Below are 44,440 nucleotides of genomic sequence, written 5' to 3'. Positions count from 1 at the left end.
AAGGACCTCGACAATCCTCATTCTCGCTGGTCAGAGGCACTTTCTGCTTACGCGATCACCAGTCGGACAGCCCACCTCGTGAAAGCACGAGGCTAGGGAGCGTATTGAGTCGTGATCATTGGGTGGTCCGGGTGAGGTCTTTGATCCAGATCATCGAGGCGCGTAGGTGGAGACCGGCGAGGTAGCTGTCTGGGGTTTTGTCGTATCGGGTGGCGATGCCTCGCCAGGCCTTGAGCTTGTTGATCAGGCGCTCGACGGTGTTCCTCTCCTTGTAGAGGCCGACGTCGTGGCTGACGGGCGGACCGCCCCCGGAGCCCTTCTTCCTCCGGTTGGCGGCCTGGTCCCTCTTCTCCGGGATCACCGCCTTGATACCGCGTCTGCGCAGGTGGGCCCGGTTGCCGCGGGACGAATAGGCCTTGTCCCCGGCGACCGCGTCCGGCCGGGTGCGGGGGCGGCCGACCAGGCCGCGGACCCGTACCTTTCGCAGCACGGGGACGAACTGCGGGCTGTCCGCGGCCTGACCCGCAGTCAGCACGAACGCCAGCGGGCGCACTGGCGGTCAGCGGCAAGGTGAACCTTGCTGCTCTGCCCGCCCCTGGAGCGTCCCAGGAGAGCGGCCTTCAGCCGGACTTTTCGCCGACGCCGGATGCGCCGGCGCTCCTCCCGCCCGGGATCGATCTCGGCGTCGTGCCCGTCTTGTTCTTCGGGGCTGCCCCTTTTGACCTGGCCTTCTCCGCCTCGGCGGCCGCCTTCTCCAGGGCGGTGAGGACGTCCTCGTCCAGGTGCATCCCGGCAGCGTCGTGGTGAGCGCGCGCGGTGGTGGAGTCGATGCTGACCAAGGACAGGTCCACCTCACCCCGCTTCGCGGCTTGGGCGATCAGGCCCTCCAGCAGAGCCTCGAAGACACCCGCGTCACGCCACTGCCGGAAGCGGTTGTGGACGGTCGACCACGCACCGAACTCCCGCGGCACCTCCCGCCACTGCCCACCCGTCTTGAACCGCCAGATCACACCCTCGAACTACTGCCGCAACCGAGCGGGATACGGCCCGTACTCGCCGATCGGCAGGTACGGCCCGATGAACTCCCATTCCTCATCGGGCAGTTGCACTCGCGCCACGCAAGAAGACCTACCAATCCAGGCTCCGCCGTGAAGGCGATCCCACAAATTGATCACGACTCGATACGCGCCCTAGAAGGCTGCCTCCATGATGACGGCGTAGAGGGCCTGGTCGATGCGGCGTCGGCGCTCCAGGAGGCTGGGGTAGAAGCTGCCGGTGCGGAGTTTGGGGATGGCCAGGTCCAGGTCGCCGGCCTGTGAGGGCCTCGCGCTTCTCGGACAAGGATGTGACCGATCAATTTCAGCGGCAAGTCGCAACTCTTCGAATTCAGCGTGGACTTCGCGTGAGGGACGGTAACCCACTGCCGAGTGAAGGCGTTTGAGATTTTACCAGAATTCGATGTACCGGCTGATGCCTCTTTGAGCGGCCTCGCGCGTGGGGTAACTCACGCGTGACACACACTCATTCTTCAGGGCACCGAAGAATGATTCGGCCATGGCATTGTCAAAACAGATCCCTGTCCGGCCGGCCGACCGTCGCAGTCCGAGCTCCCCAAGGACGTTCCCCGTACTCGGCCGACATGTAGTTGCTACCGCGGCCGGAGTGAAATATGGCCCCCTTCGCGAGCTTCCGGTTCCGTGCCGCGTTGCGGATGGCACGGGATATGAGAGGCGTCTGGTAGTGGTCGTCCATGGCATAGCCGATGACCTCTTCGGTACAGCAGTCGATGACGGTCGCCAGATACAGCCGTCCTCCGCCGGTGGGAATGTAGGTGATATCGCCGACGAGCCTTTCCCCGGGTGCGTCGGCGGTGACGTCCCGCTCTCCGCCCAGCAGTTCGGCCAGCGCCTCCTCATGCAGCTTCAGCTCACGGGCCAGCTGGGGGAAGTCCCGGACGAAGCCGACGAGATCCTCGTGGGAGGTGGGCACCACCACGGCCTGCGGGTGGGGCCGGCGGACCAGATCACGTTGGGCGTCCTCGATCACATCCTCAGTGGCGGCCTTCTGCGCCTGGCTCTGCCCTGCCAGGTAATGGTCGCCCTCCACAGCCTGGGTGCGGTGAGGGTCGATCGTGGCACGGCTGCTGCCGAGCCAGGAGCGCCGGTCACGAGATGCTTCGACGGTGGTGCGGATCCGGTGCGTGTGGATCCGCAGCCGCTGCCAGGCGTCGTCGACGAGCGGTGCGTACGCGCCCATGCGGCCCGCGCGTCAGCCTCGAACCGGCCCGCCGACCAGCCGCTGTCGGCCCCCGTCCCATAGCGCAGCCACAGCTCCTCACGCAGATCGTGCGGAGCAAGCCGCCGTGCGATGGCGGAATGCTCCAGCCACTGCGCCAGTAGCCGCACCGCCGCCCGCGACAGCGTCAACGACTCCTGGCTGGTGCGACCTTTGACATGGTCGAGCCCCGGACGCCCCGACGAACCGCATCGGCTCGGTCGTATGACGGCACGGCCGTGTGACGGTCGGTCAGTACGCGTACGAGACGAGGAAGGGCCCGCGGGCCGGATCGCCCTTGTGGTTGAAGCAGCGCACCTCGATCGCCTCCTCCGGGCTCCACTGCGCCACCTTGCAGTAGCGCCCGTCCGAGCCTTCGGCGGTGACCTGGACATTCCCCTTGTCGAAGTGATCCATCATGGGAGTCGTCACCCGGTACCGCCCCTCGTCCGCCCCGGAGCCGCCGGACACGGTGGTGGGCCCGCCCAGCGCGTCCCACGTCCACTGCGGGTCGGTGCGCTCGTCGTCCCCGCCCCGGGCCCGGGCGTACGCACCCGGATCCGTCCGCACCAGGCTCGCCTTCCGCACATAGGTGAGGGAGAAGAGACTGTCGGCGGGCCTGCCGTCCGTGTCGTGGCAGTTCACCTCGACCGTCACCGGGTCGAAGGCGCTCTGGATCGACCCCACCATGCAGCGGCGGCCGTCCACGGCCGCGTGCGCGGCGGTGACCTGGACGTGCCCCAGCGCGGCCTCGGGGTCGAAGCCGCCGCCGCCCTGGCCGGGCAGCTGCACCTCGTAGCGGCCGGGCGCGACACGGGACACCTTCACCCCGTAGCCGCTGGAGTTGTACCAATACCCCCCGTAGGGCACATGGCTGTTCAGCTGGCTGGTGGTCAGGTACGCGAAGCCGCTTTGGCCCTCGGCCGCCTCGGCGTTCGCCCAACTGGCGGTGAACTCCGTGTCGGTGGGCGCGCCGTCCGGCGTGTAGCACCGCAGCGAGATCCAGACCCCGGCCCACGCCGTCGAGTCCCCCTTGCCGTCGCCCTCCCAGTAGCGGCTGGTGTAGCGGGTCGTGCAGTACGCGTTCGACGCCCCGTGGGCGGTCACGTGCGCCACCCCGCGGTTCGAGTCCAGGCCGGTGCCCAGCCCTTCCATGTACACCTCGTACTCGCCGGTCCCGACCCGGACGACCTCGTTCGCGCCGCCCGAGGAGTTGGCGCTGCGGCGCGGGGTGTAGTCCCAGCCCTCCGGCCAGGACGCCCTGTCGGCGTGCACATACCCGTAGTCGTGCGGCACGGGCGCGGCCTGGGCCGCGGGCGCGGTCGCGGAGAGCAGCCCCGCCGCGGGCGCGGTCGCGGAGAGCAGCCCCGCCGCGAGCAGCGGGGGCAGCGCGAACGCCGCCCGACGCTCACCCTTCCAGGACATCGACGAACACCCCCGGCGAGTAGGTCGCGGCGTACTGCCCGGTGCCCCCGTACCTCAGCCACCACGAGCCGTCCCTGGTGGCGGGGTACGTCGTCCCGGTCAGCCCGTACGTTCCGGTGCTCAGGGTGCGCAGCGGCTCCGGGGTCCGGCACAGGGTCGCACAGAACCCGAGCTCCACGGGCTGCCCCGCCGCGCTGGTGTAGGTGTTCGTCTCCCAGTCGGCGATGGTCAGGCGGCCGAGCGCGCTGACGTCTCGACCCTGCTGGACGGGGTTGGGGGCGGCGGCGAAGGTGAGCTTTGAGCTGCGCCGCACCTTGAACGTGCTCAGGTCCGGCTGGGCGGTGATGCTGCTCTCCGGGTGCGTGCGGAGGTTGTTGCTCGCCACCTGCGCCCGCATCGTCCAGTCGCCGGCATAGCTGTTGGTCACCGTGGCGCTGCGGGTGTCGATCCGGAACCACTCGGTGCACACCGACGTGGTCACGCTGACGGGTTCGCAGGTGGCTGGCAGGTCGTCGACGCCGCGCAGCAGCTGCCCGTGCGGCCCGAAGAGGTGGACTTCGACACCGTAGCGGGTGATGCCTGCGGCGGCCCTGGCGACGACGGTCGCCTGGAAGGTGAGCGTCCGGTCCGGCCCGAGGACGATGGTGCGGCCCCCGTGGACGGAGCCGCTGAGGATCTCGGGCGGGGTCAGGTTGTGGCTGTCGGCCCGGGCGGGCGGTGCGACGGCGAGTGCGGCCAGCAGGGTGCCGGCCACCGCCGCCACGGCGGCCCGCAGGGTGGGCAGGGCTCTGATACGCATGGTGTCCCCCCGAATCGTCGGTGTGGCCGGAGCGTACGAGCCCGCGGCGACGGCAGGCACCCGCACGGTGACATTACGACACGGTCATGACAATCGTGGCCGTCCAGGCACGGCGGAACCCGCCGACGGCGAAGCCGTACGCCTGAACGCCCCGGTCGTCCGGTCACACGGGCGCCTGCTGTTGAAGTCGCCGGTCTCGGTACTGGACGACGGCCGCTACCGCACCGCCCTGGACCGGCACGGCGTCGACCAGCGGGAGATGTTCAGCCGTCTCACGGCCGAGGGAGTCGTCTGGGCCGACGGCACGAAGGAAGCGATTGACGCAGTCGTGCCGGCGACCGGCTACCGCCTTGCCTCTCCTTACCTGACCGGCAGCAGCGCCCTGGACGCCGACGGCCAGCCGCAACACCGCGGCGGCATCGCCACCGAGGTACCGGAACCCGGTTTCGTCGACATGGAGCTCCAGCAGACTCCAGCACCGCCATTCGGGTGGGCCGACCGCCCCAGGCGGATGACGGTGATGGCAGCGTCGGGGGTTCGTGGGCGCGATGGTGAAGGCGCCGTTGCCGATGCCGAGCATCGTCAGCTCGTCGGGCAGCAACGTCAGGAAGCCGGCCGCGGCTCGGGAGTCGAGTTGGTAGGAGTGGTCGCCTTCGGTCTCGGCCCGGAAGCCGTCGGGGTTGCGGGCGACGCGGGCGACCATTGAGGCCTCGATGAAGTCCCCGGTGGCCTGGGTGACTTGGCCGCGGGCGAGGTGTGTATCAAGGTCCGGACCCGCCCGTACGGATACGTTTATGCCTGCATGATCAGGGCTTGGAGCTGGTCGTCGCTGAGTTCCGTGCCTTCGGGGAGCAAGGCTTTGCTTTGTTCGACGGTCGCGGTCACCGGTTCTCCCCTCTACCTGGCGAGGTGCTCGATCGCCTCAGCCCACGTCTTGAGGTCCGCGGTCAGGTCCAGCGTTGGTCCCTGAGGCCGGTAACGCACGCGGGGCCTTCTCTTGATTCAGTTGCCTGGTGGCTGCTGATCTTGGAAGGCCTCGCTCCGTCTCGCCCTCGCGCCACGCCGTGGCCCCGGGCACCGCGAGAGGGCCCACCCAGGCTCATCGACGAGAGCCAAAAAAGTTCGGGCGGCGATGTCGAGAACCCGTGGCTGGCTCCGTCCCCGCAATGAACGCGACCACAATGGGTCGCACCAGCACCGAGGAGAACCACGATGGCCAAGTACTTGCTGCTCAAGCACTACCGCGGCGCCCCGGCTCCGGTCAACGACGTGCCCATGGACCAGTGGACGCCCCAGGAGATCTCGGCCCACGTGCAGTACATGCGCGACTTCGCGGCCCGGCTCGAGCAGACCGGTGAGTTCGTCGACGGTCAGGCGCTCGCCCCCGAGGGGACGTTCGTCCGGTACGACGGCGAGGGTCGCCCGCCGGTCACCGACGGCCCGTTCGCCGAGACCAAGGACCTCATCGCCGGCTGGATGGTGATCGACGTCGACAGCTACGAGCGCGCCATCGAGCTGGCCGAGGAACTGTCGGCCGCCCCTGGGGCCGGCGGGAAGCCGACCCACGAGTGGCTCGAGGTGCGCCCGTTCCTGGCCGCCCCGCCCACGATCACGGAGTGACCACTGACGTGAACGAGGTCTTCCTCCGGAGCCTCACCCCGAGCGTGCTCGCCATCCTCGTCCGCCGCGGAGCCGACTTCGCGGCGGCCGAGGACGCCGTGCAGGACGCGCTGGTCGAGGCGGTCCGCGTCTGGCCGGCCGACCCGCCGCGGGATGCGAAGGGCTGGCTGGTCACCGTGGCCTGGCGCAAGTTCCTCGACGCGACCCGCGCGGACGCCGCCCGCCGCCGGCGTGAGGACCTCGTCGACGAGGAGCCGGCGCCCGGGCCCGCGCCCGGGGTGGACGACACGCTCCAGCTGTACTTCCTGTGCGCCCACCCGTCGCTGACGCCGTCGTCCGCGGTCGCCCTCACGCTGCGCGCGGTCGGCGGGCTGACCACCCGCCAGATCGCGCAGGCCTACCTGGTGCCCGAGGCGACCATGGCGCAGCGCATCAGCCGGGCCAAGCGCACCGTCTCCGGCGTGCGGTTCGACCGGCCCGGCGACGTCGCCACCGTGCTGCGCGTCCTCTACCTGGTCTTCAACGAGGGCTACTCCGGTGACGTCGACCTCGCCTCCGAGGCCATCCGGCTCACCCGGCAGCTCGCGGCCGTGATCGACCACCCCGAGGTGGCGGGGCTGCTCGCCCTCATGCTGCTCCACCACGCCCGGCGCGCCGCCCGGACCGCGCCCGACGGCAGCCTGGTTCCGCTCGCCGAGCAGGACCGCGGCCGGTGGGACACGGGGTCGATCGCCGAGGGCGTCGAGATCCTGCAGGCGGCCCTCGCCCGCGACCGGCTGGGCGAGTTCCAGGCCCAGGCCGCCATCGCGGCACTCCACGCCGACGCGCCCACCGCCGAGGAGACCGACTGGGTGCAGATCGTCGAGTGGTACGACGAGCTCGCGCGCCTGACAGCCCGGTCGTCCGGCTCAACCGCGCGGTGGCCGTCGGCGAGGCCGACGGACCGCGCGCCGGCCTGGCGGCGCTCGCGGAGCTGGACGACTCACTGCCCCGCCACGCCGCGGTGGCGGCGTACCTCCACGAGCGCGACGGCGACCTGGAGACGGCGGCACGGCTGTACGCCGAGGCGGCCCACAAGGCACCCAACCTCGCCGAGCGCGACCACCTGACCCGCCAGGCCGCCCGGCTCAACGCCCGCCGGTGCCGCTGACGGGCCGCGCTCGGAATTTCCCGCGGCACTTGGCGCGACCTCGTGGCCGGAGCGGTCGCCTCACAGTGAGCAGACGGGTCGAGACCAGCCGCACGACGCGTTGCCGACGGGGAAACTCAGCGGCGACGACAGTCGCGCTGAAGGCGTGGTGTCTCAAGAGACCCGCCCGCTGAAGTGCACAGTGAAGGCGACCCGTCTGCGACGGTTCGGCTTCCCGAAGAGCGGCTCACCCAGGCTCATCTACGAAGAGCCGGTAATGAGTGCCGTGGCGGTGCTGGGTGTGCAGGGCGTCGGTCGTGATCACGGTGTTGGTCAGGCCTGGCGTCCAGCAGGGGCTGGAAGGCGGGGATTTCGTTGCCTTGGAAGAGATCTGCCGCTGGGCGATGACCACGCCGCTGTGGCTCATCGCGGACAGCAGTTGGACGGCCGCGGTGGTAGCGGTGGCGGTACGCAAGCCGCGTACCGTCTTGCCGTCCACTGCGACCGCCCGCAGTACCGGCCGCCCGGCCCGCGGCTCCTGTGGGAGCGGTGGCATCCCGGCCTGCAGGTACGCGCTGATCGCCGCATCCAGCGCGTCACCGTCGACACATTGCAGCAGATGGGGGACGGTGGCGGCATGCGGTGCGGTCCGCTGTCCGGTGAGCGGGTCCGCGGTGAAGCCGCATGCGCCCAGGACGTGGTGCGGGGCGCCGTCGACACTCACCGATCGCGATGAGCAAGCAGGCACCTGCCAGCACCGGATCAGCTGCCGCGGCATGAGGGCGACCGCCGGGTACCGCCGCCCCGCCCGTCACACGGTTCTGTCACGACACACAGGAATCGGCAGAGGCCGGCAGCGTCCTCAGAGGCATCCGCGCGGCCTGGGACGCCAGTTGCTCCAGGGCCGCTGGTATGGGGGATGATGCTCGGGCAGGCACGGTCCCGCTCGGTTCCTCATGGGTCTCGACCATGTTGACCGGACCACGGGAGAGCAACTCAGTGTGTCGGGAGCCGAGTTGCTGGTTGTTCCGGAACGAGACATGCAGCTGTCGGAGGGAGGGGCCGCATGTCTTCATCCGGTGAGATCCACAAGGATCTCCGATCGATTCGTCCTGCTCGCTGGGAGCGCGCGTCGTGCCTGCCGACGATGTGAACCCGTTTGTGGTCGTACGTGGTCCTGGATCCCCAAGGCTGCCCGGTGGAGCCGATCCGGCGCTTCCTGCGGGACTTCCTGGTACGCGGCCACGATGCGGGCAGCGTCCTCAGCCATGCCTTCGATCTGCACCGCTGGTGGCGTTTCCCTTCTCCGCACCATGTCGAGCGGGACCAGCTGTCCGCGTACTCGCGGCGGAAATGCCCAGCCGGGTACGTGTGAACGTGCCCACTCCGGCGTACTGCACAGCGCCGGGCCGTTCGAGAGGAAACCGCCCGGGGCCGATGCTGTCCCTACGAAGATTCCCGTTGACCGGTGTCCGCCGCGGAGTCGGGCGTGGCACTCAGGGGCAGGAGCTGGGGGCGTTTCGCGGTGCGGCCGTCGCCGGAGGACTGACCGCGCGCACGGCGTCCGAGCCAGGGGCCGAGGAATGCGGCCGCCCAGCGCAGTTCGGCTCCTGCGGCTTGCCAGCCCGTGGGAACCCTCTGCGGCGGCAGGGGGAGCGTCCAGGCGTCGTCGCTTCCGGGCAGGTGGATGGCTTGGGCGACGGCTGCGGCGATCCGTTCGTGGCCGAGGGGGCTGGCGTGGAGTCGGTCCGCACTCCACAGCCGTGGATCGGTGGCGACGGCCTGTCGGCCGGTTTCGGCGACCACGACCCTGTGACGGGCGGCCGCAGCGCGGATGCGGGTATTGAGGTCGAACACGCGGGACCTGATCGGCCGGGCAAGGGGCACGATCTTCCCTACGTCGGGAAAGGTCAACGTCACCACGTGGGCTCCGGCTGCCGTGAGCGCGGCGAACATCTCTTCCAGGTGCCCGGCCACCTCTGCGGCGTCGAACCGGGGCCGGAGCAGGTCGTTGACCCCGGTGACGACGGTGGCCAGGTCGGGCCGCAGGGCCAGGGCGGGCCCCAGCTGTTCAGTGCGGACCTGGCCGGCGACACGGCCTCGTACGGCAAGGTTGGCGTACCGAAGCCCCGGGTTGACGGCCGCGAGGTGCTCGGCGAGCCGGTCGGCAAAGCCCCGTAGGCCGACGGCGTCGTCCCCGTCGCCGAGCCCTTCGGTCTGACTGTCGCCCAGGGCGACGTAGCGCAAATATTCACCGTTCGGCATGAGTCGACTGCCTTTCCTTGAGGACGGCTGCGATCCGCAGGCACCAGTCCCGGTGCTCCTGCTCAAAGGCCAGGCCGCGCAGGCAGGTCAGGTACGGCCCGATCCGCTCGCCCCGGCGGAGGAACTCCTCCTCGTCCGCATCGCCGCGCAGTTGCCGCAGCAGCTTGCCGAGAAGCTCGATCTTGGCCTCGGCCGCAGACGCTCGCTCTTCGAGCTGTTCGATCACCGGCGCCGTGCCGATGCGGTCGGCGACCTGAACCTTGACGAGCAGATCGTCGCGGATGAACGAGGGCTTCGATACGGCTGCGGCGAACTTCTCCAGCTCGGCGCGACCGGCGTCCGTGACCCGGAACAGACGTTTGTTGGGCCGGGTCTCCTGGACCACCTGCCGACCCGCGACCAGCCCTTCCTTCTCCAGCTTGGTCAGCTCGGCGTACAGCTGTTGCGGCAGGGCGTGCCAGAAGTTCGCGACGCCGACGTCGAACGCCTTCGCCAGCTGGTATCCGCTGTACTCGCCGTCCAGCAGCGCCGCCAGCACCGCATGCCGCAAGGCCATCGAAGCAGCCCCTTCCTCGTCCGCCACTGCACCATACTCAAGGATATGACTAGTCATATCCTTGAGTATGGGGAGGGCCATGGAGGCTGCTGAACGCTTCCGCGCTGCCGCGCAGAAGGGCGAACTCGCCGCACTGAGCCCGTTTCACCCTGAGGTTGCTGATCGCGGGGCTGCCTGTGATGACTCTTGGCCGTGGTCGGCTGCCCGGTGTAGATCATCTGTCAGCGGGCGATCTCGAGGTTCGTGAGGACGAGGAGGGCCCGCAGAACGGTGGTGGAGTGCCCGGCGTGAAGGCGGAGCCTGGTCAGGATGCGCCAGGCACCTTCAGGTGCGCGAAGCCGTGCTCGACCGGGGCGCGTCCGGCTGCGGGTGTCGGTGATGCCGAGGAACAGCAGGCCGTGGGACTTGCTCCCGCTGTAGTTGCGCCGGTTGTCCGGGCCGGTGCAGCGTCGGGTGCGGATCACCCAGGGCCTGTCCTCCAGCATCTTCACCCGCGACCAGCAGGAGGCCGAGCTCTTCCTCTCCTCCGAGGGCTCCGACTGTGGCATCGCCAACGTCAACATCGGCACCTCCGGAGCGGAGATCGGCGGCGCCTTCGGCGGTGAGAAGGAGACCGGCGGCGGCCGCGAGTCCGGCTCCGACGCCTGGCGCGCCTATATGCACCCCGCCACCAACACCATCAACTACTCCAGCCGCCTCGCCCTCGCCCAGAACGTCAGCTTCCTCTGTGCGCACGCCTCACCCACGCAGGAGGAACGCGAGCCTCCTCGCCCGGATCCGGACCGGGCAAGGGCACCCATGCAGCCCCAGGCTCCCCACTCACACCTGCGGCTTCCAGGAGGACCGGCAATCCGAGCTCGCGGACTCGGGCGCGCCGGCACCGTCAGCGCGTGCGCCGTCAGCAGAAGGGCCCTCTTCGTCACCTTGGGTGCCGGCGTCGAGCGGACCCCGTACCCGTCGGCGATTGAGCATCTGTCCCAATCAGCAGCCCCGGTCGTGTGGCATCTGTCCATGGTGCAGCGGAAGTCTCGCTCATACGTTGTGAGCACATGCGCTTCTGCGCGCCGGGCGATCCCCTGCGCTCCCGCCCCCCTGTGCCGACCGGACATGGACATCGCCGCCGGGTTCTCCGGCATGGCTTCCCGCCGGCCCGGCGGTCGACGAGATCGTCCGTGCCCCGCGTACGGCCGGCACACCGTTCGTCTCCTGAAAGGCCGAAGATTGAGCGCCCGGACATCCAGCGGCGAGGCACCACTCCACTGCCCCACGACGGGGCAGCACATAGTGATCGTCGAGGACGACGAAGCCCTGGGCCGGGAAGCCGCAGAGTGCATCAGCCGCTGGGGCAGCACAGTTCACCGTCTGAACCGCCCGGACGACGACACCCTGCACCGCCGGCTCCAGCAACCTGTCGACGGCATCGCCGTGGTGTCCCGCGACGACATCGTCGCACTGCGCTACACCCTGCTCACCGAGCACCTCAAGCCCGGCATCCGCCTGGTGGTCACCCTCTTCGACCGCACCGTCGCCGACGAGGTCTCCCGTACCGTCCCGAACTGCAGCGTGCTCAGCATCACCGACACGATCGTGCCCAGTCTCCTGGCCAGCTCCCTCAACCCGCGGTACGCCATACTCCAGTCCACCGGCTCCGGCATCATCGGCGTACTGCGACAGGACCACCCCACAACCGTCGAACACCTGTCCCGGCGGGCCCTCGCCACCACATCCAGGCCCCGGCCGCGCACCGGCATCACCACCTGGTTCCGCTCCCTCGGCACCTCCGCCAAGGCTCTCGTCGCCAGCTTCACCGGGCTCCTGCTGGCCCTTGCCCTGGACGTACTGCTCGGTGTCCTGGTCCTCCACGAGCACTGGTACGACGCCCTGTGGAACTCGGCACGTACCCTCACCACGATCGGATCCTCACCCGCGGCAGAACACGGCCCGGCCTGGTACAAGGTCCTCTCCGCCCTCTCCATGCTGGCAGTGCTGGCCCTCGCGGCCCTGTTCACCGCCGGCCTCGTCGACCAACTCACCGGGCGGCGCATGACCAGCATTCTGGGAGCCCGTTCCATCCCAAGGCATGGCCACGTCATCGTCGTCGGCCTGGGACAAGTGGGACTGCGCCTCTCCGCCCAACTGCGCGATCTCGGCGTCAGGGTCGTCGCCGTGGAACGCAACCCCCAGGCCGGCTGCGTCCCCCTGGCGCGTTCCCTCGGCATCCCCGTCGTCCTCGGCCGCGGCGGAGACCGGTTCCTCCTGAACCGCCTGTGCGTCCAGCGGGCCCGGGCCCTGGCGGCGGTGGGCTCCGACGGCCTGGAGAACATCGCTGTGGCGGTAACGACCCGGGCCGTCGCCCCGCAGCAGCGCATCGTGCTGCGGGCCGGAGGTGACGAGGTCACCGCCGATTCGCAGTCGCTCTTCCGCATCGGCGCCGTGTGCGACGTCACCCGCATCGTGGGCGCGTCCGTGGCGGCGTCCGTTCTCGGCACCAGACCGCTCAGCGTGTTCGTCGCGGAACGACACACGTGCGCCCTGTTCCCCGACGAGCAGGTCATCGACCTCGGAACGTGGGATGCGGACCACCGTCGGCAGAGCGGCCCCACCGAGGGGAGTACCGCCGTGGCCACGGACGTTTCAGGCCGCTGACGGCTGGACCCCAGCCATGCGGACAGCGTGCGGGCTGCCCCGGCATCCCTCAGGAAGATGCCGGGGCAGCCCTCCGGCGGCTACGGGTCCGCGGGCCTCCTCGGTGGTGAGGAGGCCCGCGGACCGGGCGTCCGGCGCGCGGCCGGTGTCCTTGCCCAGGTCCGGGGGCCTCAACCCCGCGCAGTTCTGGCGGAAGAGGCTGATGGCGGGGTTGCGCAGGCTGGCCATGGTGCGGGGCAGGTTGCCGGTGCGGACTTCGGAGTCATCCTCGCGGAAGGTGCGGTCTCGCACGTGGTGCAGGAGGTTTTCGATGCCCCAGTGGCCTCTGATCCAGGTGGCGAGTTCGGCCGGGGTGGCGTCGAAGACATCCAGGCTGGTGATCAGGTGGATGCGTTCGATGGTCAGCTTTCCAGTGCCGCGGTCGCGGCGTCGGCGGACGGACTGGATGGCCTGGCGGGCGCCGGGATGGTCGAGGTGGCGGAACGCGGCGACCTTGAGCCGGCGGATCTCGTCGCGGTGGTGGGCCCGGTCGCGGGTGCGGTGGTCTGGCGGGATGTCTTTCCACGGCAGTTTTCTGAGCTGTGCATACAGGCCGGGGTGGTTCTTCTTGACGATGGCGATGTGGTGGGCGCCGCGTCCGGTGAGGTAGGCGCCGTGGCCGTGCCGGGTGTGCAGGGCGTCGGTGGTCAGCACCGTGTTCGCCAGGTCGATGGTGTCCAGCAGAGGCTGGAAGGAGGGGATTTCGTTGCTCTTGGAGGTGATCTGCCGTTGGGCCGGGACCACGCCGTGGTCGTCCGTCGCGGCCAGCAGCTGGATTGCCGCGGCAGTGCGGGTTCGCGAGCCGCGCACTGTCTTGCCGTCGACCGCGATCGCCCGCAGCGTTGACAGCCCGGGCTCCTGTTCCGGGTGCGGCGTTCGGGCTTGCAGATATGCGCTGACTGCCGCGTCCAACGCAATCGCCGTCGACGCGTTGGAGCAGGCGGCGGACGGTGGCTGCGTGCGGCGTCGGCCTGATCCCGGTGAGCGGGTCGGCCGAGAAGCCGAGGACGCCCAGGACGTGCTGCGGGGCGTCGGTGATCGATTCGCTGATCGCGATGAGCGAGCGGGCACCGGTCAGTACCGCCGCGACGGCCGCGCACAACAGCGCGGCCGCGGGATACCGCCGCCCTTCCTGCCACGGGGATCGGGCACCCGACCAAGGAAGAGACGCAGCTCAGCTGCCTGCTCCGGGGTGATGAGGGTGTTCTGGAGGGGCAGTTGCTTCGGCCCTGAAGGGATGGGCGATGACATTCGCGCAGGCACGGTCTCGCTCGGTTCTCATGGGTCTCGACAACCACATGATCACCGGCACCGTGCCTGTTCTGCTGCCCGAACCATCCTCCCATGAACCGGTCATGACGCCACGTCACACACGAGAGCCGCAAACCGGACGACTCACGTTCCTGCAATGCCCCTGGGCCTGTTCCAGTTCTCCGACTTGGAACTGCTGGAGCTCCGTGCCGACCCGGTGACCGCCTTGAACTCCGAATGGAGCATCCAGCGTGGGCGCACTGTATGGGAACGCACGAAAGACTTCAGTCATTGGTCATGCAAGTCCCGTGTCACGGCCAGGGAAGAGCAACGCTGACCAGACCTCTCGGCTGCCGCGACAGTGATGTTGTCCCAACCAAGGTTCGAAAACAGCCCCTTGCGTACAGCGCGTGAGGACGTCGTACTGCGACGATCAGAAGACGTCACCAGACGCCGGACACCACGAGTTCAAGTTGAGCACAGCACGTCGTCAGGCCGGCCGGGCAGAGCCACCGCCAAGCTGTGCCGCCCCCTCCCCGACCGGGCTGCACCGCATCACTGCGCCCACGCTGATCGTCTGGGGCGCGGAGGACACCCTCATCCCGCCGGTGTGCGCCGAGGAGTTCCGCCGCCGTATCCCGGGCAGCCGGTCGAGATCGCGCCCGACTGCGGGCACGATCCGCAGGTGGAGCAGATGGAGGTCCCCTACGGTCTGGTCACCGACTTCCTGGCGGATCAGGTCGCGAGCAGCCCGGCGACGACGTCGCCTGCCCCGCTGCCGTAGACCTCGGCGGACAGGTCCGGGTTCCAGGCTCGCTGCAGGATGAAGCCCTGGATCAGGGAGAGCAGGGCGTGAGCCGCCGCGTCGGGGTCGACCCGGGCGGCGACGTCGCCGCCCTGCTGCCCCATGAGAATGCGCTCTCGCAGGGCCGACCGCACCCCGGCAACCCCGTCCTGAATGGCCTCGGCCAGAGCGGGGTTGCGCAGCGCCTCGCCCCACGCCTGCACGGCCAGCCGCATACGGTCGTCGGCGTGGTCGAGCTCCGCGATCGCCAGCGGCAGCTCGGCCACGAGTTCGGCGAGCGGCCGGTGGGTGCGCAACGCGTCCCGGACGACCGCCTGCACCACGCCGACCGCCTCCAGCGAGATGGCGACGATGATGTCGTCCTTGCTGCGGAAGTACCGGTACACCGCACCGGGTGACAGCTCGGCTTCGTCGATGACGTCCTGGATCGACGTCTGGTGGAAGCCGTCACGGACGAAGCGCGTGGCCGCCGCGGCCAGTATGTGCCGGCGGCGGGCGGCGAGGTATTCGGGGCTGACCCTGGGCATGCCCCCCAGCCTATATAAAACGAGTGCTCGCTCTTGACGCCTGGGGCACTTCTCATGGATAAAAAAGAGCGAGCACTCGATTTTTTTAGCTCGACGAAGAACAGAAGGAGGCAGCTGCCATGCCGCGCACTCAGGTGCTGATCGTCGGGGCGGGACCGACCGGACTCGTCCTGGCCGTCCAGCTCCGACGCCACGGGATCGCGTGCCGCATCATCGACAAGCACGCCGGGGTACTGGAGCTCACCAAGTCCGCGGCCCTGCACGCCCGCACCCTGGAACACTTCCGCGACCTCGGCGTGGCCGACCGGATCACGGCCGAAGGGCAGCGGGTCGATGTCCTCGTGCTGCGCACCGGCTACCGGGACCGGATCGCCGTGGACTTCCGTACGCTGGCCGACACCGCCTACCCGCACATGGTGGACCTCCCGCAGGCCCGCACCGAGCACATCCTCATCGACCGGCTCGCCGACACGGGCGTGCAGGTCGAGCGCCACACCGCCTGCACCGGAATCGAAGAGACCGCCGACGGCGTGCTTGCCACGGTCAGCACGGCCGACGGCGCGACCGAGACCATCTCGGCGGACTGGCTGATCGGCTGCGACGGTGCCAAGAGCACCGTGCGGTCACTGATCGGAAAGGACTTCGTCGGCGCGGCCTACGCCGACGACTGGGTGCTGTGCGACGCGGTCGTCGACTGGCCGCTGCCCCGCAACGAGATGACCTTCAGTAGCGACAAGGAAGGCATCTACGGCGTGTTCCCGCTGCCCGGCGAGCGACGCTACCGTCTGGCCTACACGCAGCGCCACGACAGCGACGGCAATCCGATCGAGCCCGATCTCGCCGACGCCCAGCAGGCCATGGCGCGTACCGGGATCGAGGGCGCTATCCACTCGGTCGACGAGTTCTGGACCTTCAGCCTCGCCCACCGGCAGGCCGTCGGCTACCGCCAGGGCCGCGTGTTCCTGGCCGGCGACGCCGGCCACGTCCACACCCCCTTCGGGGGCCAGGGCCTGAACCTCGGCGTCGGCGACGCGGTCAACCTCGGCTGGAAACTGGCCGCGGTGATCAACGGAACCGCCCCGGAAAGCCTGCTCGGCAGCTACCAGGCCGAACGGCACCACGTGGCCGAGCGGGTCGTCGCCTTCACCCACCTCGGCGCCCAGGCCATGCTCCTGCGCCGGGACCCCCGACGACACGTGCGCGACACGGTCATGAAGGTGCTCCAGGCCACCCCGCCCGTCCGCCGCACCATGGCGCGCCGCCTGTCGCAGCTCACCCACAGCTACCGGACGTCCCCCGCGGTCCGCGGCCGCACACGCCACCTCCGTGCCGGGGACCGGCTGCCCGACCCGGTGCTGTTCGACGGCGTCGGCAACCGCCCCGTCCGCCTGCACGACATGCTGCCGAACGACCGGCACACCCTGCTGCTCACCGGGGATCACCGCACCGGCCGCGGGCTGCTGCCGCCGGTCCACGACCTGGCCGCCGTGCTCGAACGCCGCTGGCCCGGCATGCTCGCCGAGCGGCTGCTGACCACGGCCTGGGACACCGCGAACACGGCCGTCCAGTCGGAGCTGCCGGTGCTGCTCGACCGCGGCCGCAACGCCGCGGCGCTGTACGGACGCGGTCCCACCGCCTACCTGATCCGGCCCGACCGGCACATCGGCTACGCCGGACCGCCTCATTCCGCCCGCATCCAGGAGTACCTCGCCATGCACCTCACCTCACCCTCAGCCGCACACGGTGCCACGCGCGCCGCCGCCCCCCGGGCAGGCCGGTCATGAGGGGGCGCCGACAGACATCGGGCCCGGAGAACCTGGTCACCGTCGACCTGCTCCAGTCCACCGCATACGCCGTCCGCGGCGAGCGGACCGTGCTGGTGGACACCGGACCGGCCGGACACGAGGGGCGGCTGCTGCGCCGCCTGGCACACGCCGGGGTCGAGCCCGGCGAGATATCCGTGATCGTCCTCACCCACTGCCACCCCGACCACGCCGGCGGCGCCGCGGAGCTGCGCCAGCGGCTGGGCGTGCCGGTGGCCGTGCACGCCAACGAGGTGGACTGGGCCGCCAACGGCCGCAGCGACTTCTACGACGTGCTGCGCCCGTTCGGGCACCTGCTGCGCCGGACCATGCGCCCGACCTTCCCGGCGTTCGCCCCGGACATCGTCCTGGAGCACGGCACCACCCTGGACGAGCACGGCGCGCCGCTGACCGTGCTGCACACCCCCGGCCACACCCCGGGCTCCGTCAGCCTGCTCCACCGGCCCGGCCGCGACGCCCTGGTCGGCGACCTGCTGGCCGGCGGAATGCTGCGCAGCAACCGCCCGAACGCGCCGTTCTTCGCCCAGGACACCGCCCAGCTCGACACCAGCCTGCACACCGTGCTGGCGCAGGGGCCCGACCGCCTGCTGTTCGGCCACGGCCGCCCCGCCTCCGCGGACTCGGCGCACCGCCGCCTCGGCCGACTCGCCCGCCGCTGACCCCGTCCCGACCCTGCAAGGAGTAATCGGATGCCACGAGAAGACATCACCTTCCCCGTCGGCGACGTCCAGTTGCGCGGATGGGTGTTCCACCCGCCGAACGTCAGCGGCCCCGCCCCCACCGTGGTGATGTCGCATGGCTTCGCCGCGGTCAAGGAGCAGTCAGGTTCCCTTCAGGCGGCAAGCCGCCTGAAAAGCGCGGGCCTACATGCCCATTGCCCAACACCACGGGATGCCGACAGCCATGACATGGAGCCGGGTTGCTGCGCCTCATGACAGGGCTCCGCCCGGCCGTCCCCGAGATCCCGCAGGCGCCGCGAAGCTCCCGCACCGTACGGCGCAGCGCCTCGCGCGGACGCACCCGCCCCGACGGCGGCCGAACGCACCGACCTTCCGGTGACGGATCGACCTGAAGGCAGCCGGTGACGCCGCACCCGGATCAGTTTCCCTGCCTGAGCTTGCACACGAAAACCGATCGGTTCACGACGAGAGGGAAACCGATCGGTTTCGCAATGACTTCGGGAGCCTGTGATGACGCAAACTCGGCCAGTGGCACTCGTGACGGGTGCGTCATCCGGCATCGGAAGGGCAACCGCGTTCGCACTGGTCGAAGCGGGTTTCAACGTGGTCGGCACAAGCCGCGACACCTCGCGCGTCACACCACTCGACGGCGTGACGTTCCTTGACCTCGACGTGGCCAGGGACGAATCGGTCACCGCCGCGGTCCAGCAGGTGGTCGACCGGTTCGGACGGATTGACGTCCTGGTCAACAACGCCGGTATCGGCTTGACGGGGGCGGCGGAGGAAAACTCCGTCGCACAGGCCCAGGGCGTCTTCGACATCAACGTCTTCGGCGTCATGCGCACGGTGAAGGAGGTCCTGCCGCACATGCGAGCCCGGGAAAGCGGACGCATCATCAACCTCTCGTCGATCTTCGGTCTCATCCCGGCGCCATACCTGGCTGCCTATGCCGCGTCCAAGCATGCGGTCGAGGGGTACTCCGAGTCCTTGGACCACGAGGTTCGGGAACACGGCGTGCGGGTCCTCCTCCTCGAACCCGGCGGGACCAACACCGGGTTCGAGGCGAACAGCACGCAGCCCGATACGCCCCTGCAGGTCTACGAGAAGCAGCGCCGCATCGCCGACCAGGTGATCGCGACGGCGGTCAGGGACGGCGACGCCCCCGCCACCGTCGCCAAGGCGATCGTGGCGGCAGCGACGGATCGGAATCCGAAGCTGCGGTACACCGCCGGCCCGCTGGCCGGCCGCATCAGCACGTTGCGCCGCATCGTGCCCTCCCGGATCTTCTACACCCAGATCCGCAAGTACAACCGGCTGGCCGGCTGACGCAAAGGCTCACACGGAGGCAGCCGTCGAGCGCAACGACTTCGCCTTCGTCGACCGGCTCCGGCGGGGCCGGGACCCTTACCTCCCGGGCTTTCTGAACACCTGACTCGCCCCAACCGGACAGAGGACACACTGATGCCAGAGCGCAACCCCATCCTGATCACCGGTGCCGCCGGCGAAATCGGTGGTGTGAGCCGAACGATGGCCGACATGCTGCTTGAACAAGGGCACCCGGTGCGCGCGTTCGTGCGCCAGGACGACGAACGCGCCCACTCGCTCCGCCAGGCAGGGGCCGAGGTCTTCGTCGGTGACCTGCTCGACATCGCCGACGTGACCGCCGCGCTGAAGGGCTGCCGCCGCATCTACTTCAGCATGAGCCTGTCGCCGTACTACACCGACGCCGTCAGCCTGATGGCCGCGGCGGCGCGGGCCCAGGGCGACATCGAGGTCCTCGTCAACATCTCCGAGTACGAACAGTCCTTCATGACGTTCGAGAAGATGACAGCGCCCGAGGAAGAACGGCGCTCATGGCTCGGCGGACTCATCACGCAGTGGTCGCCACAGCAACGGGCCCACTGGATCGCCGAGCAGGTGCTGGACTGGTCCGGCCTCCCGACCGTCAACGTGCGGGCGGCCATGTTCGTCGAGAACCCCCTCCTGACCTGGCTGGCACTGGGCCCGCTGAGCAACGGTGATCTGCGCCTGCCCTTCGGCCACCACCGGCTCGCGCCCCTCGCGGGTTACGACGTGGCGGAGCTGTGCGTGAAGATCCTGGCCGACCCGGCTCCGCACATCTCGAAGTCCTACGACCTCACCGGCCCGGAACTGAAGGACATGCACGGGTTCGCGGAGGACTACGGGGCCGCGCTGGGACGCAAGGTCACTTACGTTCCCGAAGAGGTCGAAGCCTGGAACGAGACCTACGTGGACAGCGCCATGGCCGCGTATCCGCACATCGCGGAGCACCTGAAGACCCTGACCCGGCTGATGGGCGGCGGAGGGTACCGCGGCGTCACCGACCAGCTGGAAACCCTGCTCGGGCGCCCGCCGAAGACCGTGCGGTGGGCCCTGGAGAACCACCCGCGCATCCGGAAGCCGGCGTCTGCCTGAGCCGCCGAGCGGTCCGGAGCAGAGCAATGACGGCACACCGGAGTGCCGTCCACCATCACCACGCCGTCCGCAGGGGCTTTCCGCTGGGCCTGCAGGGCCTGTGCCGAGGGCGGGACGACAGCCGTGTGCGGATTGCGGAGGGCCGAGATGGTGCTGGCACTGTGGTCCAGGGACGCAAGCAGGTGCATCGGAAAGTCGTAGCTTCACATCTCGACGCGGGTCCCCATGTTCGCGCTCACCCTGCCCAACACCAGCCCAAAGCCAACGCTGACGCCCCGTCCGACCTCGGTCTGCTTAATGTCTCACGAGACATGCCCAAGTCCGGAGAACAGGGGCTCCCGCTGGGCGTTGTGGTGCAGCAGACTTATTCCCCCCCACGCAGCAGCCGCGCTCGGGGCGCGCGCGAGCGTCAGATGTCCTGCCCTTGGCGCGCCAGGAGTGGTTCTTGATGGGTCCCGCTCGGGTGCAGGTTCCATGCTTCGACGGTGAAGTCGGTGTGGCCGGTGCCTGTGGTGTGGGTTTGCAGTCGCCATGGTTCGTCGCCGGTCGGGTAGAACCTGATGGTGAGTACCTGGCCGGAGGCGAGATAGATCTCTGCGATCGAGCGATCGACGATGACGCGGAGTTCGACGGGTGCGTCGGGGGTCGAGTAAGGCATGGCATACGTGCCCGCTCGTGCTCGTGGATCCAGTGATACGTGGCTGCGGTCCACGGTGAGTCGGCCGGATGTGGGGTCGAGGGTGATGTCGAGGTGTTCGGTGCCGTCGGCCGAGGTGACCAGGCGCAGCCCGCTCGTGCCGGAGGGGTCGGGGGTCAGGACCGCGGTGAGGTCGAAGGTGCGGCTGACCTCCCCCAGTTCGACCGGCCGGGATCGAGTGACATGTCCTGTGCGGTGCAGGACGCGTCCCCCGCGCAGGGCGAGCAGTTCGCGGGCGGGGCGCTGGGCGACCGTGCCGTCGTCAGCCAACGTCAGCTCGCGCGGGAGGGTGAGGACGCCTGCCCAGCCGGCCTCGTTCGACCACTCCGCGTCGCGGGCCTCCCACGACCAGCCCCACAGCAGCCACCGGTCTTCCTCGGGGGCCTTGAGCAGGGCGGGGGCGTAGAAGTCGGGGCCGTGATCCAGTCGTACGGGGGGTGCGGTGGCGGTGAAACGGCCGTGTTCCTCGTGGCCGGTGTGGACCGTCACGTGGCGGGGTCCGTCCTGATGGGTCCAGTCGCTGACGATCAGGACGCCGCGGTCGCCGAAGGTCGCGTACTGGGGGCATTCCCAGCCGACCTGGTCGGTGATGTCGGCGGGGCTGCTGGTGTGGAAGTGGCCGTCGTAGGCCCAGTTCTCCAGGTCGTCGGACTCGTAGAGCAGTGCGGCACCGCGGCCGTCGGCGAGGGCCGAGCCGACCAGCATCCGCCAGCGGCCGCCCTGCCGCCAGACATAGGGGTCCCGGTACATGGTGGTGTCGGCGGGCGGCTCCGGGATGAGCAACTCCGGCCGCTTGGCCCAGGTGTGACCACCGTCGTGCGACTCGGCGGTGGTGACCGGCTGCCACCAGCGGTCGGTGCGGTGGGCGGAGTAGAAGGCCAGCAGTCGGCCGTCGACGGAGATGGCGTTGCCGGAATAGCAGCCGTCAGCGTCGTCGCCGCCGGGGGTGGGGGCGAGGGCGACCGGGAGCTGTTCCCAGGTGATCAGGTCGGGGCTGCGGAAGTGGCCCCAGTGGACGTTCGCGTGGCGCGGGGCGTGCGGGTTGTACTGGAAGAACACGTGGTAGTGGCCGTCGTGGAAGACCAGCCCGTTGGGGTCGTTGATCCAGTTGCGCGGCGGGCGCAGGTGCACGTCGGGCAGGTGGGGGTCGGCGGGCGGCGTGGACACACGGGACCTTTCAAAGGATGTGCGAGGCATAGGGGGTAGCAGGAGAAGTGGGGGGCGGGCGCGGGCCCGGCCGGGGGGTCAGCCCTTGACGCCGCTGGAGGCGATGCTGCTGACGAAGGCCCGCTGGAAGGCCACGAACAGCGCGAGCACCGGCACGGTGATCATCGACGAGTAGGCCATGATCTCGCCCCAGGAGGGGTTGAGCTGGAAGAAGTAGTCGATGCCGACCATGACCGGCCGCAGCTCCTCGCTCTGGACGACCATCAGCGGCCACAGGTATTGGTTCCACATCGGCAGGAAGGCCAGGATGGCCACCGTGGCGATCGCCGGGCCGGACAGCGGCATGACGATGCGCCGGTAGATGCCGAACCAGCTCGCCCCGTCGATGACCGCCGCTTCGTCGAGTTCCTTGGGAATGCTCTGGAAGTACTGGTGGAACAGGAAGATGAAGAGGGCGTTGCCGACGAACGGCAGGATCTGCACCTGGTAGGTGTCCAGCCAGCCTTCGGTCACGACGAGCCGACCGCCCTCCAGTTGCAGCCAGGGCAGTTTGTTGACCCACCAGACCATCGGCAGGGCGAAGGTCTCGAACGGCACGATCAGCGTGGCGATCACGGCCATGAGGACGATCTTCTTGCCGCGCCAACGCATCCGGGACAGGGCGAACGCCGCGAGGCTGTTGATGAAGATACTCAGCGCCACGGTGATGACAGAGATCCCGATGGAGTTGAGCAGGAAACGGGTGGCGGGCACCCGGTCGAAGACCCCGATGTAGTTGTCCAGGGACAGAGCGCCGACCGGCAGGAACGCCTTGATGCCGTCCAGGTCGCCGAAGATCTGTTCGTCGGGCTTGAACGACGACACCAGCATGAAGACGATCGGGAACGCGAAGAACAGCGCGAGCACGATGCGCGCCACCTGCAGTCCGATCCGGCGCGGCGACGGCCTCCGACGGCGGCCCGGACGTGCGGGAGCGGGGGATACGGAGGTCATGTCAGTCCTTCTCCCGGGTGAGGAAGCGCTGGACGAGGGAGACGGCCAGCACCAGAACGAAGAAGACGAGGGAGATCGCGGACGCGTATCCGGTCTGCTGCTGGCTGAATCCGGTCCGCACGGCCTGGTAGACGACCGTGCTGGTGGCGTCGAGTGGCCCGCCTTGCGTCATCACGGCGACCTGTGTGAACAGGGCGAACGCGTTGATGGTGATGGTGATGAGTACGAAGGTGCGGGTGGCGCTGAGGCCGGGCCAGGTCACGTGCCGGAAGCGCATCCAGCGGGTGGCCCCGTCCATGTCGGCCGCCTCGTACAGGTCCTGCGGGATGGTCTGCAGTCCCGCCAGCCAGATGATCATGTGGAAGCCGACGCCCTGCCAGGCGGACATGACGATGATGGCGGGCATGGCCGTGGACGGGTTGGTCAGCCAGTCCGGTCCCTGTACATGGCCGAGGGTGAGGCGGGAGATGATCTCGTTGACCAGCCCGGTCTTCTGGTACAGCAGCGTCCACAGGATGGAGACCACGACCATCGAGGTGACGACCGGGAGGAAGTAGAGGGTGCGGAAGAAGTTGACGCCCTTGACCTTGGCGTTGACGAGCAGGGCGAGCACCAGCGCCAGGCCGCCCTGCAGCGGGACGATGACGACGGCGAAGTAGAAGGTGTTCCGCAGCGACTTGTAGAACAGCGGGTCGTCCAGCAGGGTGCGGAAGTTCTGCAGGCCCGTGAACTGGGCCGGATTCGGGGACACCAGGCGGGCGTTGGTGAACGCCAGCGCGAAGGCCAGCACCACGGGGATGACGATGAACATCACCAGCAGGAAGACGGCGGGGCTCACCATGCCGAGTGCGGCGAGGCTCTCTCTGCGCCGTGCGCGCATACCGGTTGACGGACTGGCGGGTGGCGGAGCATCGGCGGCATCAGGTCGGGAGGACGTTGAGGTCAGTGTGGTGGCCATGGGACATCCAGGCAGGTACGTGTCCCGGCGGAGGCGGGGAGGATGAATCGCCGTCATCCGCCGGGACGGGCGGACGCGGTCAGCTGCCGGTGGAGTAGTTGTTGGTCGACAGGTTGTTGTCGATCTCGCTGACGGCCTGGTCGAGAGCGCCCTTGACGTCGGCGCCGGCCAGGATGTCCCGAGCCGTCTTGGAGAACACCGTGGAGATGTAGGGGTAGGCCGGGGTGACGGGCCGGACCACCGCGAACTCCTGCGCCGCCTGGAGGAAGACGTTGAACTGACCGCCCGTTTCGTAGCCCTTCACCTGCTGCGCTGCCGCGTCGGTGGCGGCGATGGTGCCGGTGGCCTTGGCGAAGTCCACGAAGTACTTCGTCTGCCGGGAGAAGTTCAGGTAAGCCTGAGCGCCTTCCTTGTTGGAGCAGCTCGAACTCATGCCCCACTGCCAGGAGGCTCCGCCGATCTTCGGTCCGTCGCCGAAGTCGACCGGCGGGAGGATCGCCAGGTCGCCGCCGAACTTGTCGGTGTTGGCCTGAGCGGACCAGCTGCCGTCCCACTGTATGGCGGTCTTGCCGTTGCGGAAGTCGTCGGCGGGGCTCTTGCTGGACTTCTGCGGCGCGTAACCGTTCGTGACCAGCGAGCGGAACCACTCACCCCACTCGACGGCCTTCTCACCGTTCAGCGTGCCCTCGGCGGTCTCGTAGGTCGAGCGGTCGACCAGGTCGCCGCCGAAGCTCTGCAGTATCGGGGAGTAGGCGTACGGCCACCACTCACCGGGGTCGCCCGTGCCGAGGTCCAGCGTGTTCTTGAAGTCGCCACTCGCCTTGATCTTGGCGAGCGCGTCCATGAACTCGTCCTTGGTCCAGGGCTTGTCGAAGGTGGGGATGCGGATGTCGTACTTCTTCAGCACCGACTGGCGGGAGTACAGGGTCAGGGCCACGTCGTAGAAGCCGAACGCGTAGGTCTTGTCCTGGTACGTGGCGACCGTACTGGGCAGCTGGTCCTCCACTGCGACCTTGCCCTTGGACAGGTCCAGCGGCGCGAGGTACCCACCCCAGGCCCAGTTCGGGACGTTGGGCCCGTCGACGTCGAGGATGCACGGCAGCTTCCTGGCGGCGGCCGCGGCCACCACCGAGTCGTTGTAGGAACCCTGCGGAAACGCCTGGATCTTGACCTTGTACGTACCCTGACTGGCGTTGAAGTCCTTGACGATCTGCTTCACGACGTCGTACTCGGCATCGTTGCCGGCGTTGTGCGTCCACAAGGTCAGTGTGTTGCCGTCGGCGCCCGACGAGCCGGTGCTACCGCTGCCGCCGCAGCCGGCCACGAGCACGGCCGCGGTCAGGGCGGCTATGCTCGACACCGCGAGGCGCCTGGTTCTCGATTCCACTGGGTTCCTCCATTTCACTGGGCACGGTCCTGACAGACCGTGTCGGCGGCCGGTAGTGACGGCCGCCTGTATCGGTGGCGCTTCGCCGTTCCGGGGTCAGAGTCGGGGCGGCGAAGCGACCGATGCCCGTACCACCAGTGGGCAGGGCAGCATTTCCTGAGCAGCCGGACCAGGCTCCTGGCCGGGGGCACCCGTGAGCGCGAGCAGCTGTGCGACAGCCCGCGCCCCCATTTCGTAGTGCGGCAGGGCGACGGTGGTCAGCCCGGGGAACAAGCCGTCACAGATCAGTTCCTGGTTGTCGAACCCGATCACCGACAGGTCGGCGGGGATCGACAGCCCCAGTTCGGCGGCGGCGCGGTAGGCGCCCATCGCCATCCGGTCGGCGAAGCAGAACAGCGCGGTGGGCCGTTCCTCCGCCTGCAGCAGACGGAGCGCCGCTCGATACCCGCCGACGGCGTCGGTGGTCTCAGCCACCACCAGCCGGGTGTCCTCGGCGATGTCCGCCTCGGCGAGAGCACGCCGGTAGCCCTCAAGGCGTCCGTGGGTGGCCGGGATGTCGTCGACGTTGGTGATGAAGCCGATCCGGCGGTGGCCGTGGCGGACCAGCTCGCGCACCGCCGTCCGACCGCCCAGGACCTCGTCCGGTACGACCGAGGGCACGCCGGTGTCGTCCGAGCGGGCGTCCAGCAGCACCGTGGGGACCGACCGCAGCCGCTCCGGCACCTCCACGACCCGGTGGTACATGGACGCGTACAGTACGCCGTCGACCTGGCGCTGCAGCAGCAGGTCGATCTCCTTGCGCTCCAACTCCGGGTCGCCGCCGGTGTTCAGCATGAGCAGCAGGAGGCCGTGCTTGGCCGCCTCCTCCTGCGCTCCCAGGATGATCCGGCCTGCGTGCGGCGTGGTGGCGATCTGGTCGCTGACGAAGCCGATCGTGTTCGACCGCTTCAGCCGCAGCCCCCGCGCCAGTCCGTTGGGCGCGTACCCCAGTCGCCGGGCCGTTTCGAGAACGCGCTGCCGGGTTTCGGCGTTGATGCGCTTGCCCTCGACCTCGTTGAGGATGTGGGAGACGGTCGTGACCGAGACGCCGGCGGCTGCCGCCACGTCCTTGATCCCGATCCGCCTGCCCATGTCGTGCCCAATCGTTTTGGCAAGTGAGTGCGGGATGAGATTGCGCCCCGCGAGGCGCCCCTGTCAACGGCTCGTTACGAACTCGTGGCCAAGCAATGTCGGCCGAGGTGGAAACCGGGCACCGTCCGCCCTTGACCCGGTGGTCACCAACTAGGCCAAACGCGCTCGCAGTTCAGCAACGAACGCGGCGCCGGCGAAGTAGCCGACCGCCTGCCCTTAGCGCGCGTGCACCCCGAAGGCGGGGTTCCTGCGGGCGACCTCGCGGCGCGATATGGGTTCCTGTGCCGTAGATGCGCATGACCGCCGCGTCGAGCACCTCGGAGGGCGTGACGGCGTGCCCGTACGCATCGGTGAACAGCTTCAGCCGCTTGCGCCGGTCCGGCTCCTCGGGCCGGCCGAAGGGCTCAAGCCCGTCCGGCGGGTGGAAGGGAACGAACTGGTAGGCCGCGTACGCCAGGTCCCAGATCCGGTTCGAGGGTGCGGCGGTGTCCCAGTCGATGATCCCCGCCACCTCGGTGCCGTTGAAACCATGTTCCAGGGAGCCAGGTCGCTGTGTTGTCCTGCAGGGGTGTCCGGTTACGTTCTCACGGCGCGGCAAGGGCCGGGCCCGCGTGGCGGGCCCGGCCGACGTCAGGTCACCGGGATCAAGGGATCGTCAGGCCACCGGATCGAGGAAGGTCAGCACCGAGGCGTCCTCCTCGATCAGCGGGGCGAGGGCGGTGTTGAACGGGCCGCCGTACGGGGCCTTCAGGTGGGTCTGGAAGGCATCCTCGTCCCGGTACATCTCGAAGATCCAGTAGGCGCGGGGGTTGGACACCTTGGTGTAGACGTCGAAGGCGAGGTTGCCGTCTTCCTCGCGCACCTTCTGGGCGTAGTCCAGCAGCAGGCGTGCGACCTCGTCCTCCGCACCCTCACGGGCGGTGAACTCGGCGAGCAGGGTCTTGTTCACGGTATGGCGTCCTCCGTGGTCAGGCGTGGTTGAGGATCAGTCGCGGTAGGAGCCGAGGTGCCAGACGCGGGCCCGGTCCAGCTTCACCGAGCCGTTCTCGGCGAAGACCTCCACTCCCTGGCTGGCGGGGTCGGGGAAGATCTGGTCGGTGATCACCGCTTCGCCGCTGCCGCCGAAGACCTCGACGGACGACCAGTCGACGAGGATCCGCAGCTTCACCTTGCCGTTCTTCGCCTGCAGCGGGGCCCGCTGGACGCCGGGGAAGGTGCTGTTGAAGTCCACGGCGCCGGAGCGGGTGCGGTCGACGTACAGCTCCTGTGTCGTGGTGTCGTAGCCGATGACGGTCTCCTCGCCTCCGGCGCCGGTGCGCACCTTCAGGCCGAAGCGTTCGGCGTCCTTGAGGGAGAAGGTGGCCTCGATGTCGAGTGCCTTGCCCTTGGCCGCAGGGCCGATCAGGGGCTTTGTGGTGCTCCTGACGGTGACACCGGCGGCCGTCGCCGGGCGCTGCTGTCGGAGGGACGTAAGGCTGTTGACCGGCTTGCTGGCCAGCCGGATTTGGCCGTTGATCGTGCGCAGGGCCATCTCCCGGGGGGCACTTTGCGCGCCGCGCCAGGGGGAGGTGGGGATGGCGCCGCTGTAATCCCAGTTGTTCATCCAGCCGATCATGTACCGCTTGCCGCCCGGTGCGTTCTCCCAGGACACCGCCGCGTAGTAGTCCTTGCCGTAGTCGGCCCAGTCGGCGCGCTGCACGACGGACTTGGCGGCGGTGTCGGCGGCGGTGAACCGGTCGGCCAGGATGTGGCCCCAGCCGGCGGTGTTCATGTCGACGATCTGGATACGTGCCTTCTTGCCGGCGTAGGGACGCAGGTCGAAGGAGGCCCAGTCCAGGGTCTCGCTGTTGGCGCCGGTGGCGCTGCGGACGACCTGGCCGTCGACGATCAGGTTGACGGACGTCTCCTGGGAGACGGGCTGGGCCTTGGTGTCGGACAGCATGATGTGGTCGACGTTGAGGTGGCCCCAGCCGCCGGTGTTGTCGTCGACGATCCTGATCCGTGCCTTCTTGCCTGCGAGGTCGCCGACGTCCCAGGAAGCCCAGTTGAGCGCCTCGGCGTCCTTTCCGGTGGCGCTGCGCACCACTTCGCCGTCGACGACGAGTTCGAGGGTGGTGGGGTTGGCGGAGCCGGCGGGGTGGTTGCCGCCGCCGATGAGGAAGTTGATGTGGTTCTTGTCGATGGTGAACTCGGGCGAGGTGAGGGTGCCGGTGGTGGAGTCGCCGTTCAGGTAGGTGTTGACCAGGCCGTCGCCCAGGAATCCGGAGACTTCCTGCTGGTTGGGGAGGGTGCCGGTGGCCGGTGCCGAGCCGAAGGCGTCGCCGGTCGTCGTCCAGTCGCCGTAGCTGCCGCCTTCGAAGTCGGCGAGGACCGTGCCCTCGGTCGGCGGCGGTCCCTGCTCCATGACGGTTCCGGGCTCGTGCGGGTGTCGTCCGCCGCCGACCTTGAAGTTCAGGTAGGGGCTGTCAACGGTGAATTCGGGTGAGGTGAGGGTGCCGGTGGTGCCGTCGCCCGAGTGGAAGCTGTTGGCGAGGCCCTTGCCGTCGAAGCCGTCGACGGTCCCCTGCCCGGCCAGCGCCCCGGCCGACGGTCCGTCGCCGAACGCGGTGCCTGTGGTCGTCCACGTACCGAAGTCGGTGCCCTCGAAGTCCTGCATCACCGTGCCGGTGGGCGGGGTGTAGGTGCCCTTGTCCTCGGCGGTGAACTTCTTGCCGTCGAAGTCGCCGATGAAGTACTGGGCGGCCGAACCGCCCGCGATGCCGCCGGGGTTGATGTTGACGACCAGGACCCACTTGATGTTGTTCTCGTCCCCGTCGACCGCGAGGGGGAACAGGTCGGGGCACTCCCACACGCCGCCCGTCGCGCCCTGCGGCCCGAACTCACTCTGCAGCTCCCAGTCCTTGAGGTTCTTGGACGAGTAGAACTGCACCTTGTGCTCGGTGGACAGCGACACCGTCATCAGCCAGCTCTTGGTCGGCTCGTACCACTGGACCTTGGGGTCACGGAACTCTCTGGAGCCGATGTCGATGACGGGATTGCCCTGGTACTTGGTCCAGGTGCGGCCGCGGTCGGTGCTGTAGGCGAGCGACTGGGCCTGTATGCCCGTGTCCTTGGCGTAGCTGGTGTAGACCGCGACCATGGGTGGGTTCTCCTTCGTGCCGAACCCGGTGGTGTTGTTCCAGTCGACGACCGCGCTGCCGGAGAACACCATCTCCTCGTCGTCGTGCGACAGGGCGAGCGGCAGTTCCTTCCAGTGCACGAGGTCCTTGCTCACCGCATGGCCCCAGGACATGTCGCCCCAGGAGTTGCCGTTCGGGTTGTACTGGTAGAAGAGGTGGTACTCGCCTTTGTAGTACACGAGGCCGTTGGGGTCGTTCATCCAGTTCTTCTCCGGGGTGAAGTGGAACTGGGGTCGGTAGGTCTCGGAGTACGGCGGGGTGTCGGCAGCGACGGCCTGGGGGGCCAACGGGGCTGCGGACAGGGCGCAGACGGTCGCCACCGCCGCGATCATCCGTGTACGGGCATGCCGGGATACACGTCCAGAGCTCATGGGATCTCCTGTGCCGCGGCCGTCCGCGCAGCGAAGCCTGCTGCCCGGCGCGGAACCGGCCGAAAAAGTGACCGCCCTGCCGACGCCGACGTCCACGGCGTCGGCAAGGGGTGTCATCGTTGACTGGTGTCATCGATGACATCAAGTGGCCCGATGATGGGGGCAATCCGGCCAATGCGTCAACAGTTCGGCCGCGACGCACTCCTATGCGGCTCGCCTGCCGGTCATGCGCGATCGTCCGTGGCGAGCTGTGCCAGCCGGCTCTGCCACGGCGGGTTGGGCCCGGCAACAGAGCAGGTCAGAGCCGCAACCCGGACGGCGAACCGGCAGGCTTCCACGATGTCGTGGAGGCGGAGTCCCATCAGTCGGCCCCCGAGGAGCCCGCGGGCGCCGAGGTGGTGCAGCAGCCCGGCGATGACGGAGTCCCCCGCCCCGACTGTGTCGGCGACGCTCGTCGGCACGGCGGGCACCAGGATCCGTTCGCCGCCGAGGGAGGCCAGGGCGCCGTCGGCACCGCGCCTGATCACGACGAGCCGCGCCCGGCCGCGTGCCAGATGTCGCACGCGCGCTCGGGCGGGGTGCCCGGCAGCAGGAGTTCCAGGTCGTCCTCGCTCAGCCGGAGCACATCGGCGAGGGCGCACCAGTGCGCCAGCCGGGCACGGTGGACCTCGGGATGCACCAGCAACGGCCGGACATGGGGGTCGATGCTGATGGTCGCGTGGGGGCGGCCGCCGCCAGGAAGTCCTCCACCACCGCCGCGCCGGGCTTCCGGACCAGGGCCAGGGATTCCGTGTGCACGCAGGCGGCCTCGGACAGGTCCACCCACGCCGGCTCCTCGGCCGTCCGCTGCCAGTCGGCCGTGTTCTGCGCAGGGAAAGAGAGCGCCGCCTGCCCCTGGTCGTCCAGCTCCGCCACGGCCGACGTGCTGGGCTCCGCGGCCGCGACGGCGTACGACAGGTCCACCCCCGACGCCTCCAGGTGCGCGCGGAACAGGCGGCCGAACACGTCGCCGGACAACCGCGCGAGGAAGCGGGCCGGGGTGCCGAGGCGGGCCAGGGCCACCGCCCTATTCGCAGGCCCGCCGCCCGGCAGTACGCACGGCGAGTTCGTTCGAGCTGTCCGCGGGTTCGGCGAACACGTCCGCGACGCGCTCCCCCAGGACGGTGATCTGACGCGGGCTCATGGGCTGTTCTTCTCTGACGGACGTACGGACAGGCCGGACGCGTCGTGGCCCAACTGCCGGACGGCTACGGGTGGGTAGCGGCCGCGGGTGTTGCCGATTCGTGACGGGTACAAGGCATTGACGTTTCCGGGCGGCGGAGTCCATCATCCTCGCCAGGCAGTGTCAACGATGACATAAGTCAACGATGACACCCCGGTCGGCATGCTCTGATCCCAACCCCGTGCTGCTCGCTATCCCACAGGAGTCGATCATGTCTCGCACCATTCGTCTGTCCTCCTCCCTCCTCAGAGCCGCCGCGGTCACGGGCGTCACGGCCCTCACCCTGACGGCCTGCGGGTCCGGCTCCGGATCGACTTCCGCCGGCTCCGGTTCGGGCGAGGTCAAGGTCGGTCTGATCACCAAGACCGACACCAACCCGTTCTTCGTGAAGATGAAGGAGGGCGCGGAGAAGGCCGCCAAGGACAACGGCGCCGAACTGCTCACCGCCGCAGGCAAGTTCGACGGCGACAACGCCGGTCAGATCACGGCCATCGAGAACATGGTCGCCTCGGGCGTGAAGGGCATCCTGATCACCCCGAGCGACTCCCAGGCCATCGTGCCCGCGATCGAGAAGGCCCGCGCCAAGGGTGTCCTGGTCATCGCCCTGGACACCCCGACCGAGCCGGAAAGCGCGGTCGACGCCCTCTTCGCCACCGACAACCTCAAGGCCGGCGAGCTGATCGGCGAGTACGCCAAGGCCGCCATGAAGGGCAAGTCGGCCAAGATAGCCACCCTCGACCTCGCGCCGGGCGTGTCCGTCGGCGTCCAGCGGCACGACGGCTTCCTCAAGGGCTTCGGCGTCGAGGAGGGCGACCCCTCCATCGTCTGCTCCCAGGACACCGGCGGCGACCAGGCCAAGGGCCAGACGGCGATGGAGAACTGCCTCCAGAAGGAACCCGACATCAACGTCGTCTACACGATCAACGAACCGGCCGCCCTGGGCGCGTACACCGCGCTCAAGGCCAAGGGCCGGGAGAAGGACGTCCTGATCGTCTCCGTCGACGGCGGCTGCACCGGGACCGAGGCGGTCAAGGACGGCACGATCGCCGCCACCTCGCAGCAGTACCCGCTGAAGATGGCCGCCGAGGGAGTCAAGGCCGTCGTCACATACGCCGAGGACGGCAAGAAGGCGTCCGGTTACACCGACACCGGCGTCACCCTGATCACCGACCAGGCGCAGGACGGGATCACGTCCGAGGACACCGTCTACGGCCTGGAGAACTGCTGGGGCTGAGCCGCCCCGAGGTCCGTACGACACCGCTTTCCCCCTCAGCGGGGCGGCCGGCCCCTCCTCCCCGACCGGGGACGGCCGCCCCCTCGTCTCCTTGTCCTCCGGCATGGACGGACTCGGACATCTGTCTTCCGACAAGGACTCCGCATGACAGCCACGACCTCGCCGTACGCCGAGCTCAAAGCACCGACCACGGCCCGCAGACTGCTCATGGCACCGACCACCGGCCCCCTGGTCGCCCTCCTCCTGGCCTGCGCCTTCTTCTCCTTCTCGACCGACCAGTTCCTCACGGGCGGCAACTTCTCGCTGATCGTGCAGCAGGTCATGGTCGTCGGCACCCTCGCCATCGGACAGACCCTGATCATCCTCACGGCGGGCATCGATCTGTCGTGCGGTGCCGTGATGGCGTTCGGCAGCATCGTGATCGCCAAGATGGCCGCCGAGGGCTCCCTGCCCCCGCTCGCCGCCATCGCCCTGGGCCTGGTCGTCTGCGGCGGCTTCGCGATGCTCAACGGCCTGCTGGTGCAGAAGATCCCGCTGCCGCCGTTCATCGTCACCCTCGGCATGCTCAACGTGGCGTTCGCGCTGACCCACATCTACTCCGAGGAGCAGACGGTCACCAACCTGCCCGGCCCGCTGACGGCCCTCGGGCAGACCTTCCCGCTCGGCGGCACCGACATCACCTACGGCTCCCTGGTCACCATCGCCCTGTTCCTCCTCCTCGCCTACGCGCTGAGCAACACCAGCTGGGGACGGCACGTCTACGCCCTGGGCAACAGCCCGGAGGCGGCGCGGCTGAACGGCATCCGCACCTCCCGGCTGGCCATCGGCGTCTACACCGCGGCCGGCATCCTCTACGGCATCGCCGCCCTGCTGCTCATCTCCCGCACCGGAGTCGGCGACCCCCAGGCGGGACAGACCGACAACCTCGACAGCATCACCGCCGTGGTCCTCGGCGGCACCAGCCTCTTCGGCGGACGCGGATCGGTCCTGGGCACCTTCATCGGCGTCCTCATCGTCGGCGTCTTCCGCAACGGCCTGCAACTGATGGGCGTCGCCTCCATCTACCAGACCCTGATCACCGGAATCCTGGTGATCCTCGCGGTCACCGTCGACCAGATCTCCCGGAAGAAGGCCCGATGACCGCCACCTCCTCCCCCACTCCCGTGCTGCAGGCGCGCGGTCTGGTCAAGCGCTACGGCCATGTCACCGCCATCGACGGCGCCGACTTCGACCTGCTGCCCGGCGAGGTCCTCGCCGTCATCGGCGACAACGGCGCCGGCAAGACCAGCCTGATCAAGGCACTCACCGGCGCAGTCGCCCCCGACGCGGGCGAGATACGCCTCAACGGCGAACCCATCACCTTCTCCGGACCGCAGAGCGCCCGCGCCCACGGTATCGAGACGGTCTACCAGGATCTCGCCGTGGCCGCCTCCATGGACATCGCCTCGAACATGTTCCTCGGCCGCGAACTCCGCCGCCCCGGCGTCCTCGGCAGTGTCTTTCGCATGCTGGACAAGAAGCGCATGCGCCAGGAGGCCGCCGAGCACATGGCCGACCTGAAGATCGGCCTGCGCTCGCTGACGCAGTCGGTCGAGACCCTCTCGGGCGGACAGCGGCAGGCCGTCGCGGTCGCCCGTTCCGTCGCCTGGGCCCGCAGCGTCGTCGTCATGGACGAGCCGACCGCCGCCCTCGGAGTGAAGGAGTCCGGTCAGGTCCTGGACCTCATCCGCCGTGTCCGGGACAAGGGCATGCCGGTCGTCCTCATCAGCCACAACATGCCGCACGTCTTCGAGATCGCCGACCGGATCCACGTCCACCGGCTGGGCAGGCGCGCGGCCGTGATCAAGCCCTCCGACTACTCCATGGCGGAGGTCGTCGCCATCATGACCGGCGCGCTCACCGTCGACGAGGCCGGAGCTACTGTCGTAACGGATTCCGAGGCCGCGAAGGCCGCCGGCGTCCAGGCCAACTGACGACACGATGCACCACTCACAGGTTCCGGCCGAAGGCCGTGGCCGGAACCGACGAGCGCAGGGAGACCGTTTCCTCCATGGCTGCGAACCGCCGCCCCACCCTGGCAGACGTCGCCCGAGAAGTGGGCGTCAGCGCCAAGACCGTCTCGCGCGTCCTCAACGAGGACGGCCCTGCCTCGGCCCAGACCAGGGAGCAGGTCCTCGCCGCCGTGGCCAAACTCGGCTTCCAGCCGAACCTCATGGCCCGCAACATCCGCGTCGGCGGACCCGACACCACCGTCGGACTGGTCATCCCCGACCTCGGCAACCCCTTCTTCGGAGCGGTGGCCAGCAGCATCGAGGACACGGTCCGCGACCGCGGCCTGACCCTGCTCATGGGATCCTCCGCGGACGACCCCGACCGCGAACGCGCCCTGACGGACAAGTTCCTCGCCCGCCGCATCAGCATCCTGATGGTCGTGCCGTCCGTCGGCGCCGACCACTCCCCCCTCAAGTCCCACCGTGCCGCGGGTCTGCCCGTCGTCTTCCTCGACCGTCCGGGAGTCGGCCTGTCCACGGACAGCATCGTCAGCTCCAACCGCACGGGCGCCCACGACGGCGTCGCCCATCTGATCGCCCACGGCCACCGGCGCATCGGCTTCATCGGTGACCTTCCCACCAAGCTCTACACCCGCCGCGAGCGTCTGGCCGGCTACCGCGCGGCCCTGCAGGAGGCCGGCCTCCCCGCCGACCGCTCCCTGGTCGCCAACGCCCATGACCAGCACGGGGCCTCCACCGCCACGTCCCAGCTGCTGGGCCTGGCGGATCCCCCCACCGCCCTGTTCGCCGGCAACAACATCATGGCGCTGGGGATCGTCACCGAGCTCGCCCGCGGCAAGCGCAAGGACATCGCCGTCGTCGCCTTCGACGACGTGGAACTCGCCGAGGCACTCGAACCGGCTCTGACCGTCGTCGCCCAGGACCCCGAAGAGATCGGCCGAACTGCGGCGACCACCGCCCTGTCCCGCCTGGACGGCGACCGCTCCCGCGCCCGCACCATCACCGTTCCCACCCGGCTGATCGTCCGGGGGTCGGGGGAGCAGTCGGCTCCGGTGCTGCAAGAGGCATGACCATGGAGTTGGTGCCCGGGCATGGACCGACTGACCGCCGAGCGCGTGTTCACAACGCCGTGCCGGCTTCTGGGGCGTCAGGCACGGTATGGCTGCGTCGATCCACGCCCGCCTCCTTCTGACCGGCGGGGCGTGCCCGTCCACACCGGCTCCGCCGACCAGGCCCCGCGCCCCAGGAAATCGCTGAGCTCCGACACGAGGCCGAGCAGCTCATGATTCCGACCGACCGCGACGGCATCGCTCGCGACCTGCACGAACTGCGAGCACGCCTCGACCCGGTGGTCACGCCAACATGTGCTGTGCGCGCTGGGCGCCCAGAGGCCCCTGGCGACACACTGCACCTGACAACCTGCCAGGAACAACGTCAAACGAGCGTTGTCAACGGACTTCTCAAGTTGTTCTTCTTCACTACCATGAGGCGCACTGCGGCGTGGTGCAGGTTCCGGGGCGTCGTACAGCAGCAGCGTCGGCTCCCGCTTTTCGAACTTCAGGGCGGCAATCGCGGCGCGCAGCGTCAGAGAGTCGTTGTCAAAACTGGTCAGGCGGATGATGTCGAACGCTCCCAGCCGCGATGGCAGTGCGCCACGGCTGAGGAACCTACCGGAAGGTTGGTCGTGCCGCTGAGGACAATGACAAGGCGATAGCCGGCGTCGATGGCTTTGCCCACCACGCCAGCGATGTTCGCGCTGCGCCCCGACTGGACGTGGGCGATCAGCATCCCCTTGGACTGGTATGCCTCCTCGGCGCGGGACTCGATGCCGAGCGAAGTGGTTGAAGACGGATGCTCGGCAGTCATCGGCCCGTTCGGCGATGGCTCCGCGTCACGCTCCGCGGAGCGTCGATGTGTTCTCGGACGCCAGGGCGGCCTCGCGCTCCAGGATGGCGGCGAGCCAGTTGCCCGTGGTCGCCACGTGGGTCAGTGCGGCGGCCCGGGCCAGCGGCGCGTCCCCGGCGCGGATCGCGTCCAGGATCGCCTCGTGCTCGGCGATGGTGCGCGCATGGGCACCGCAGTCCACGACGCCGCGCCACACACGGGCGCGGAACGTGCCGCTGGAGATGCCGATGAGAATCGACGCGAGCGCGGTGTTGCCGCTCGCACGGGCCACCGCCGCGTGGAACTCCGTGTCGTGCGTCACCATCTCCTCGTGAGTGGCGGCAGCGTTCATGGCGTTCAAGTGGCCGGTGATCTCGGCCAGTTGCTCATCGCTCGCGCGCTGCGCGGCCAATCCGGTGATCTCCGGCTCCAGCACCCGCCGGGCCTCCATCAGCTCCAGGGCCGAGTCCGAGCGCATGAGTTCGACCACGAACCCGATACCGCCGAGCAGCAACTCCGGTGTCAGATCCGTGACATACGTCCCGTCACCACGCCGCACGTCGAGAACCCTCGCCGTCACCAGCGCGCGGACCGCCTCACGGACGGTGTTCCGGGACAGGCCCAACTGCGTGCACAGGTCCTGCTCACGGGGCAGCCGGTCACCGGGCTTCAGCACGCCCTCCAGGATGAGATCCCGGAGCCTGGCGATCGCCGTCTCGATGAGCGGTGCGCCCATGGGGCCGCCTCCCTGGGGTCCGGTTCGCCGAGGAACCGCCGGCCCCCGCCGAGACATGGGATGTCTGGCGCCACAGGTTACCGCAGGTCGTCACGGGCCCGGTCCAGCTCTCCGAGCCCGCGCTGTCCGGCCGGACAGCGCGCGCGGGAGGGCTCCGCCCGGGGCGCCGGGCGGCGCGATCGCCACAGGTCATACGCCTGCGGGAGGCCCACGGCCCGGTTCCTAGGACCCCTTCAGAGTGACCCACCGCAGATTGTCGGGCTGCCAGGTGGCCGGGTCCGCCGGCTTGACCGTCACGGTGCGGGTGCCCGCGGAGGTCACGGTCACGCTGCCTACGACCGTGACGTACGCCCCCAGCCGGCGGTCCTCGCTACCTGCACGGTGGTGCTGCCCGCACCGGTGTCGAGGGTGAGGGCGGTGGCGCCGTACGCCGCCGAGACCCGTGCCTGGACGGCGTAGGTGCCGGGGCCGGGAAGGTCTGGTTCCAGGAGGCCGTGGCGGTGGTGCTGGTCCAGTAGCCGATGTTGGGCGGGTCGTTCTCCAGCCTGATCGCGCTGCCGGAGAGGGTGGCGGTGGCGGCCGTCATGGACAGTGCGCCGTCGGCGCCCGGCGTGAGGGTGATGCCTCGGACGTTGACCGGCTGCCAGGTGACGAAACTTGTCCGGGCGCGGGGTGACGGGGCGCTAGCCCGATTCGGGCACGGTGATCGTGGTGCTGACCGTCGTGCAGGTCGTCCAGGAGCCGGTGTTGGGGACCGTGAGGGTCGCGGCGCCGATCACGCGCGTCCAGGACCAGCCGGGAGGCGGCGGCCGCGGCGACGGTGGCGGTCACGGTGTAGGCGCCGGGGACGCCGAAGCGGACCCGCCAGGTGGCGTTTTCATTGGCGCTGGTCCAGTAGCCCACGTTCGCCGGGGAGTTCTCCAGCCTCATGCCGCCGTTGTCGAGGGCGGCCAGGACCGGGGTCAGGGAGAGGGAGTTGTCGCCGCCCGGAAGGACCGGGGTCTGCACCGGCGTCGTAAGGGAGGAGGTGGGCTTGGCCGCGATGCCACCGCAGTTGATCTCACTGGCCACGGCGATACTGCCGCCGACCGCGTCCACGGCCACCAGCCGCACATAGCGGGCCCCGACCGCCCCGAACCGGGCCTGCTTGACGGCCTTGTCGGCCGCCCAGGCGCCCGCCGTAACCTGGGTGAAGGTTCTGCCGTCGGTGCTCGTGTGGATCTCGTACGAGGTGATGTCGCCGGTGGTGACGTACGCCCCGGAACTGTCCTTGTCCTCGCGGGGCAGATACCCGAAGGCGTCCACGTACTGCTTGACGACGTCCCGCTTGTACGAGCTGTTCATGACGTTGTAGCTCGTCTGCTCGGTGGGCCACAGGCAGAAGCCGTCATGGTGTTTGGTGGTGAGGATGCCGAAGGCCATCCCGGCCGACTTCGCCGCCGTGGCCACTGCCCGCGGTCAAGCCTGGTGGCGGTTTCCCGCCGTCGCGGCCGACGCGGTACCAGCGGTCAGGAGCGAGCCCCCGAGACCGCCTACCGCGGCCATCCCGCCGACCGCCGCCATGCCCTTAGTACCTCCCTGCGCCGAAGGTTCCTCGCACCTTGCTCGTCCACGGCTCCTGCCCTTCCTGGGTGCCTCGACAGCCGGCTCAGGGTGCGACACAGACCAACACAGCGCCTATTCATGGGATGAATGTGCGACCGAAAGCAGCTCGATGCGACTCAATTGCCTTGTTTCTGAACCATGTTGCTCAGTTGATCGAGGTCGCCCCAATGAAAGATAGGACGTTAATCCTGAGGCGTCAACAGACAGGAGAGCCGTGTGTCACTTGGCGCCACCCCGTTCCGGATACATCTGATGTCTTGCCCGGGACGAAACCGATCGAACAGCATCAAGGTTGGTCCAATCGCCCTTCAGTGCGTGCACTTTCATCCATGCACCAGGGTTGACTTCACCGCGCGCCCCGATGACATTCATGAGTAACACCCCCCAACCCTCTTCGGAGTTGATGAAGTGTCAGGCATGCTCTCGCGCAGGTCGTTCCTGGGTGCCGCGGGTGCCACGGCAGCCGCCACAGCACTGTCCGTCGCCGCGGACATCGGCTCGCCCGTCCAGGCTGTCGCCGCAACGCCCCAGGACAACCTGACCAGGCTGGTCGACCTGCGCTTCGGGATGTTCAACCACTTCAACCTCGGCACGTTCACCGACGAGGAGTGGGCGGCACCGCACCAGGACCCGGCGCTGTTCGCCCCGACGGCCGTCCACTGTGCCCAGTGGGCCGCGGCGGCCGCGGCGGCGAAGATGAGTTATGGCGTCCTGACGGCCAAGCACCACGACGGCTTCTGCCTGTGGCCGACCGCCTACAACGAGCAGAACGTCGCCTACAGCCCCTACAAGCAGGACATCGTCGCCCAGTACGTCACCGCGTTCCGGGCCAAGGGCCTGAAGGTCGGCCTCTACTACTCGATCTGGGATCGCACTTACAGCGTCGAGGCCTACGACACCCGGCACGGCGTCGCCAGCGACGAGGCCGTCCAGCCCGCCGACCTCACCTACATCCTCAACCAGATCACGGAACTGCTGACGAACTACGGCACCATCGACATGTTCATCATGGACGGCTGGGCCTGGCAGATGGGCCAGCAGGCCGTCTCCTACCAGCGCATCCGCGAGCATGTGAAGTCGCTGCAGCCGGACATCGTCATGATCGACCACGGCGCGCTGTCCGTGCCCTTCCTCGGCGACGCCATCTACTTCGAGGAACCGCTCGGCATCACCGCACCCGCGGGCAACACCTACGCCGCGCTCCAGGGCCAGACGATCAGCAACGGCTGGTTCTGGCACCCCAGTACGCCGACCGCGCAGCCGATGAGCAGGGCGTCCATCCTGTCGCACCTGGCCGATCTGGAGCCGAAGTACACCTCGTTCATCCTGAACTGCCCGCCCAACCGCGACGGTGTGCTGGACACCAACATCGTCAACCGGCTGGCCGAGGTCGGCACCGCCTGGAGCCCGAACCCCTCCCGGACCCCGCTGCCCGCCCAGCCGCTGCGCGTCGAGCACCCGGTGACAGCGGTCAGCGCCTACGCCACCGCCTTCCACACCGGCGAGGGCCCGCTGAACGCCATCGACGGGCTCAGCGACCGCAACTTCGAGACTTGCTGGTCCACTTGGGGCCTGTCGCTGCCCCAGTCGATCACCATCGACCTCGGCGGGGTGTGGAGCGGCGTCTCCAGCCTGGAGTACCTGCCGAAGCAGTGGAACCGCACCAATTCCACGGACGGCGACATCACCTCGTACACCATCCACACGAGCACCGGCGGCGTCACCTTCACCCAAGTGGCGAAGGGCAGCTGGGCCGGCGATCGCACCCTCAAGCTCGCGGAATGGCCCGCCGCCGACGCGGGCTTCGTACGGATCCAGGTCACCGCGGCCACCGGCGGCTACGCCAACATCGGAGGCGTCAGGATCGGCGGCCGCACGGCCAAGCCTGCACTGGTCTCCCCCACACTGCCCGGCGACGGCACCGTCTACCGGCTGGCCGCCCGGCACAGCGGCAAGGTCGCCGACGTGGCCGCCGCGGGCACCGCCAACGGCACCGACGTCCTGCAGTGGACGTGGCACGGCGGGGCGAACCAGAAGTGGACCTTCGTCCCCACCGGCGACGGCTACTACAAGATCCGCAGCGTGAGCAGCGGCAAGCTCCTGGAGGTCGCCGGGCTGTCGCGCGCCAACGCGGGGAACGTCGCCATCTGGGCGGACGCCGATGCCCCGCAGCAGCACTGGGCCGTGACACCCACCGGCGACGGCCACTACCTGCTCATCAACCGCTTCAGCGGCCTGTCGCTCAACGTCAGCGGCGGCTCCACGGACGACGGGGCCGACATCGACCAGTGGACGTACAACGCGGCTCCGGAGGAGCAGTGGCGGATCGTCCCGTCCTGACGCGGGGTGCTCGCCGGCCGGGTGGCGACCGGACGGCGGCCACAACCTCGTTTGACCGCTCCCCTTGTCGCGCTCATGGAAAAGTGGCCCTGCTGGCACCCTCAGTGAAGAGACGTCGGTTCCTCGCCGCGGCCATGGCGTCCGCGACGACCGTCACCCTGCTCGGCGGCGTCCCGGCGCCCGCCCGGGCTGCCGCCGGGACGGGACTGCGCGGGCCACGGCACGGCCTCCAGGACGACCGCCCGGCCGGAGACCTGGACCGACGGTCTGCTAGGCGGCGACGGCGAGACGGACATCGTCGCCCACGGCCCGCTCGGCACCAAGGTGGCCACCGTGACCGTCGCGGGCACCACCTGGGACGCGTACGAGGGGAACGTCGGCTGGCAGGTGCATTCGTTCGTCCGCACCAGCAACACCACGTACGCGAGTCTCAACCTGTCGGACTTCGCCAACGTCCTGGTCAGCCGCGGACACATCAACAGCTCCACGTACCTGTCGGGCGTCGAGGCGGGCACCGAGGTCTTCCACGGTGACGGCCGGCTCGACACCAACTCGCGCTCGGTCAGCGTGAGCCGAGCACTGGCTGATGGGCCGTCAAGAACCTGGCGTGCAGAAAGAGTTCGCGCGCCAGGTCTGGCACAACACCCGTCACTTCGGGTATGTCATGCCTCTGTCGTCACATCACACCCCGCAGTGCCGGAGTGAAAGGAAACCCCCGTGCGTCTGCGCACCCTGCGCGCCCTGTGCGGCACCGCCGCGCTCGCCCTGACCCTGCCCGTCCTGTCCCCGGGCCAGGCAACGGCAGCCGTCCCCGCCCACTCGGTCTACCTGCAGAACTACGTCACCGGCCTGAACGCGGCCGACAGCGGCGGCACGGTCGCCGCACACAACCCCAAGGGCAACGAGGACCACCAGCAGTGGACCCCGGTCGCGGTCACCGGCGGCCACCAGCTGCAAAACGCCGACGAGGCCGGAACCTGCCTCGGCCGTAGCGGCACCTCGGCGGTGACGGCCGCCTGCGGCGCGGACGGCACCACCTGGACCATCACCGCGGGCGCGAACAGCACGTACACCGTCACCGTGCCCGGCACCTCGCAGTACCTCACCGGCTCGTCCTCCGACTCCAGCGCGGTGAGGATCGGCTCGGCCGGCGACCTCGCCCGCTGGTACCTGACGCCGGTCACCTACGCCACGACCGCGGCGTCGGGGAACACCCGCACCCTGGACCAGGTCACCTTCCTCACCTCGCACAACGCCTACGCCAACGGCGCCGACGGCAACTTCGCCTCGTTCCCGGTCAGCCTCTTCCCCAACCAGGCGCGCGGCATCAGTCAGCAACTCGCCGACGGTGTCCGGGGTTTCATGCTGGACGTGCACACCGCCTCGGGGCAGGCGGCGCTGTGCCACAACAGCTGTGACGGGGTGAGCAACCCCGTCCGGCTCGCCACCGACCTGCAGCGCATGGTCGACTTCCTGAAGGCGAACCCGGGCCAGTTCGTCACCGTGTTCCTGGAGGACTACGTCTCCTCCGACGTACTGAAGTCCTCGCTCGCCTCCGTGGGCGGGCTGTACGACGTGTTGTACCGGCCTGACCAGGAGGGCGTGGCGACGAAGGGCTGGCCCACCATGGCGGACCTCGCGGCCCGTGGCAAGCAGCTGCTGATCTTCAGCGACCGGACCCGCGCGAGCGACACCGCCAACGGCTGGACGACGCGCGACACCTTCGGGGTGATGTACCAGCGCGAGTGGACCGTGGAGAACTACTGGTCCATGGGCGGCGGCATCGGCGACTCCGACTGGTCCTGCTACAGCCGCTGGGGCACCGGCAGACCCCTCACCACCGACTCGGCCGCCTTCCACCCGCTGTTCGTGATGAACCACTTCCGGGACTACACGATCGGCTCCACGGCCGAGACCGACAACGGCAAACTCCGGGGCCGCGCGCAGAACTTCTGCACCCCCGCCGCCCGCAAGAAGCCCAACTACCTCGCGGTGGACCGTTACGACCTGGGCTCGCCCACCACCGCGACCGACGCTCTCAACACGTACGTCCTCACGCCAGGACAGTGACCGGCGCGCCCGCCCCGCCGTGAGCGGGGCGGGTGGCCCGAGGGTCCCGGCGGCCACACGCGTGACCCGCGCCGCGCCGTCGGGCTGGCAGATCGCGGGTCAGGCGCTGTCCGGCATCGGCGCGGTGGCGCTCTTCCCGGCCTCCCTCACGGTGATCACGGCCCGCACCACCACGCCCGCGGCCCGCGCCCGGGGACTGGCCTCCTGGACCACCGCGCTCTCGCTCGGCGCGTTCATCGCCCCGCTGCTGTCCGGCGCCATCGTCGAACAGGCCTCGTTCCGCTGGGCGTTCGCGGCGGCCGGGGTACTGGCCCTGCTCACCACGGTTGCCGCGCGGGTCCTGGCCGCCGAGTCCAGCGCGCCCGAGGGCCGCGCGCTCGACTGGCCGGGCCAGATCACCATCGCCCTGGCACTGCTGTGCCTGTTGTACGGCATCATCCAGGGCCCCAGCGACGGCTGGTCCTCGGCGCCGGTGGTGCTGGCCTTCGTCGCGGCGGCGGTGCTGTTCGTCGCCTTCGTGCAGGTGGAGTCCCGGTCGGCCGCGCCGATGCTGCGCCTCGAACTCTTCCGCATCCCCGCCTTCACCGCGTCCGCCGTCGCGACCGTGGTCGGCATGTTCGGCTTCCTCGGCGGGACGCGTACGACCTGAGCATCCGGCTCGGCGTCGTCCAGCACCAGAGTCCGCTGCAGGCCGCCGTGCCGTTCCTGATCATCCAGGGCATCACGCCGTTCATCTGGCCGCCTCTGGTCCAGCTGCTGCACCGCACCGGTCCCGGTCCGATGCTCATCGCCGGGTTCGTCTCGCTCGCCGTCGCCCAGCTGTGGCTGCGGGCGATCCCGGTCGAGGAACGCGGCCTCGTCCCGCTGCTCGGCCCGCTGGTCCTCAACGGCTTCGGCTTCGGACTGGTCGTCGCCGCGCTCACCGCCGCGGTCAACGTCGTACCGCACCGGTTCACCGGCATGGCCGGCGCCACCACCAGCCTGGTCCGCGACCTCGGGCAGACGCTCGGCCCCGCGCTCGTGGGCGCGGTCGCCCTGAGCATGGCCGCCACCCGGCTGACCTTCGGTCGTCGCTCTCCCAGCAGGTCCTCGGCGAGGGTGCTACCGGAGGTCATTCGCAGTGCATCGGCCTTCAGGCCGGTGGTGAAGCGAATCTGACAGTGGCGATGCGGAGCGTCG

General features: G+C 69.2%; 41 protein-coding genes and 6 pseudogenes. 20 read left to right on the top strand and 27 right to left on the bottom strand.

Annotation, left to right across the window (positions count from 1 at the left end):
* Positions 1-115 precede the first annotated feature (115 nt).
* From ACWD3C_RS38690 to ACWD3C_RS38665, 6 genes and pseudogenes are all read right to left on the bottom strand, one after another.
* Positions 116-1,118: pseudogene (locus ACWD3C_RS38690) on the bottom strand (IS5 family transposase).
* A gap of 81 nt (positions 1,119-1,199) precedes the next feature.
* Positions 1,200-1,313: pseudogene (locus ACWD3C_RS38685) on the bottom strand (transposase); the annotation flags it as partial.
* Positions 1,314-1,445: 132 nt separating this feature from the next.
* Entirely contained in the window at positions 1,446-1,556 is a 111-nt protein-coding gene (locus tag ACWD3C_RS38680) for an IS3 family transposase (protein ID WP_451151679.1), read from the bottom strand.
* A 7-nt stretch (positions 1,557-1,563) separates the two neighbouring features.
* Positions 1,564-2,256, bottom strand: a complete 693-nt coding sequence (locus ACWD3C_RS38675) for a DDE-type integrase/transposase/recombinase (RefSeq protein WP_451151677.1) — start codon at positions 2,254-2,256, stop codon at positions 1,564-1,566.
* A 270-nt stretch (positions 2,257-2,526) separates the two neighbouring features.
* On the bottom strand, positions 2,527-3,699 hold the full coding sequence (locus ACWD3C_RS38670; protein WP_451151675.1) for a hypothetical protein: 1,173 nt from the start codon (positions 3,697-3,699) through the stop codon (positions 2,527-2,529).
* A complete protein-coding gene (locus ACWD3C_RS38665) occupies positions 3,683-4,498 on the bottom strand; it encodes a hypothetical protein (protein ID WP_451151673.1) in 816 nt (271 codons plus the stop codon). Before ACWD3C_RS38665 ends, ACWD3C_RS38670 begins: the two co-directional genes overlap by 17 nt.
* Positions 4,499-4,679: 181 nt before the next feature.
* On the opposite strand from ACWD3C_RS38665, the gene ACWD3C_RS38660 reads away from it, so the two are divergent.
* The 3 genes and pseudogenes from ACWD3C_RS38660 (at position 4,680) to ACWD3C_RS38650 (ending at position 7,268) form a co-directional block, all read left to right on the top strand.
* Entirely contained in the window at positions 4,680-5,204 is a 525-nt protein-coding gene (locus tag ACWD3C_RS38660) for a hypothetical protein (protein WP_451151672.1), read from the top strand.
* 506 nt (positions 5,205-5,710) lie between these two features.
* On the top strand, positions 5,711-6,118 hold the full coding sequence (locus ACWD3C_RS38655; protein ID WP_451151670.1) for a YciI family protein: 408 nt from the start codon (positions 5,711-5,713) through the stop codon (positions 6,116-6,118).
* 8 nt (positions 6,119-6,126) lie between these two features.
* Positions 6,127-7,268 (top strand): annotated as a pseudogene (locus ACWD3C_RS38650) (RNA polymerase sigma factor).
* A 226-nt stretch (positions 7,269-7,494) separates the two neighbouring features.
* Here the strand turns inward: ACWD3C_RS38650 and ACWD3C_RS38645 are convergent.
* Positions 7,495-7,971 (bottom strand): hypothetical protein, encoded by a 477-nt coding sequence (locus ACWD3C_RS38645; RefSeq protein ID WP_451151668.1) that lies wholly within the window; start codon positions 7,969-7,971, stop codon positions 7,495-7,497.
* Between the two features lie 474 nt (positions 7,972-8,445).
* Between ACWD3C_RS38645 and ACWD3C_RS38640 the strand changes: the two genes are divergently transcribed.
* A complete protein-coding gene (locus ACWD3C_RS38640; RefSeq protein ID WP_451151666.1) occupies positions 8,446-8,622 on the top strand; it encodes a hypothetical protein in 177 nt (58 codons plus the stop codon).
* 71 nt (positions 8,623-8,693) lie between these two features.
* Here the strand turns inward: ACWD3C_RS38640 and ACWD3C_RS38635 are convergent, their stop codons facing one another.
* From ACWD3C_RS38635 to ACWD3C_RS38625, 3 genes are all read right to left on the bottom strand, one after another.
* Positions 8,694-9,512 carry an SGNH/GDSL hydrolase family protein gene (locus ACWD3C_RS38635; protein WP_451151664.1) on the bottom strand — a complete coding sequence of 273 codons (819 nt, stop codon included), beginning with the start codon at positions 9,510-9,512 and terminating at the stop codon, positions 8,694-8,696.
* A complete protein-coding gene (locus ACWD3C_RS38630) occupies positions 9,499-10,068 on the bottom strand; it encodes a PadR family transcriptional regulator (RefSeq protein ID WP_451151687.1) in 570 nt (189 codons plus the stop codon). The genes ACWD3C_RS38635 and ACWD3C_RS38630 overlap by 14 nt, the downstream gene beginning before the upstream one ends.
* A gap of 221 nt (positions 10,069-10,289) precedes the next feature.
* Positions 10,290-10,532: a hypothetical protein gene (locus ACWD3C_RS38625; RefSeq protein ID WP_451151662.1), complete on the bottom strand. Its 243-nt coding sequence runs from the start codon at positions 10,530-10,532 to the stop codon at positions 10,290-10,292.
* Between ACWD3C_RS38625 and ACWD3C_RS38620 the strand changes: the two are divergent.
* Together ACWD3C_RS38620 and ACWD3C_RS38615 are read left to right on the top strand one after the other, a co-directional pair.
* A pseudogene (locus tag ACWD3C_RS38620) lies at positions 10,528-10,794 on the top strand (aldehyde dehydrogenase family protein); the annotation flags it as partial. The gene ACWD3C_RS38625 and the pseudogene ACWD3C_RS38620 sit on opposite strands and share 5 nt — an antisense overlap.
* 72 nt (positions 10,795-10,866) lie before the next feature.
* Positions 10,867-12,714 carry an NAD(P)-binding protein gene (locus ACWD3C_RS38615; protein WP_451151685.1) on the top strand — a complete coding sequence of 616 codons (1,848 nt, stop codon included), beginning with the start codon at positions 10,867-10,869 and terminating at the stop codon, positions 12,712-12,714.
* On the opposite strand, the gene ACWD3C_RS38610 is transcribed toward ACWD3C_RS38615, so the two are convergent.
* The 3 genes and pseudogenes from ACWD3C_RS38610 to ACWD3C_RS38600 form a co-directional block, all read right to left on the bottom strand.
* Positions 12,703-13,665: an ISAs1 family transposase gene (locus ACWD3C_RS38610; RefSeq protein ID WP_451151660.1), complete on the bottom strand. Its 963-nt coding sequence runs from the start codon at positions 13,663-13,665 to the stop codon at positions 12,703-12,705. The two genes, ACWD3C_RS38615 and ACWD3C_RS38610, sit on opposite strands and share 12 nt — an antisense overlap.
* A gap of 64 nt (positions 13,666-13,729) precedes the next feature.
* Positions 13,730-13,855: pseudogene (locus ACWD3C_RS38605) on the bottom strand (ISAs1 family transposase); the annotation flags it as partial.
* An 884-nt stretch (positions 13,856-14,739) separates the two neighbouring features.
* Entirely contained in the window at positions 14,740-15,336 is a 597-nt protein-coding gene (locus ACWD3C_RS38600) for a TetR/AcrR family transcriptional regulator (RefSeq protein ID WP_451151658.1), read from the bottom strand.
* Between the two features lie 119 nt (positions 15,337-15,455).
* On the opposite strand from ACWD3C_RS38600, the gene ACWD3C_RS38595 reads away from it, so the two are divergent.
* The 5 genes from ACWD3C_RS38595 (at position 15,456) to ACWD3C_RS38575 (ending at position 20,275) form a co-directional block, all read left to right on the top strand.
* Positions 15,456-17,120, top strand: a complete 1,665-nt coding sequence (locus ACWD3C_RS38595) for an FAD-dependent monooxygenase (protein ID WP_451151656.1) — start codon at positions 15,456-15,458, stop codon at positions 17,118-17,120.
* On the top strand, positions 17,117-17,818 hold the full coding sequence (locus ACWD3C_RS38590; RefSeq protein ID WP_451151654.1) for an MBL fold metallo-hydrolase: 702 nt from the start codon (positions 17,117-17,119) through the stop codon (positions 17,816-17,818). The genes ACWD3C_RS38595 and ACWD3C_RS38590 overlap by 4 nt, the downstream gene beginning before the upstream one ends.
* Positions 17,819-17,848: 30 nt before the next feature.
* The gene (locus tag ACWD3C_RS38585; protein ID WP_451151652.1) at positions 17,849-18,094 is read left to right on the top strand and encodes a hypothetical protein; all 246 of its coding nucleotides are present in this window, start codon (positions 17,849-17,851) and stop codon (positions 18,092-18,094) included.
* A 255-nt stretch (positions 18,095-18,349) separates the two neighbouring features.
* Complete coding sequence (locus ACWD3C_RS38580; RefSeq protein WP_451151650.1) at positions 18,350-19,165, top strand: oxidoreductase; 816 nt, start codon at positions 18,350-18,352, stop codon at positions 19,163-19,165.
* A gap of 135 nt (positions 19,166-19,300) precedes the next feature.
* On the top strand, positions 19,301-20,275 hold the full coding sequence (locus ACWD3C_RS38575; protein WP_451151648.1) for an NmrA family NAD(P)-binding protein: 975 nt from the start codon (positions 19,301-19,303) through the stop codon (positions 20,273-20,275).
* Positions 20,276-20,684: 409 nt separating this feature from the next.
* Here ACWD3C_RS38575 and ACWD3C_RS38570 read toward each other — a convergent pair whose 3' ends face one another.
* The 10 genes and pseudogenes from ACWD3C_RS38570 to ACWD3C_RS38525 all read right to left on the bottom strand — a co-directional run.
* A complete protein-coding gene (locus tag ACWD3C_RS38570) occupies positions 20,685-22,139 on the bottom strand; it encodes a glycoside hydrolase family 32 protein (RefSeq protein WP_451151646.1) in 1,455 nt (484 codons plus the stop codon).
* A 78-nt stretch (positions 22,140-22,217) separates the two neighbouring features.
* A complete protein-coding gene (locus ACWD3C_RS38565) occupies positions 22,218-23,132 on the bottom strand; it encodes a carbohydrate ABC transporter permease (RefSeq protein ID WP_451151644.1) in 915 nt (304 codons plus the stop codon).
* A gap of 1 nt (position 23,133) precedes the next feature.
* Positions 23,134-24,012 carry a carbohydrate ABC transporter permease gene (locus tag ACWD3C_RS38560; RefSeq protein WP_451151642.1) on the bottom strand — a complete coding sequence of 293 codons (879 nt, stop codon included), beginning with the start codon at positions 24,010-24,012 and terminating at the stop codon, positions 23,134-23,136.
* Between the two features lie 157 nt (positions 24,013-24,169).
* Positions 24,170-25,450, bottom strand: coding sequence for an extracellular solute-binding protein (locus ACWD3C_RS38555; protein WP_451151640.1), 1,281 nt, complete (start codon positions 25,448-25,450; stop codon positions 24,170-24,172).
* Positions 25,451-25,573: 123 nt separating this feature from the next.
* A complete protein-coding gene (locus tag ACWD3C_RS38550; RefSeq protein ID WP_451151638.1) occupies positions 25,574-26,608 on the bottom strand; it encodes a LacI family DNA-binding transcriptional regulator in 1,035 nt (344 codons plus the stop codon).
* Between the two features lie 172 nt (positions 26,609-26,780).
* Positions 26,781-27,119 (bottom strand): hypothetical protein, encoded by a 339-nt coding sequence (locus ACWD3C_RS38545; RefSeq protein ID WP_451151636.1) that lies wholly within the window; start codon positions 27,117-27,119, stop codon positions 26,781-26,783.
* 144 nt (positions 27,120-27,263) lie between these two features.
* Positions 27,264-27,557: a putative quinol monooxygenase gene (locus tag ACWD3C_RS38540; RefSeq protein ID WP_451151634.1), complete on the bottom strand. Its 294-nt coding sequence runs from the start codon at positions 27,555-27,557 to the stop codon at positions 27,264-27,266.
* Positions 27,558-27,593: 36 nt separating this feature from the next.
* Positions 27,594-30,158, bottom strand: a complete 2,565-nt coding sequence (locus ACWD3C_RS38535) for a GH32 C-terminal domain-containing protein (RefSeq protein ID WP_451151632.1) — start codon at positions 30,156-30,158, stop codon at positions 27,594-27,596.
* Between the two features lie 224 nt (positions 30,159-30,382).
* Positions 30,383-30,685 (bottom strand): PfkB family carbohydrate kinase, encoded by a 303-nt coding sequence (locus tag ACWD3C_RS38530; RefSeq protein WP_451151630.1) that lies wholly within the window; start codon positions 30,683-30,685, stop codon positions 30,383-30,385.
* An 85-nt stretch (positions 30,686-30,770) separates the two neighbouring features.
* Positions 30,771-31,259: pseudogene (locus ACWD3C_RS38525) on the bottom strand (PfkB family carbohydrate kinase); the annotation flags it as partial.
* Between the two features lie 332 nt (positions 31,260-31,591).
* Between ACWD3C_RS38525 and ACWD3C_RS38520 the strand changes: the two are divergent.
* From ACWD3C_RS38520 to ACWD3C_RS38505, 4 genes are all read left to right on the top strand, one after another.
* Positions 31,592-32,614, top strand: coding sequence for a substrate-binding domain-containing protein (locus tag ACWD3C_RS38520; RefSeq protein ID WP_451151628.1), 1,023 nt, complete (start codon positions 31,592-31,594; stop codon positions 32,612-32,614).
* Positions 32,615-32,758: 144 nt separating this feature from the next.
* Positions 32,759-33,754, top strand: a complete 996-nt coding sequence (locus ACWD3C_RS38515; RefSeq protein WP_451151626.1) for an ABC transporter permease — start codon at positions 32,759-32,761, stop codon at positions 33,752-33,754.
* Positions 33,751-34,587, top strand: coding sequence for an ATP-binding cassette domain-containing protein (locus tag ACWD3C_RS38510; protein ID WP_451151624.1), 837 nt, complete (start codon positions 33,751-33,753; stop codon positions 34,585-34,587). Before ACWD3C_RS38515 ends, ACWD3C_RS38510 begins: the two co-directional genes overlap by 4 nt.
* Before the next feature lie 77 nt (positions 34,588-34,664).
* A complete protein-coding gene (locus ACWD3C_RS38505; protein ID WP_451151622.1) occupies positions 34,665-35,696 on the top strand; it encodes a LacI family DNA-binding transcriptional regulator in 1,032 nt (343 codons plus the stop codon).
* A 538-nt stretch (positions 35,697-36,234) separates the two neighbouring features.
* Here the strand turns inward: ACWD3C_RS38505 and ACWD3C_RS38500 are convergent.
* From ACWD3C_RS38500 to ACWD3C_RS38485, 4 genes are all read right to left on the bottom strand, one after another.
* Complete coding sequence (locus tag ACWD3C_RS38500) at positions 36,235-36,492, bottom strand: hypothetical protein (protein WP_451151620.1); 258 nt, start codon at positions 36,490-36,492, stop codon at positions 36,235-36,237.
* Between the two features lie 25 nt (positions 36,493-36,517).
* Positions 36,518-37,246, bottom strand: a complete 729-nt coding sequence (locus ACWD3C_RS38495) for a FadR/GntR family transcriptional regulator (protein ID WP_451151618.1) — start codon at positions 37,244-37,246, stop codon at positions 36,518-36,520.
* Between the two features lie 370 nt (positions 37,247-37,616).
* A complete protein-coding gene (locus ACWD3C_RS38490; RefSeq protein ID WP_451151616.1) occupies positions 37,617-37,832 on the bottom strand; it encodes a hypothetical protein in 216 nt (71 codons plus the stop codon).
* Entirely contained in the window at positions 37,829-38,695 is an 867-nt protein-coding gene (locus tag ACWD3C_RS38485; RefSeq protein ID WP_451151614.1) for an alpha-L-fucosidase, read from the bottom strand. The genes ACWD3C_RS38490 and ACWD3C_RS38485 overlap by 4 nt, the downstream gene beginning before the upstream one ends.
* A gap of 573 nt (positions 38,696-39,268) precedes the next feature.
* Between ACWD3C_RS38485 and ACWD3C_RS38480 the strand changes: the two genes are divergently transcribed.
* The 5 genes from ACWD3C_RS38480 (at position 39,269) to ACWD3C_RS38460 (ending at position 44,419) form a co-directional block, all read left to right on the top strand.
* Positions 39,269-41,191, top strand: a complete 1,923-nt coding sequence (locus ACWD3C_RS38480; protein ID WP_451151612.1) for an RICIN domain-containing protein — start codon at positions 39,269-39,271, stop codon at positions 41,189-41,191.
* A 189-nt stretch (positions 41,192-41,380) separates the two neighbouring features.
* On the top strand, positions 41,381-41,896 hold the full coding sequence (locus ACWD3C_RS38475) for a GH12 family glycosyl hydrolase domain-containing protein (protein ID WP_451151683.1): 516 nt from the start codon (positions 41,381-41,383) through the stop codon (positions 41,894-41,896).
* Positions 41,897-41,914: 18 nt separating this feature from the next.
* The gene (locus ACWD3C_RS38470; RefSeq protein WP_451151681.1) at positions 41,915-43,261 is read left to right on the top strand and encodes a phospholipase; all 1,347 of its coding nucleotides are present in this window, start codon (positions 41,915-41,917) and stop codon (positions 43,259-43,261) included.
* Positions 43,262-43,322: 61 nt separating this feature from the next.
* Positions 43,323-43,910, top strand: coding sequence for an MFS transporter (locus tag ACWD3C_RS38465; protein ID WP_451151610.1), 588 nt, complete (start codon positions 43,323-43,325; stop codon positions 43,908-43,910).
* A 47-nt stretch (positions 43,911-43,957) separates the two neighbouring features.
* Positions 43,958-44,419 (top strand): hypothetical protein, encoded by a 462-nt coding sequence (locus ACWD3C_RS38460; RefSeq protein ID WP_451151608.1) that lies wholly within the window; start codon positions 43,958-43,960, stop codon positions 44,417-44,419.
* The last annotated feature ends 21 nt before the right edge of the window (positions 44,420-44,440 follow it).

The sequence above is a fragment of the Streptomyces sp. NPDC002845 genome, assembly GCF_053591955.1.
The sequence above is the reverse complement of the archived record's forward strand: the minus strand, read 5'-3'. Positions and strand labels throughout refer to the sequence as shown.

Excerpts from the sequence above, each read along its gene's own strand:
- ACWD3C_RS38515 (WP_451151626.1), top strand. The coding sequence starts at position 32,759 with ATGACAGCCACGACCTCGCCGTACGCCGAGCTCAAAGCACCGACCACG.
- ACWD3C_RS38495 (WP_451151618.1), bottom strand. The coding sequence starts at position 37,246 with ATGGGCGCACCGCTCATCGAGACGGCGATCGCCAGGCTCCGGGATCTC.
- ACWD3C_RS38630 (WP_451151687.1), bottom strand. The coding sequence starts at position 10,068 with ATGGCCTTGCGGCATGCGGTGCTGGCGGCGCTGCTGGACGGCGAGTAC.
- ACWD3C_RS38580 (WP_451151650.1), top strand. The coding sequence starts at position 18,350 with ATGACGCAAACTCGGCCAGTGGCACTCGTGACGGGTGCGTCATCCGGC.
- ACWD3C_RS38665 (WP_451151673.1), bottom strand. The coding sequence starts at position 4,498 with ATGCGTATCAGAGCCCTGCCCACCCTGCGGGCCGCCGTGGCGGCGGTG.
- ACWD3C_RS38560 (WP_451151642.1), bottom strand. The coding sequence starts at position 24,012 with ATGCGCGCACGGCGCAGAGAGAGCCTCGCCGCACTCGGCATGGTGAGC.
- ACWD3C_RS38510 (WP_451151624.1), top strand. The coding sequence starts at position 33,751 with ATGACCGCCACCTCCTCCCCCACTCCCGTGCTGCAGGCGCGCGGTCTG.
- ACWD3C_RS38600 (WP_451151658.1), bottom strand. The coding sequence starts at position 15,336 with ATGCCCAGGGTCAGCCCCGAATACCTCGCCGCCCGCCGCCGGCACATA.
- ACWD3C_RS38655 (WP_451151670.1), top strand. The coding sequence starts at position 5,711 with ATGGCCAAGTACTTGCTGCTCAAGCACTACCGCGGCGCCCCGGCTCCG.
- ACWD3C_RS38595 (WP_451151656.1), top strand. The coding sequence starts at position 15,456 with ATGCCGCGCACTCAGGTGCTGATCGTCGGGGCGGGACCGACCGGACTC.
- ACWD3C_RS38520 (WP_451151628.1), top strand. The coding sequence starts at position 31,592 with ATGTCTCGCACCATTCGTCTGTCCTCCTCCCTCCTCAGAGCCGCCGCG.
- ACWD3C_RS38635 (WP_451151664.1), bottom strand. The coding sequence starts at position 9,512 with ATGCCGAACGGTGAATATTTGCGCTACGTCGCCCTGGGCGACAGTCAG.
- ACWD3C_RS38590 (WP_451151654.1), top strand. The coding sequence starts at position 17,117 with ATGAGGGGGCGCCGACAGACATCGGGCCCGGAGAACCTGGTCACCGTC.
- ACWD3C_RS38675 (WP_451151677.1), bottom strand. The coding sequence starts at position 2,256 with ATGGGCGCGTACGCACCGCTCGTCGACGACGCCTGGCAGCGGCTGCGG.
- ACWD3C_RS38615 (WP_451151685.1), top strand. The coding sequence starts at position 10,867 with ATGCAGCCCCAGGCTCCCCACTCACACCTGCGGCTTCCAGGAGGACCG.
- ACWD3C_RS38500 (WP_451151620.1), bottom strand. The coding sequence starts at position 36,492 with ATGACTGCCGAGCATCCGTCTTCAACCACTTCGCTCGGCATCGAGTCC.
- ACWD3C_RS38670 (WP_451151675.1), bottom strand. The coding sequence starts at position 3,699 with ATGTCCTGGAAGGGTGAGCGTCGGGCGGCGTTCGCGCTGCCCCCGCTG.
- ACWD3C_RS38680 (WP_451151679.1), bottom strand. The coding sequence starts at position 1,556 with ATGGCCGAATCATTCTTCGGTGCCCTGAAGAATGAGTGTGTGTCACGC.
- ACWD3C_RS38565 (WP_451151644.1), bottom strand. The coding sequence starts at position 23,132 with ATGACCTCCGTATCCCCCGCTCCCGCACGTCCGGGCCGCCGTCGGAGG.
- ACWD3C_RS38490 (WP_451151616.1), bottom strand. The coding sequence starts at position 37,832 with ATGACGGCCGCCACCGCCACCCTCTCCGGCAGCGCGATCAGGCTGGAG.
- ACWD3C_RS38480 (WP_451151612.1), top strand. The coding sequence starts at position 39,269 with ATGCTCTCGCGCAGGTCGTTCCTGGGTGCCGCGGGTGCCACGGCAGCC.
- ACWD3C_RS38505 (WP_451151622.1), top strand. The coding sequence starts at position 34,665 with ATGGCTGCGAACCGCCGCCCCACCCTGGCAGACGTCGCCCGAGAAGTG.
- ACWD3C_RS38550 (WP_451151638.1), bottom strand. The coding sequence starts at position 26,608 with ATGGGCAGGCGGATCGGGATCAAGGACGTGGCGGCAGCCGCCGGCGTC.
- ACWD3C_RS38585 (WP_451151652.1), top strand. The coding sequence starts at position 17,849 with ATGCCACGAGAAGACATCACCTTCCCCGTCGGCGACGTCCAGTTGCGC.
- ACWD3C_RS38535 (WP_451151632.1), bottom strand. The coding sequence starts at position 30,158 with ATGAGCTCTGGACGTGTATCCCGGCATGCCCGTACACGGATGATCGCG.
- ACWD3C_RS38575 (WP_451151648.1), top strand. The coding sequence starts at position 19,301 with ATGCCAGAGCGCAACCCCATCCTGATCACCGGTGCCGCCGGCGAAATC.